Origin of the sequence: Flavobacterium sp. NG2 (genome assembly GCF_034119845.1) — a bacterium.
Taxonomy (GTDB): Bacteria; Bacteroidota; Bacteroidia; order Flavobacteriales; family Flavobacteriaceae; genus Flavobacterium.
The window spans coordinates 2,635,213-2,692,883 of the sequence record NZ_CP139420.1 but is presented as its reverse complement, the minus strand read 5'-3'; the positions used below and the strand labels follow the sequence as shown (position 1 = coordinate 2,692,883).

Here is a 57,671-nt window from a genome sequence, read left to right as displayed (position 1 = left end):
TAAATATTCCTTCGATTAAAACTGATTTAAAAGCAATTAAACCTAATCAAAATGTACTAATATGGATGGGACATTCATCCTATTTTATACAACTGGATGGTAAAAAAATATTAGTTGACCCCGTTTTTAGTGGTAATGCATCTCCACTTTCATTCACAACAAAAGCATATAATGGAACGGATATTTATACAACAGACGATATTCCTGAAATAGATTACTTATTTTTGACACACGACCATTGGGACCATATGGATTATAAAACGCTTAAAAAAATACGTCCTAAAATTAAAAATATTATTACGGGTCTTGGCAATGGCGCACATTTAGAATATTGGGGTTATAGACCAGAAGTCATTTTAGAAGGCGATTGGTATGATCAATTTACCTTTAAAAATGGTTTTGAAATTCATATTACCCCCGCAAGGCATTTTTCAGGCCGAGGATTTACTCGAGCCAAAACACTCTGGGCTTCGTTTGTAATAAAAGCACCAACCTCAACAATATATATTGGAGGCGATAGTGGTTACGATACCCATTTTAAAGATATTGGAGATAAATTTGGAGCGTTTGACTTAGTGATTCTTGAAAATGGCCAGTATGATGAAAAATGGAAATACATTCACATGCTACCCGGAGAGCAATTACAAGCCGCAACCGATTTAAATGCGAAAGCTATCTTACCTGTGCATTCAGGCAAGTTTACTTTAGGTAATCATGATTGGGACGAACCTTTAACAAACATAACAGAGGAAAAAAACGAAAAAAATTTAAGAATCTTAACTCCAATGATTGGCGAAAATGTTAATTTAAAGGACAGTTTACAGCAATTTAAACCTTGGTGGAAACCTCTAAAAAATTAAAAAACATGAAACATTATAAAACACTGGCCTCATTTCTTGATTATATGCAACTCCCTCGTCCCGAGCACCCCATGTTAAGTGTTATGGTGGCAAAAGGTGATGATTACCTTCCCTGTCCAAGAGAAAGTTCTCCTCCTATTTCAACGGATTGTTATTCCATTAGCTTAAAAAAAATAATGCACGGGGAATTAAATTATGGTCGAACCAAATATGATTTTACCAATGGCGCTTTGATTTTTATCGCTCCAAAACAAGTGATACAATGGGATAGTAGCTTTATTTTTGAACAAAAGGGGTTCTCTATTAATTTTCACGAAGATTTTTTAAAAGGAACTGATTTAGCCCAACAAATAAAAAAATACGGCTTCTTTTCATATGCTGCCAATGAAGCATTACACCTTTCGCCTAAAGAAGAAAAGCAAATAGAATCCATTGTTGAAAATATTGAAATTGAATACCAAAACAACCAAGATGCCTTTAGTAAAGACATTATTATTTCACAATTAGATACATTGTTAAAATATGCTAATCGCTTCTATGAAAGGCAGTTTTTAAACAGAAAAGAATTATCTCATAGCTTGCTAGAACAATTTAACCAAGAACTGGACAAATATTTTGAATCAGGACAACTACAAGAAAAAGGCATTCCGAGTATTGAACAATTAGCCGAAAAAATGTCAGTTTCCCAACGTTATCTGAGCGATACACTTAAAAAAGAAACTGGTAAAACCACCACCGAGCATTTACAATTACGCCTGATTGATGAAGCTAAAAATTTTTTATTACAACCCAATAAAAGCATCTCTGAAGTAGCCTATGAATTAGGTTTTGAATATCCTCAATATTTTTCGAGATTATTTAAAAAGAAAGAAGGGATAAGCCCCTCAGAATATCAACAAAAATACGGTTTGAACTAATAACTATGGAATCAATGGAACTATTAAAATTAGCCACAGATTGGGCAAAAGCCGAAGTTTTTTCAACACGTTTCTTCATTATTTTTGCGACACTATTTTTAATCGCAAGCATCGGGTTTTGGCAATTGGGAAAAACAGATTTAGCTAAGGCGTATATCATTCCAACCTTGGTAGCAGGACTCTTACTTATGACAATTGGACTGGGGTTGTTTTACACTAACAAATCAAGGATTACCCAATTTGAAACGACTTACAACACGAATTCTTCAGCATTTATAGCATCAGAAATTAGTCGTGTGGAAAGCATATTAAAGGAATACCAAACTATCGTCTTTAAGGCTATACCCATAATTATCATCATAGCAGCCTTACTAATTATATTTATTAATACACCTACTTGGAGAGCAATTAGTATCACAACCATAGCTATGCTAATCGTTATCTTACTAATAGACGGCACTGCTCACTCACGAATTGAAGCCTATCATAAAGAATTGAAGTTGGTGGATCTAAAAAATGAAAACAAAAAATGACCGCACAAAATCCCACCAATCAATTGAAGAAATTTGTAAGCCTCTTTCCCCAGCTTCTTAATCCAGATATACCCGCTTAGAAGAGCTGAAAAATAGCAAAACAATACCTAAAAAAATAAAACTAAATAAATGTAGATAATAGTAATCCCAAGCCACTTTTTACCATTCACCTCAACAACTCCCCTTCTTCCTATTTTTATAAAAAATGACATACTCTTTACTAAAAAACATAAAGCAAGCTATTAATCCAAAATATCAAGATTGGGTTTTATTTCAAAATGGTAGTTATATCATTTTTGATACAACTGATATAAATGAAAATATTACAGAAAAAGCCATTCAATTAATAAAGTTAATTGACTCTGTACATAATTTAACACCATTAGCTAACGATGGCGTTACTAAACTCAATAAAGCAGAAGGATGGTCAGTTTCATGTTCTATTCACGGAATGTACACCTATGTGAATCCATCTGAAATAGCAATAACAAATCCTGAAAACAAAGAAATAGCACAATTAGCAAGCTCCAAAATAAATCAAGACGCAATAGATTCCATTGTCATTCATACCAACAGGAAAGCGTATGATGTACCGCTAATTGCTGGATTTGTAGGGATAAAAAAAATTCCGCTTCCATTTGTATTGGGTGTTAATAATTTTAATCCAAAACTGATTCTAAAAATGGATTATTTTGAGCATAGCGGCATATTCTATGGTAAAACGGATGTATATGAAAATATCGAACTCGTTGACATTTTTATAGCTAGAATGACAACGAACCTCATCATTTCAAAAATTGATACTATTTTTACTTTTGTTGGAAACACAAATAACACCCAAGAATTAAAAAAATGTTTGTTATTCCTACAACAAAAACAATGTGTTTTAAGCGAAAAAGCTTTGAGTTTTCTTGAGTATAATTAAGAAATATACTTTTTAAAATGAATGAAACTACATAAACCTAAAGACTCGTGCCCTGCGCGTGAGCGAACAATATCATTAAGTTAAGAAGTTTACCGTCACTTCGAGTTATTTTTAATATTAATGCGACAGCTATATTATTAAAAATAGTACCGAGAAGTTTTGTTTAAACTAGAGTTCTCGATACTGATATAAAATTTTCTGTCGCAAATTTTATATCAACTACCATTGACGTTTTTATTTAAAAGGGGCTTCGACCCTTCAAAAGCATTTCGACAAGCTCAATGTGACAATAAGGATATAATTAACTCTAAAAAATCCTTAACAACTCAGTTTATAAGATTGTAAAACTACTCAAATCTTTAAAAATTCGTAATTTAGTGTATCCCTAAACTTCCTAATTATGAGAGTTTTATTGATATCTTTATTATTCTTAACCATGTTATCCTGTAGCTCCAAAAAGGATACTAAAAAACGACTACTCCCTGACGGTATAAAATCTGCAACCGAAGAAAAGTACATTGTTGTCAATCATCAGAAAAAACTATTGTATAAAAAGAAAATGATTTTCACTAGAAATGGCCGCATCAAATATTCCAAAACAGTTGATTCCTTAGGTAATTTACTTCAAGAAACCGAAAAGAAATTGTGGTTTATAGTGGAATCCTATCCCGATAAAGAAAATTATTATTGCAAAACACGTTGGAAACCTAACCAAAGAGAACGCATCAGTTGCTATACAAGAAAACAGTTCAAACAAAACGAAGCCATCTATCATTATAACAAAGACGGAACTATTGATAAAATAGTAGATAATTTTTCTACTTTCTACACACAATACTTTTACTATTCCAACAATGAACTGTCCAAAATTGTTATCCAAGACAAAAACAACCAACTTATAGACGAAATACAAATTCACTGTGTTTCAAAAGACGAAAGAGGCTGTTGTTTAAGAGAGATTCGAATTTCAAACAAAACCAATCATCAAGAAGAGATAGTCCTTTATCCGAAATATGAATGATTTAGGATCAATCCATGATTTATCATTTTGTTGCCGAAAAAAAATCGCAACTAAAAACAAAAAAGCCTCAAAATCAAAATATTAAGAGGCTTATTGTGAACGCAGAAGGATTCGAACCTTCGACCGCCTGCTTAGAAGGCAGGTGCTCTATCCAGCTGAGCTATGCGTCCATTTCTTTTACAACTTATGGAAAAGTTTTGTCGGGGTGGCAGGATTCGAACCTGCGGCCTCCTGCTCCCAAAGCAGGCGCGATAACCGGGCTACGCTACACCCCGCGACATTATTTCACTACATTATTAAAGTTTTATAATCAAAAACGTGTTTTGACACTCTAAAAAAATGTGCGGAGGGACAGGGACTCGAACCCTGGCATCGATCACTCGATGACAGTTTAGCAAACTGCTCCATTACCGCTCTGGCACCCCTCCTAGCAATGAGATAGCTATCTCGTTTTGCGGTTGCAAATCTAAGACATCATCCCGTTATTCACAACTATTTTGACACTTTTTTTTACAGTTTTTTAATATTTCATTAAAAACAGTTCACAATCAAATATATAGCCTTAAATAATTTTAATTAATATTTCTAATTAGTATATTCCTAAATTCAAAATCTAAAAATTGTCCAAAAAAGATTAAATTTGCTAAGCTAACCAATCATTTTACTGCCATGAGCACACGAATTGTTATTGTATCTGCTGTTAGAACTCCTATAGGAAGCTTTATGGGAGGTTTATCAACCACATCTGCACCTCAACTAGGGGCTATTGCTATTAAAGGAGCATTAGACGCTATTGGATTAGAGCCTGATTTAGTTGATGAAGTTTTTATGGGACAAGTAGTTCAAGCAGGTTCAGGACAAGCACCAGCTCGTCAAGCAGCACGTTTTGCTGGTTTGCCTGATAGTGTAGCCTGTACAACAATTAACAAAGTTTGTGCCTCAGGAATGAAAGCAGTTATGTTAGCCGCACAAACCATTGCTTGTGGCGATGCCGAAATAGTTGTTGCAGGCGGAATGGAAAACATGAGTATGATTCCGCATTACACTCATTTGCGTAGCGGAACTAAATTTGGCCCAACAACCCTAACTGACGGAATGCAGAAGGACGGACTTAGTGATGCCTATGATAACCAAGCCATGGGGGTTTGTGCTGATTTATGTGCTTCTGAATATAACATCAGTAGAGAAGAACAAGATTTATACGCCATACAATCTTATTCCCGTTCCATAAAAGCTTGGGAAGCTGGTAAATTTAAAAATGAAGTTGTCCCCGTTACTGTAAAACAACGCAAAGGAGCCCCTTTAATTATTGATACAGACGAAGAATTCACCAATGTAATCCTTGAAAAAATACCTGTTTTAAATCCTGCTTTCAGTAAAGACGGAACCGTTACAGCTGCAAATGCATCGACTATTAATGATGGTGCTGCTGCCTTAATACTTATGACTGAAGAAAAAGCCATTTCACTTGGTTTTAAACCTTTGGCATATATAAAAAGTTATGCCGATGCCTCGCAAGAACCAAAATGGTTTACAACAAGTCCTTCCAAAGCATTACCTAAAGCCCTTGATAAGGCTGGAGTAACTTTGGATGAAGTAGACTTTTTTGAATTTAACGAAGCTTTTTCAGTGGTAGGTATCGCTAATGCTAAAATTCTTGGTATTGATACAGACAAAGTAAATGTTAACGGTGGAGCTGTTTCCCTTGGACATCCATTAGGTTGTTCAGGAGCCCGAATCTTAGTTACTTTAATCAATGTATTAAAACAAAACAATGGTACTATTGGTGCCGCAGCTATTTGTAATGGTGGTGGTGGCGCCTCTGCAATGGTTATCGAAAATGCTTAATTAATTTGTTCTAATAAACACTTATATCTTAAGAAGGCTTAGAACTCAACTCATAAATGACCCTAAATGTTCGGAATTTGTAATCTGGCTATTATCCCCCTTCGGTTTGAACCGTCGGACAGAAGTGAAATTGTTTCCCAAGTTTTATTTGGTGAGCATTTTAAAGTTTTAGAACAACAAAAACAATGGTTTCGTATCCAAATGCACTATGATGGTTATGAAGGCTGGATTGATTCCAAACAATGCCAATTGATCTCTGAATCTAATTACAATCAGCTTTCAAATGATACTATTATCCTGAATGCTGATTTGATTGAATATGTTACTGCACCAACCAACTTATTAATTCCAATTCCCCTAGGAGCATCCCTTTCGTTTATCTACAATAACGAAATCAATGCAAGCAATTTTGAGTTTGAAGGGACTAAAGTAAATGGAATAAAAGATAAATCTAACCTCATCAATACGGCATATTTATTTTTGAATGCTCCCTATCTATGGGGAGGAAAAACACCTTTTGGAATAGATTGCTCTGGCTTTACACAAATGGTTTATAAACTTAATGGGTACAAGCTACTTCGTGATGCCTCACAACAGGCTACCCAAGGAGAAGCGCTAAGTTTTATTGAAGAAAGTGAACCTGGCGACTTGGCCTTTTTTGACAACGAAGAGGGCAATATAATCCACGTAGGGATTATCATGGAGAACAATTATATCATCCATGCTAGTGGAAAAGTGAGAATCGACCGAATTGATCATTTGGGAATCTATAATCCGGAGACCAATAGACATACTCATAAACTAAGAGTGATAAAGAAGATTATTTAAAGGAAGCTAAAAATATATTGATTCATTGTAAAATTTTGAGAAACGATTTTTGATTTCAGAAGTAAAACCTAAAAAAATCACATAAAAGGTCTGAAATCAAAAATCGTTTTTTATCAATCAATAATCATATATAAATTTATTCCAAAATAAAACTCACACTTACATTTGCTGTAATTTCAATTTCACCTGCAGCAAGAGTTTCTCTTGGTGCTGATTCAGCATCCATTGCCATGGTTTTCATACGAGCATACACAGGTTGTGGGTAATAGTTTTGGGAATTATCAGTTATACTTAATGCTTTACCTATTTTTTGCCCCATACCAAACAAATAATCTTCGGCTTTTAATTTAGCGTTCTTCATCGCTAATTTTCTAGCTTCCGACAGGTATTCTTCCATTTTTGAAGATTGAAACACCACATTATCGATTCGATTTATACCTTTATCTACCAAACCTTCCATCAATTCATCATAGAGTGATAAATCTTTCAATAAGATTTCGATAGTTTGAGTCGCATTATAATTGTGTTTCTTTTTTTCGTAATCGTATTGAGGATTCAAAGCTACCCGTTGAGTTTTGAAATCAGCTGGATTCAAATTCATTTTCTTGATAAATTTCAAAACTGCCTCAACCTGAATGTCATTTTGCTTTTTTACATCTTTGGCATTGGTACCTTTGGTTTCAACTGTTGCTTTTATTATGGCTTGGTCAGGAATAACTTTTACTTTCCCTTCGCCTGAGACACTAATTTGTGGGAGTGGTTTCATTTCCTGTGCCTGTGACAACGTCATAAAAAGCATTCCTAGAATCAATACTATTTTTTTCATTTTAATCAGATATTAAATTATTATTTGATTTTTATGTTTTCAAAAGTTATGCCATTATAACTTACCCATTTTTGCCATCCCAAACAAAACTACAATTGGAATAGTCAATAAAGCCACCATAAGTGCATGGTCAAAAAGTAATTGAGGTTGTAACAGTAGTGTTATTGCATAACCACCTATAGCTCCACCAAAATGAGCAGTATGTCCAATATTATCATTATTAGCTTTCATTCCATATATAGAATACAACAAATAAACAATTCCAAAAAGATAAGCAGGAATAGGAACTATAAAAAACAAGCCTAACATCATATCTGGTCGTAAAAGAATCGCAGAGTACAAGATTCCAGTTACAGCACCCGATGCACCTATGGCTCTATAACCGTAATTTCTTTTATGGAAATAAATCGTCAATAGACTTCCAAAGATTATGCTACCAAAATAAATAAGGATAAAAGACAAATCTCCTAAATAACTAATTACCACGGGGGCAAAAAAGTAAAGTGTTAGCATATTAAAGAGTAAATGACTCATATCTGCGTGCAAAAAAGCAGAAGAGATAATTCTGATTTTTTCACCTGAGAGCACTCGTCCCATATGAAATTCATATTTTCTAAAAAAATGATTGTCATTAAAACCTTTGTAACTCATCAAAACATTGGCAATTATTATTGCTATCAATATACTATTCATAAATTTTTATAATTGTGAACTGTAAATATAGTAATTCTACAAGAGTCCTATTGTGCCTCTTTTATATTTATATATTATTCTAATTTGACTTATATTTGCAAGAAAAAATACCGCATGCAATTTCTTGTATTTATTATAGCATATCCATTTCTCTGGCTTATTTCTATTCTTCCTTTTCGTATATTTTATTGGTTATCGGATTTTATTTTCCTAATTGTATATTATATAATTGGCTATCGAAAAAAAGTAGTCCGTGCAAATTTGGCTTTAGCACTCCCTCATCTTAGCCTTGAAGAACGCCTTAAGATTGAAAAAAAATCATATGAACATTTATGTGATATGTTTCTTGAAATGGTAAAAACCATGACGATTTCATCTAATGAAATGAACAAACGTTTTGTAATCACAAACATTAAATTGCTTCAAGAGTATGAAAAAAAAGGAAAGAGTATTGTGATGCTTGCTTCACATTATGCTAGTTGGGAGTGGTTGATGACGGTAAATGAAAAAACTAAATTCAAAGCCGTAGCAACCTATAAAAAAATAAACAATGATTATTTTGACCAATTGATACGAAAAATTCGTTCTAAATACGGAACCGATTTAGTGGTTACTAGAGAAACTATTCCGTTAATTGCTAAAAACCAAAGAGAAAGAAAAATGTGTATGTACGGATTAGCTAGTGATCAATCGCCAAAACTAGACCGTATTTTTCATTACCATCCTTTTATGGGGATTGAAGTACCTGTACATACTGGTGCTGAAATGATTGCTCGAAAATACGATTTGAGTGTTGTTTTTGTAAAGGTAAAAAAAGTAAAACGTGGCTATTATGAAGCGACCTTCGTACCTATTGCAGACCACCCAAAGGAAACCACTGAGTTCCAAATCACCCACGACTTTATTCAAGAAGTAGAAAAACAAATTCACGAAGCTCCAGAATATTATTTTTGGACTCATAAACGTTGGAAACATAGAAAAGTAAACTAATAACTTGGCACATTCAGAAGTAATCCTATTTTTTCCAAGAAATAAAAAAAATGACCAAATTTCAGTTTCAAAATTGGTCATTTTTATTTTTCACGGACTCTGATGTATCAAAAAAGTCTTTTTTAGGTATTGACTAGACGCACGTTCTCCACGGAGGTGTTTTTTGTTTTTTTAGGCTGCTAAAATTTGTTGCTGCTTGAGAATTCTTCTTCCTATTTCCAGGGCATTTCCTGTATGTATTCCGAAGAAGATCCAAAGCATTTCACTTTTTTGGGTTTTGGCTTTTATCTTTTTTAGATTGTAATGTTCTTTCTCTTTTCCAAAACTTCCTTCTAATCGAGTGGAGCGTTCTTTTTTGATTTCTTTAGCTAAGATTTTACGCTGTTCTTCATTTTTGCCAGCTTTTCCTTTTCGCACAAAATCGGTTTGGATGTTGTTTGAAGTGGTGAATGTTCGATTTTTATTGGTGGCATAAATTGCATCAGCACCAAGCATTTTTACTTTAGTTTTGGTTAAGTTTTGAGCGCAAAAAACCGTGCTTTGAAGACGTGTACCTTCATTGAAAGCTCTGTACTGAATATGTTCTATAAAATTAATTCCATCAATTTGGATTTTGTTGACTTTGGCTCCAAATTCAACTTGTTTTACTTCCTTACCTCTTACAATAGGTCTAATATAGCTTTTACTAATACTTATTATTCTATCTGGAACACTTTTGCCTGTTTTAAAAATTTGAGACTGTTGTTGATACACCTTAGCGATTAGAGAACGTTGGTTTTTGTATTTTTTAGTAGCTTCAAAAGAATTTTGATTCTCAATTTTATTGAGTTCAGCGTTAAGTTTGTACAATAATTTCAACAGTCCTCTGGTTACTTTTGTACGGTGTTTTGATTGCTTTTTTCTTTTTTTAGAATATTCATTATAGCGTCTACACCAATCCAAATACTTGGTTCTTGGTAACTTGATTTTTAACATACCACATAAGGCTTCCATTTGTTTGTAATTCCATTGTACGCATTCCCATAGTAGTTTTTGATTAGTTGGAAAGCGTACCTCGCTTTCGTAACAAGTGGCATCGGTAAAAATTTTATCCAAATCACTCATAAATGGAATCCAGTTTTTAGCTAATATTTCTTGACTCTTTCGAATATTTAAACCTTTGGAGAGTTCCATTCTGATTTGGCTCACGATTTTAAAATTAGTCAGGGGCTTGTCTATAGGAATTAGAATGTCGCAAAAAAACTGCATGAAAATATTACCGTTCAAAAGCTCAATAAGTTTTTTATCCGAGCAACCGTAGTAATTTTTTAACATCATCAGGGCAATCTTACCCTTGGGACTAAAATAACAATGAGTCCCTTTGTTAGAATCTTTCAATTTGAAGGCTTGACTAAGCTCAGAAAAAGGCATTGAAAGGTATATTTTACCCAAATCCGTTTTTAAAAATTGGGCGTAAAAACTATCAAAATTTTCATTGATAGTAAAAATTGAAAATTTGTATTGAAATTCGCTTAAACGTACTATTTTTGCCATCACACTTTAAAAGAAAACCCCGTTTTTGACTCGTTTTGAGCAATTTCGGGGTTTGTTTCTTCTAAAATAACATCTATTTTACTGAAAAACAACTTTTTGTGTTATTATGAATGTGCCTAACTTATGTCTTAAAAAGAGGTTAATATGATAATAACCTCTTTTTTTTTGTCTTCTTGAAATCACAATGAATAGTATTTTTTTAATGTTTTCATTAAGTAGCAATAACAGAATTCACTATAAAGTGCTAATTTATTTTTCCATTTTCAGTAATTGGATTTGGGTCTCCTTTTTTACCATTTTTATTAACCTGAATTGAATTTACTTGAGTTTTTTGACCATTACTTGTAACTCCCCATTTTAGTACCATAAAAACCGACAGTGTATACGGACTGACACTTGTATTCCAAATAGTTCCATCGGTTCCAATTAAATTATTATTTGCATCAACGGTCGTAAATACTCCATTTGATACATAACAATTTAAAAATTGTGCTCCGCCCATCATCATATCTGGCTCACATATACCACTAGCATTAATACCAGTTATTGAGCCATTAGCATAACAATTATAAATTCTATTAGCTTCGGAATTATAAGTCGCAGCTATACCTGCAGCACTTTGTCCAGAGATTTTTCCTAAACTATAACAATTTGAAACTGTTCCATTCATAAAAGCATTTCCTAAAATTCCACCTGTACCTTCATTAAACATTTCCCCTGTGGAATAACAATTTGAAATAGCAAAGCCAGCTCCATTTCCATACCCCTGTTGTCCAATCCAACCACAATAGCTTTTCAATGTAGTGCTATTGCTAATTACTCCTAATTTTTCTACGACAGAACCTGTAAATGCACTAACATTAGCCCCTAAATAATTTCCGTTATTTACTACCCCTCTATAGTTAGTTATATTATCTAGAGTAATTGTTTTACTAGCTCCATCAATTCTTACACCTGTACCTCGTACTGCAAAGTACATATTCGCATCATTAAAAGTTAAATTTTCAGCAATGGTAATAGTTACATTAGTATCCAATAATATGGGTAAATTATTAATGTGATTGTTAATCCAACTTTGATCAATAGTTGTATCTGTAGAAATTAATGTTGCAAATGAAATTAATTTATATGGACTGGTAATTGTATTCCATACCGTACCATTTGTGCCTGTTAAAATACTATTTGCAGTTGCATCATTCCAATTTCCATTGGCACTATAACAATTAGTTGCAGTTCCACCAGAAGAATTCCCTCCATAAACTCCACCAGCGTTAGAACCAATTGTTCCTAGACTATAACAGTTAGAAGCATTACAATTAGATGAATACCCTCCAAATATCCCTCCAGAATTATTAACAATAGTCGAATAGGAATAGCAATTGGTAGCAGTTGCATTTGATGAGTCACCCCCAAAAATACCTCCCCCTCGATTCCCCAATGATGGAGCTACAGAATAACAGTTAATAGCTGTCCCAGAACTAGTTTCACCAAAAATACCACCAGCATATCCACCAATATGATTCCCAAAAAAAGACGAATTTTTGACAGTTACACTCGTTCTTCCACCAACAATACCCCCTGAACCTTGGCGTAATGCTCCATTTGCACTGCAATTTTCGAACAGACCATTGGTTGCATTTATAGAGAATGCATATTGCCCTATCCATCCATTACCAGATGCAACATCACTATTGATAGAGTTCACTGTTAAATTATAAACTTTTATATTAGAAAACCCATTTACAATTGTAATCTGAGAAATATAATTAAATGGGTCTAACGGATCTTCTATCCAAGCTGAATTATAAGAACCATTTTTAATCAGTCCAGAATAGAAGTTAACTCCTGAAATAGTAATCTTATGATCGTTGCCATTGAAGTTAATGTAGTTTCCATTCAAAATAAAATAATTTTGAGAATTAGATAAGATGACATCTTCTTCAAGAGTAATTACTAAAGGAGCACCAACTGTTCCTCCATTAATTGTAACTGGCCAAGAGTACGAATTCAAGACAGTCTGATTTATGACAGTAGAACTAGTGATAATTGTTCCCGCATTTATTTCATTTGAAACAAAAACAAGAATAATTAACATCATAAACTGTTTTAACTTTATATTCATCTCTATTTTTTTTAAAGTGAATTTTATCATCTCTACCATACTTTTGTTCTTAATAAAAATAATCAAATTGAATTCGATCGCTTACGGACAGAGAATAGGAACCATTATTAGCTGGTATATATGTCAACGTTGTGCCACTTACACTATAAGCTGAATTACTGATTCTTATTCCATTCACGTACATTTTTACTTTACTATTAATTGATGGAGCTTGAGTTAATGTAAAACTAGTCTGAGATGCAGTAGCTGAAAATTCATCAGCAACTTCACGAACAGGTGCTGTTCCAGTAGAAACACTTCCATCTGCCATTAGGTATTGTGACGAAGTTCCTCCCGATTTTATGTATGAAGCTGCTGTTATAGCACCACTGGTTTTTACAAATGCAATTGCAGTTTGTCCTCCACTACCATCAGAACCCAATTGAATAGTATTAGACGCTGTAACTTTGGCATTTGCTCCAATAGCCACCGAATTTGAAATTCCATCTGAAGATACATCCGCATTTTTACCTATAGCTGTATTTTTTGAACCAGAAATATTAGTAGCCAATGATTGATTTCCAATCCCAACATTATCATTACCAGAAACATTGTTGGCTAACGCTATATATCCTAAAGCTGTATTTCCTCCACTACTAACATTAGAAGATAATGCCCCTCTTCCAATTCCAGTATTTGCATAACCAGCATTACTTCCTAATGCACCTAGTCCAATTGCCGTATTCGAATTTTCATTAAAATTACCTCTACCCACAACTATTCCATTTACAGTTAGATCAGAACTAAAAGTTTTAGTACCAGCAATAGTTTGAGTAGTTGATAAATCAACAAAGGTTTTAGTTGATGAACCTGTACCTCCATTAGCAATTGGCAATACACCACTATAAGCAGTAGCAGTAGTAGATGGAGTTGCCCATGATAAAATTCCAGAACCATTAGTTGTTAAAACTTGATTTGTAGAACCATCTACATTGGGATAGGTTACAGAACCAGCTGTAATAGTACCACTAGTTTTCACGTTAATAACACTTGTATTACCTAATTGTACTGAATTATTTCCAGCACCTACTGCATTATAACCAATTACAGTTTGGTTGATACCATTATCCGTACTTGGATTAGTACCATGTCCAATAAATGTATTTTGTGTACCAGTTGTAATTAAAGTTCCTGCAAAAGTTCCTAAAGCTGTATTTAACGTACCAGTAGTTAAATTTTGTAATGTGTAGGCTCCAATGGCAGTAGCATATGAACCCGATGTTCTGTTTTGTAAAGCAAAATCTCCAAATGCTTGATTATAACTACCTGTTGTTATTGTTTCTAAAGCAAATGAACCTACAGCGGTGTTATAATTACCAACCCAATTTTGATTCGCATTTCGTCCAATTGAAACACTATACCCACCTGTTGTATTCAATCCTGCGTTACTTCCAAGTGTAACTCGATATCCAGGGATAATAGTAGCTGGAGCTAAATAATCTGTTCCAGACACTGCAGTTGTTATAGCACTTGTACCATTTCCTTTCAAAATTCCTGTTATTGAAGTAGTCCCTGTTCCTCCATTGTCAACAGCTACAACTCCAGTTACATTTGTTGCATTTCCACTACTTGTAATATAAGTATTGCTATCAATACTTCCGTCAGCTTTCAAAAACTGTGATGAGGTTCCACCCGATTTGATATAGGAAGCTGCAGTGACATTACCCGTTGACTTAACGTTTCCAACTACATCCAAAGTTTCATCAGCAGTTGTTTTTCCTAATGCTAATTTTCCGCTAAATATTCCATCTGTCCCAGTTAAAGTTCCTGTCAAAGTCCCTCCTGAAAGTGGTAATAAATTTAACTCTGCAGCGGTAGCTCTGTTAACTTCGGCTGTTAAGGCTGTCGAACTTGTCGTTGCAGTAGCGTCAACATAAGTTTTTACTGATTTTACGGTTGGGTACTTGGTATCTGAACTTCCGTCTGTTGTAACGTCAGTGCTTTTATTAGCAAGATCTTCTTTTAATAAATCTGCATTGGTTCTATTAGTTACTTCTGTTGCTAAGTTTGTTGCCAAAGTTACATCTGCAGCAGTACGATTTGTAGTTTCTGTGGCAATTGCGGTAACGTTTGCTGCTTCGGCTGCTCTTGCAGTTGAAGCTTCTGCAGCTAAATTAATTGTCAGAGTTGCATCAGCCGCTGTACGATTCGTCGTTTCAGTGGCAATAGCGGTAGCGTTTGTTGTTTCGGCAGTTGTAGCTCTAGTAACTTCGGCTGCTAGGGCTGTCGAACTTGTCGTTGCACTTGCGTCAACATAAGTTTTCACCGATTTTACGGTTGGGTATTTTACATCTGAAGAACCGTCTGTGGCTACATTAGTACTTTTATTCGCTAGATCTTCTTTTAATAAATCTGCATTGGTTCTATTGGTTACTTCGGCTGCTAAATTAGTTGTCAAAGTTGCATCAGCCGCTGTACGATTCGTAGCTTCTGTGGTAATTGCGGTTGCATTTGTTGTTTCGGCAGTAGTAGCTCTAGTAACTTCAGCTGCTAGGGCTGTCGAACTTGTCGTTGCACTTGCGTCAACATAAGTTTTCACCGATTTTACGGTTGGGTATTTAACATCTGAAGAACCGTCTGTGGTTACATTAGTACTTTTATTCGTTAGATCTTCTTTTAATAAATCGGCATTAGTTCTATTGGTTACTTCGGCTGTTAAATTAGTTGTCAAAGTTACATCAGCCGCTGTACGATTCGTCGTTTCAGTGGCAATTGCGGTAGCGTTTGTTGTTTCGGCAGATGTAGCTCTAGTAACTTCGGCTGCTAAGGCTGCCGAACTTGTCGTTGCGCTAGCATCAACATAAGTTTTCACCGATTTTACGGTTGGGTATTTTACATCTGAAGAACCGTCTGTGGCTACATCATTACTTTTATTCGCTAGATCTTCTTTTAATAAATCTGCATTGGTTCTATTGGTAACTTCGGCTGCTAAATTAGTTGTCAAAGTTGCATCAGCTGCTGTACGATTCGTAGTTTCTGTGGCGATTGCGGTAGCGTTTGTTGTTTCGGCTGTAGTTGCTCTAGTAACTTCGGCTGCTAGGGCTGTCGAACTTGTCGTTGCACTTGCATCAACATAAGTTTTCACCGATTTTACGGTTGGGTATTTTACATCTGAAGAACCGTCTGTGGCTACATCATTACTTTTATTGGCTAAATCTTCTTTTAATAAATCTGCATTGGTTCTGTTGGTTACTTCTGTTGCTAAGTTTGTTGCCAAGGTTGCATCTGCAGCAGTACGATTTGTAGTTTCTGTGGCGATTGCAGTAGCGTTTGCTGTTTCGGCAGTTGTAGCTCTTGAAACTTCAGCTGCTAGGGCTGTCGAACTTGTCGTTGTACTTGCGTCAACATAAGTTTTTACCGATTTTACGCTTGGGTACTTAGTATCAGAGGCTCCGTCTGTGGTTACATTAGTACTTTTATTAACTAGATCTTCTTTTAATAAATCTGCATTGGTTCTGTTGGTTACTTCTGCTGTTAAATTAGTTGTCAAAGTTGCATCTGCAGCTGTACGATTCGTAGTTTCTATGGCGATTGCGGTAGCGATTGCTGCTTCAGCTGTAGTTGCTCTAGTCACTTCGGCTGCTAAGTTTGTTGTCAAAGTTGCATCAGCCGCTGTACGATTTGTAGTTTCTGTAGCAATTGCGGTTGCATTTGTTGTTTCGGCAGTAGTAGCTCTAGTAACTTCAGCTGCTAAGGCTGCCGAACTTGTCGTTGCGCTAGCATCAACATAAGTTTTCACCGATTTTACGGTTGGATATTTAGTATCTGAAGAACCGTCTGTGGCTACATTAGTACTTTTATTAACTAGATCTTCTTTTAATAAATCTGCATTGGTTCTGTTGGTTACTTCTGCTGCTAAGTTTGTTGCCAAGGTTGCATCTGCAGCAGTACGATTTGTAGTTTCTGTGGTGATTGCAGTAGCGTTTGCTGTTTCTGCTGCGGTAGCTCTTGTAATTTCGGAAGCTAATGCTGTTGAACTAGTTGATGAACTAGCGTCAACATAAGTTTTCACCGATTTTACGGTTGGGTATTTAACATCTGAAGAACCGTCTGTGGTTACATCAGTACTTTTATTGGCTAAATCTTCTTTTAATAAATCTGCATTGGTTCTGTTGGTTACTTCTGTTGCTAAGTTTGTTGCCAAGGTTGTATCTGCAGCAGTACGATTTGTAGTTTCTGTGGTGATTGCAGTAGCGTTTGCTGTTTCTGCTGCGGTAGCTCTTGTAATTTCGGAAGCTAATGCTGTTGAACTAGTTGATGAACTAGCGTCAACATAAGTTTTCACCGATTTTACGGTTGGGTATTTAACATCTGAAGAACCGTCTGTGGTTACATCAGTACTTTTATTGGCTAAATCTTCTTTTAATAAATCTGCATTGGTTCTGTTGGTTACTTCTGTTGCTAAGTTTGTTGCCAAGGTTGCATCTGCAGCAGTACGATTTGTAGTTTCTGTGGCGATTGCAGTAGCGTTTGCTGCTTCAGCTGTAGTTGCTCTAGTCACTTCGGCTGTTAAGTTTGTTGTCAAAGTTGCATCAGCCGCTGTACGATTCGTCGTTTCAGTGGCGATTGCAGTAGCGTTTACTGTTTCAGCTGTAGTTGCTCTGGTTACTTCAGCTGCTAAGGCCGTCGAACTTGTCGTTGCAGTAGCGTCAACATAAGTTTTTACCGATTTTACGGTTGGGTATTTTGAATCTGAAGTTCCGTCTGTAGCTACATCAATACTTTTATTCGCTAGATCTTCTTTTAATAAATCTGCATTGGTTCTGTTAGTTACTTCTGTTGCTAAGTTTGTTGCCAAGGTTGCATCTGCTGCAGTACGATTCGTCGTTTCAGTGGCGATTGCGGTAGCGTTTGCTGCTTCGGCTGCTCTTGCAGTTGAAGCTTCTGCAGCTAAATTAGTTGTCAGAGTTGCATCAGCCGCTGTACGATTCGTCGTTTCAGTGGCAATAGCGGTAGCGTTTGTTGTTTCGGCAGTTGTAGCTCTCGTAACTTCGGCTGCTAAGGCTGTCGAACTTGTCGTTGCAGTAGCGTCAACATAAGTTTTTACTGATTTTACGGTTGGGTATTTAACATCTGAAGAACCGTCAGCAGTTACATTAGTACTTTTATTGGCTAGATCTTCTTTTAATAAATCTGCAATAGCTCTATTGGTTACTTCGGCTGTTAAATTTGTTGTCAAAGTTGCATCAGCCGCTATACGATTCGTTGTTTCTGTGGCGATTGCAGTAGCGTTTGTTGTTTCGGCAGTTGTAGCTCTTGAAACTTCGGCTGCTAAGGCCGTTGAACTTGTCGTTGCACTAGCATCAACATAGGTTTTTACTGATTTTACGGTTGGGTATTTAGTATCTGAGGCTCCGTCTGTGGTTACATTAGTACTTTTATTCGCTAAATCTTCTTTTAATAAATCTGCATTTGTTCTATTGGTAACTTCATCTGCTAAGTTTGTTGCTAAAGTTACATCTGCAGCTGTACGATTCGTTGTTTCTGTGGCGATTGCGGTAGCGTTTGTTGCTTCAGCTGATCTCGCAGTTGAAACTTCTGTAGCCAAGTTAGTTGCTAAAGTTGCATCTCCAGAAATACGATTCGTAGTTTCTGTGGCGATTGCAGTAGCGTTTGTTGTTTCGGCAGTAGTAGCTCTCGTAACTTCGGCTGCTAAGGCTGTCGAACTTGTCGTTGCAGTAGCGTCAACATAAGTTTTAACCGATTTTACTGTTGGGTACTTGGTATCTGAAGAACCGTCAGCAGTTACATTAGTACTTTTATTGGCTAGATCTTCTTTTAATAAATCTGCATTAGCTCTATTGGTTACTTCGGCTGTTAAATTTGTTGTCAAAGTTGCATCAGCCGCTATACGATTCGTTGTTTCTGTGGCGATTGCAGTAGCGTTTGTTGTTTCGGCAGTTGTAGCTCTTGAAACTTCGGCTGCTAAGGCCGTTGAACTTGTCGTTGCACTAGCATCAACATAGGTTTTTACTGATTTTACGGTTGGGTATTTAGTATCAGAAGCTCCATCAGTGGTTACATCAGTACTTTTATTGGCAAGATCTTCTTTTAATAAATCTGCATTGGTTCTGTTAGTAACTTCAGTAGCTAAATTAGTTGCCAAAGTTACATCTGCAGCAGTACGATTTGTAGTTTCTGTGGCGATTGCAGTAGCGTTTACTGTTTCAGCTGAAGTTGCTCTGGTTACTTCGGCTGCTAAGTTTGTTGTCAAAGCTGCATTAGCCGCTGTACGATTCGTCGTTTCAGTGGCAATTGCAGTAGCGTTTGTTGCTTCAGCTGAGGTAGCTCTTAAAACTTCGGCTGCTAAGGCTGTCGAACTTGTCGCTGCACTAGCATCAACATAAGTTTTCACCGATTTTACTGATGGGTATTTAGTATCTGAAGAACCGTCTGTGGCTACATTAGTACTTTTATTCACTAAATCTTCTTTTAATAAATCGGCATTGGTTCTGTTGGTTACTTCGGCTGCTAAATTAGTTGTCAAAGTTGCATCTGCAGCTGTACGATTCGTAGTTTCTGTGGCAATTGCGGTAGCGTTTGTTGCTTCAGCTGTGGTAGCTCTTGAAACTTCTGTAGCCAAGTTAGTTGCTAAAGTTGCATCTCCAGAAATACGATTCGTAGTTTCTGCGGCAATTGCTGTAGCGTTTGCAGATTCTGCTGTGGTTGCTCTTGAAATCTCTGCCGTTAAAGCTGATGCGTTTGTCGTTGAACTTGCATCAACATAGGTTTTCACCGATTTTACGGTTGGGTATTTAGTATCTGAAGAACCGTCAGCAGTTACATTAGTACTTTTATTGGCTAGATCTTCTTTTAATAAATCGGCATTAGTTCTATTGGTTACTTCTGCTGTTAAATTAGTTGTCAAAGTTACATCAGCCGCTGTACGATTTGTAGTTTCTGTGGCGATTGCGGTAGCGTTTGCTACTTCAGCTGTAGTTGCTCTGGTCACTTCTGTTGTTAAGTTTGTTGCCAAAGTAACATCTGCAGCAGTACGATTTGTAGTTTCTGTGGCGATTGCAGTAGCGTTTGCTGTTTCGGCTGTAGTTGCTCTAGTAACTTCAGTTGCTAAGGCCGTTGAACTTGTCGTTGCACTAGCATCAACATAGGTTTTTACCGATTTTACGGTTGGGTATTTACTATCTGAAGAACCGTCAGTGGTTACATCTGTACTTTTATTGACTATATTTTCTTTTAAATTTAAAGCAGATTGTGTTGCTGCACTAATAGGTTTATTTAAATCACTTGTGTTATCTACATTATTTATTTGCAAATTAGTCCTAGCCCCCGATAAAGTAATCGCATTTGTCCCTCCATTTTCGATTGCAACCACTCCAGTAACATTCTCGGCATTTATAGCTGAAAAAGCCATTGGTACATAACTAAAATCTTGATTACTAATCTCAGTATAAGTTGAACAATTTCCTTCGGTATTAACACCAACAATCAAACTTTTCTTTAAAGAACTCCACACAATATCGTTAAATGAAGTCGAATATCCAGCTGTTTGAGTACCCGAACCAATAATCAAATTGACCATTCCAAATTGATCCGTTTTCGTTTGTACTATTTCTTGATATTCTACATTCGAAAATTCATCAATAAACTTAAATACCATACAAATATCCTTATTAACAAGAGGACTATTTGTGTTGTTTACTCCTGGCAACTGTTCTCCTTTAGTATTTAAAATAATGGCTTGATAAGTAATACCATTGTTTTGAGCAAAAGTCTGAGTTGCTACAAAAAGTATAAAAAGTATAATTATTTTTTTCATATCGTGATTAATTAATATTGAAATGAATTCCTAATTCTAATTGATTTGTGTTGAATGATAATTTTTCCTTTGAGGAATTGGTAAGATTTAAACTTTGACAAAAATCATATCCAATACTTAATCCGCCGAAAGACGGAATTCCATATCTTACTGTTAACCCGAGAGAGGACTCTAATATAATTCCTGAAAATTCTTTTTGATTCATTAAATCATAATAAATACCATTCACCTGTTGTTTTCCATAAATGATAGTAGCCGCATTCAAACCTGTTTTTACCAAGAAATCAATATCATTTTTTTGGTTTGATTGAATAGTAAAGAATTTAAACGATAAACCACCATGCACCCCAAGATACTGAGTATCCCAACGATAAGAATTGGTTGTATTCCCTCCTACTGCATTGTATTCATTCAAGGAAAGCCCAAATGAATATAACATCCTTTTTGAAGTTGATGCATTTGTATATCCCGCTTCATAAAAATTGCCTGTTCCGCTCTGTAAATTAGAATTTACCTGAAGATTTGCGTCTTTATAAATGTACTTTGTATAGTTTTTACCTGAAGTAAAATATATTTCCTGAGAAAAAATATTTACAGTTACAAGAAGTAAAATAAGCATTAAGTAGCTTTTTATCATATTTTAATAATTTTAGTATAATAAGTAATTTCAGCGGTTCTAATTTGGACTAAATATTCTGAGCTTGGTACTTTAGATAAATCAATAGTTACAATAGTACCATTTAGTGTACTTTTATATTGATGTACCAAATGACCACTTATATTGAAAAAGTAAACAGAAATATCACTATTAATGTTTTTTGAAAATTGAAAATGAACAAAATCTGTAAATGGATTAGGATAGGTTCTCACAATAATTTCAGTTTTAACATTAGAAGCTATATAATGCCCCCAAAGGTTTTGCTGAAATCCTTGCATAACAACAAAATCATTGTTTGAATTACCTATGACACTTTGCTGACCGATGGTCTGACTTATAGTAAGACCATTAGATAATTTCTTGGTCACACCTTGAGAAGAAAGCATTTGATGATGCAATACTTGTCCGTAAAATGAAAATGAAAAAAGCAGTAGTAAATACTTCATAAAAAATTATTTTACTACAATATTAGTCAAAAACATTGTCGTTTATCGATTTTTATTGCTTTTAAACCGATTTTTATCTGAAACAGTAACAATTTTTCGGTTTTTAGTAAACCATACAAAAGATTAATCTTACAATATTAAAAAGTAGTATCAAAAAAAAATTAACAAATACATGTTGTTCATCGATTATTTCTTATAAATTTGACCTGTTTTAACATTTTCGAACTCAATTTTAACATCAATATTTCTACTAATTCTTTTTAAATTTTCGTAAATGTTTCTAAACTCAATTTATATTATAGCAGGATTAATTGGATTTATCATTAGTGCGATTTTACTCAATAATCATAAAACAAATCCCATAATGAATTTGTATATGGTTTTATTGATTTTTATTATCTCTTGTCGTTTTTTCACCTTTGGAGTAGTCAATCTAATTGATGATAAAGATGTCATTACTCTTTACATAAAATATTCTAATCTAGCATCCCTTGTTATACCATTCAGTTATTTGTATTTCAAAAAATTAGTAACTAACAATAAACCGTTTGAAAAAGAAGAATTATATCACTTTATCTTCCCTATTGGCTATTTTTTTATAACTCTTAAAGTTTCTAATTTTATCAGTCCTAGATATCCCATTAAAATTATCATGTTTTTGTTTTTTCTAGCTTTCTTACTTACTTATATTATATTAAGTTATCATCTTCTTAAAAAAAATATTTGGAGCAGAAAGGAAGAAAATAAAACGATTAATAAACAATACATAAACACTTATAATTGGTCCTTATTTTTGTTTATAGCATTGATATTAGCCTCAACAAGGCTTTCAATTTCTTTATTTATTGAAACCTCTGAGAATAGCCCCTCAAAAGGTCTCAGCTACCAATGGATATCCTCTTTAATTTGGATAGCCATTTTAGTTAAAATATTAATCACTCCTGAAATTCTCTACGGCTACAAACTTCTGAATGAAAAATTAAAAGAAAACAGAAATTCGAATTTAAAGTTTAATGAAATTTGGCAATTGCAAGCTGCTTTTGATATTAACAATACGCAGCATCTGATTTTAAAAGAAAAAATAAATGATAATTTGCAATTTTACTTTGAAGAAATAGAGAGAATATCTGTTCAACATAATTTTTTTAGAGACTCAAAATTGACCCTAAGCGATTTGGCAACTGAACTACGGATTCCAAAAAGTCACCTTTCTTATTTATTCAAATACCACTCTACAGTTTCATTTTCTGAGTATAAAAAAGTCATCAGGATTCAAGATGCTATCAACCTTATTGAAAATGGTTATTTAAAGAATAATACGTTAGATTCTCTTTCCAAAAAAGTAGGTTTTACATCTTATAACCCATTTTTCACTAGCTTTAAAGAAACAACAGGTATGGCTCCTTTGGAGTATATGAATAAAATTAATTCAATTGTTTGACGAAATAAAAAAGGTTCAACTTAGCCAGTGAACCTTTTTTATGTAAACGTAAATGTATTTATTACTTCTTATAATACTTTCTGTATTTTGGATAGGTTATTGCTCCTATTACAGCAATAGTTCCCATAGTGTACCAAATCCAATCTAAGGATTTAGCCTCACCACTAGCGTAGGAGTGTAATCCTACTAAGTGAAAATTCACTCCATAATAGGTAAACAAAATCGAAATAAAGGCAAACATACTCATTAAGTTAAAAATCCATTTTCCTCTTAGGGAAGGAACGAAACGAGCATGAATTACGAAGGCATACACCATAATACTAATTAATGCCCAGGTCTCTTTTGGATCCCATCCCCAGTAACGTCCCCAACTTTCATTAGCCCATTGCCCTCCAAGGAAGTTACCGATGGTTAACATGATTAAACCAATAGTCAAAGCCATTTCATTGATATAGGTAATCTCCTGAATGTTCAAATCCATTTTAGTTTTGTTCTTTTCATTGGTAAAAAAGATTAACAACAAAGCGACAAAACCTAAAATCATTCCCAAAGCAAAAGGACCATAACTCGCCACAATAACCGCCACGTGAATCATTAACCAGTATGAGTTCAAAACAGGTTGTAAGTTTGCTATTTCTGGGTCAATCCAGTTCATATAAGCAGCCATCAAAATCATTGCTGTAACAAAAGCTGAAGAAGCAACAGTCAATTTCGATTTAATATCAAAGGCTAAACCAAAAAACATAGTCGCCCAAGCAATATATATAATGGACTCATACGCATTACTCCATGGTGCATGTCCCGATATATACCAACGCGCAATTAATCCAGCAGTATGTAAAGCAAACAACAATCCAATAATAATATGCATTGTATTGACTGCAATAGCTAAAACTTTTCGCTCTTTGAATATTCGCATAATGGTAAAAAACAACATCAAAATTGCTGCATAAATATACCAATATGACAGTTTTTGAAATACATCATATTTATTATATAAAATCTCAGCTGTTACCTTATCCTCTGAAGGCATAACGTCAGCTCCAAATTTTCGTTGAAAACCATGTAAACTCTCTAACAAATCATCGGCATTTTTATAATCTGTAGAAATTGCAGCATTATTCAATGAACCAAAATACAAAGGCAGAACCGTTTTCGTGTAGGTCGAATCCATTCCTTTCATGCCTGATTCTCCTAATTCCAAAAAGGAAATCCATTTATTATTTGCATTATTCGGAATTGGGAAAATTTTCAAAATAGAACCACTCAAGGCTGATTCCATCAAGTTGACTTTTTTATCTGTTTCCACAAAATCTTTTTGAAACTGATTTGGATTAGCGGCTTTATAAGCTGCATCTAAATATGGAGACAATTTATAATTTCCTTTTTCATCAAAGAAAGAAACAAAAGGAGCGTATTTAGCTTTTACATCAATACCAATAATTTTTCGAATACTATCATTACCCGACTTGATATAAATAATAGGTACTTCAATCCACAACTGTGCGTATTGCGACATAGATAGAAATACTTGGTCTGAATTCATCCCTTTGTATTCATTGGCATGGCTTACTTTTCGCAATAATTCAGATGAAAAAGTATTGATAGGTTTCATCCTTCCTCCGGCATCTTGAACAATCAATCGCCCAAATTTTGCTGCATGGCTTTCTGAAACTTTAAATTTATTCAATAAAGAATCTAATTGTTTTTCAGTAGGTTTGGTTCGAACGTGAGTCGCAGTTTGAGCATGATCTTCATGATGTCCATTCGCATCGTGCTCGTGATTATGCATTTGTGCAAAACCATTAAAACTCAACAATAAAACTAGTATAGTTAGTAACTTTTCTTTTTTCTCTTTTACCACCTCTAATTTTCTTTTAATATCAGCAAAACGAGAATGTTTGGTAAACATAATTGCCATCATCGAAAAGAACAACATAAAATAGCCGAAATAAGTAATATTTGTCCCCCAGAAATCATGATTTACAGACAAAACAGTCCCTTTTTCATCTGGATCAAACGAAGATTGAAAAAACCGGTAACCTTTGTAATCCAATACATTATTCATAAAAATCCTAGCATCAAAAGGTTTATCGGCTTCATCTAGAACTGTTACTTTACTTTCAAAAGAAGAGTAACTTTTCTCTGTTCCTGGATATTTTTGGGCGATAAAATCGTTCAATTGAATCTTGAAAGGTAACTCATAAGCCTTACTACCATAGAAAAAGTTGTAATCTATATTTCCAATTCTTACGGTTTTAGGTTCTCCAGTTTTCCCTTTAGAACCTAGTAACGTAACTGTTTTTTCTTCACCATCAGCTTTTAATTTTAATACCAAAGCATCATCCTCTCCTTTGGCTTTAAAATCATTTTTAGATTCATAAGCAACAACACCTTTTACAGCTGGATCTGGAAAAACAAAACGCATTTCGCCAATACTATACAACGAACGCATCATCAAAGGTTGTTCATTATCCTTTGTTACTTTCCCTTCTAATTTATCCGCCATTCGCATAAAGTTCCCTTCAAAAGGTGTGATGATGGTATACTCTTTACCCGTTGTATTGATATTAATAGCTCCATCTGTTGGCTTGTTCAAAGCAAACAATACATTGTGAATGTTCTGAATTTCTCCTGTTTTCAAAAAATGCTCATGTCTCCCACCGTCACCAGCTTCGACAATTTTTAAATATACAACACCGTTAGCGTCCTCTTTAATATACTCTTTAGCTCCCATGATAAAATCTTGGTATTCTACTTCAAAAGGAGTATCAGCAAATTTTCCTGAAAGTGAAAAATCATTATCGGTAGCTGCAGATAGTAAAAGTGGTTTTTCAAAAACACGACGCTTCATCTCTCCTTTATACTCCCCATCAACCATGACAGTTAAGAATGTTTTATCTGAATAAAATTGATTCTCAGCAGCTCCTTCACGGATAGGCATCATTCCTTCATAACTAATATAACGAGTAACAAAAGCTCCCAAAAGAATAAAAACAAAAGCCAAATGCAACATCAAAGTAGCCCATTTTTCTTTTTTCAACAATTGATATCTTTTTATATTTCCAATGAAGTTAATCATAAAAAACACCATGATTCCTTCAAACCACCACGTATTATATATTAGTATTCTAGCAGTATCGGTATTGTATTTACTTTCGATAAAAGTTCCTGTAGCCATTGCTATTGCAAAGGTTAAGAAAAGAACGGCCATTAATCGGGTTGAAAATAAAAAAGAGAATATTTTATTATCCATTATGGGGAATGATTTACATTTTTTTAAAGTGCGACAAAAGTACTCAAAAATGTTCAGTTGTTCAGAAACACAGTTGTTAATTTAATCCAAAATTCCAACTATTAAATAGGTAGTTTTCACCTTCCTCACTGTTAATGAATGCATTGGTATCTGACTCTTGAAAGTGGCTCTCTTCCGATTTTTTTGTTATTTTTGCGCTATGATGACTATTTCACTCATTGGTTCAGGAAATCTAGCCCAACACTTAATTGTGGCTTTTCAAAATGCCGAAAAATCTGGTAGTGCTATTCGTTTGATTCAAGTTTTTGCTAGACAAAAAGAAAAACTCACTCACCTACTTCATCAAGATAAAATCACTACTGATTATACAGAACTTAAAGAAGCGGATTTATATATTATTGCCGTTTCGGATGATGCGATTAAATCCATTTCATCTCAATTGAGTTTTCAAAATCGTTTGGTAGTGCATACTTCGGGTGCTGTAGCCATGGATACATTGGATAACAAAAACCGAAAAGGCGTTTTTTATCCTTTACAAACTTTCACCAAAAACAAAGCGGTTGATTTTAAAACAATCCCAATTTGTCTTGAAACAGAAAATACTAATGATTATGCTGTCATCGAAAAAGTAGCACAAACTATTTCGGATGCTGTTTATAAAATTGACTCCGAACAGCGCAAGGCATTACATGTGGCTGCGGTTTTTGTAAACAACTTTAGCAATCATTTGTACCAAATAGGAAATGAAATTTGCAACAACAACCAAATTCCTTTTTCAATTTTACAGCCTTTGATTCAAGAAACGGCTCAAAAAATTATAGATTTGTCACCGCAAGAAGCACAAACTGGACCAGCAATTCGGAATGATCAAAATACAATAGCTGCACACCAAGCTTTATTAACCCATGAAAATCATAAAAATATCTATACAATTTTAACCCAATCGATACAAAATAATGGCAAAAAGTTATAAGGAATTAATGAATGATATCACTACATTTATATTTGATGTTGATGGCGTACTTACTGATGGTTCCGTTTTTATTTCAAACGAAGGCGATATGTTACGTACCATGAATATCAAAGATGGTTACGCTATGAAAGCAGCTGTGGAGAGTGGTTACAATGTATGTATCATTTCTGGCGGATACAATGAAGGGGTTCGTGTGAGATTACACAATTTAGGAATTAAGGATATCCATTTAGGCGTACCCAATAAGGTCAAAACTTTTGACGAATACACTGCACTATACAATATCAATCACGAACAAGTACTGTATATGGGTGACGATATTCCTGATTATCATGTAATGAAATTAGTAGGACTAGCAAGTTGTCCTCAGGATGCCAGTCCTGAAATCAAAACCATTTCAAACTACATTTCGCATAAAAATGGTGGTAAAGGTGCCGTTCGTGACGTGATTGAGCAAGTCATGAAAGTACAAGGAAAATGGATGGAATATTTCGACGGAAAAAACAATTAAATAGATGGATTTTCTAAAACTCATTCGATACCAAAATCTGTTGATGCTTGCTTTTATGCAACTTCTTTTTCGATATGGCTTTTTGAAATTACAAAATATACCATTAGCCTTAAACGAATGGCAATATGCACTTTTAGTATTAAGCACAGTTTTAATTGCTGCAGCTGGTTATGTTATTAACAACATTTTAGATATACAAACTGATGAGGACAACAAGCCTAAAGATGTCATCGTAGGGAAAACAATATCTGAATCTTCAGCTTACAATATCTATATTGTTCTTAATTGTTTAGGTGTTGCAATTGGATTTTATCTTTCCAATGTAATCGACAAGCCTAATTTTGCTTCTTTATTTATTGTTATTGCTGCTACGCTTTACATTTATGCAACCAGTTTAAAGCAAATGGCTATCGTAGGTAATCTTATTGTTGCTTTAATACTTTCGGTTAGCGTACTTATTATTGGAATATTTGATTTGTATCCTGTTATTACAATTGAAAACAGGCAAATCCTAGGAAGTTTATTTTCTGTTCTTTTAGACTATGCAGTTTTTTCATTTATGATTAATTTCATTCGTGAAATTGTAAAAGATCTAGAAGATGTTAATGGAGATTATAACCAAGGAATGAAAACCTTACCTATCATTATTGGCGTAAAAAGAACATCAAACCTTGTTTTTGCATTAAGTTTTATTCCAATTATCGCCCTAGTTTTCTATATCAAAACCTATTTATTCGCTTACAATCTATTTCCAACTACTTTATACACTTTAGTCTTTATTTTGGCCCCTTTGTTCTTTTTTTCTGTAAAAATTTGGACCGCCAAAAAACAGAAAGATTTTAATCAATTGAGCAACTTATTAAAATGGATATTATTTTTCGGGATATTTTCTATACTTGTGCTTACCTTAAATATAAAATACAATGCTTAGTTCTAAATTACAGCAATACAAATTAATCTTGGCTTCGGGTTCACCGAGAAGACAACAGTTTTTCAAAGACTTGGAATTGGATTTTGAAATTCGGTTGAAAGAAATCGAAGAGGTCTTTCCTCCTGAATTGGTAGCAGGCGAAATTACTAATTATTTAGCTGAATTAAAAGCTGCTGCATTTGACGGAACTTTAGATGATAACGAAATCTTAGTCACTAGCGATACTATTGTTTGGCACAACAATAAGGCATTGGGAAAACCAAAAGACAAAGCAGATGCTTTTCAAATACTAAAATCGTTATCAAATAGCACTCACGAAGTAATCACCTCTGTTTGTTTTAAAACCAATTCAAAAACCGATTTACTTTGTGAAACCACCAAAGTTACCTTTAACAAATTGAGCGATGAGGCCATTCATTATTATATTGATACGTATAAACCTTTTGACAAAGCTGGAGCATATGGTATTCAAGAATGGATTGGTTTTATAGCTGTTTCAAAAATTGAAGGTTCTTATGCTAATGTTATGGGAATGCCAGTTGATAAAGTGTACGAATATTTGAGTAACTTAGAGTAAAAATTGATTTATGATTGTTTTCGATAATTTTACCAAAGAAATCATATCATCTGGAATAGTACTTCTAGTCATGATGATATTGCGCGTAATTGTTTCGAGTATTGTTCGAAAATTTGCTAAATCAACGCATATTATAGAACACCGAACCAACTTAGTGATTAAATATCTACATTTACTAATCAATATTTTAGTTGCAATTGCTTTAACACTTATTTGGGGAGTTCAAGCCAAAGATATCATGATTGCCATATCCTCAATAACAACAATAGTTGGAGTTGCGATGGTAGCACAATGGTCTATTCTAAGCAATATCACATCAGGAATTATTCTATTTTTTTCCTTTCCTTTTAAAATTGGTGACATCATAAAAATTCATGATAAAGATTTTCCAATCATTGGCGAAATTGAAGACATCAAAGCTTTCCATATTACATTAATAACAAAGGAAGGAGAAATAATCGTGTATCCTAACAATTTAATCTTCCAAAAAGGAATTTCCATTTTAAAACATGATTATGATGAAAAAGAGTTTGTTGACTAATGCCTTCTAACTCAACAACACTTATCTTAATTGCTTTAAAAAAAGTGTTCCGAAAAATTGATTTTTATGCATTAATACTTTTATAAATGCTCCAAAATAAAAAAATCATATTAGCCCTATTTCTACTATTCAATTTTTCGATTTCTTATCCTCAAATAAAGAAAACGGACAAAGATAGTATTGAAGTATATAAAAAAATTCAAACTTATTCAACCAAAAACAAATTCACACGGCTTTTACATAAATTAATTTTTGAGCCTATAAGTACAAAACCAAACAAACCTAGAACAGTAAAACAGATTAATCATAAAAGGTATAACGGTAAAATTGTTCGGAACATAAACATTACTACCCTAGATCCTTTTGGATTTTCCGACAGTGATACTTTAAGGGCTCCTAAAAAATGGGAAGAAAAATTAGGTAATGCATTGCATCTAAAATCAAAAAAAATAGCGATTCAGAATTTATTGCTCTTCAAAAAGAATTCACCTTTTAACGCAATGGTAATTCAGGAGACAGAACGAATCATTCGCTCCCAACGATTCGTTAATCAAGTGACTATCACCGAAAAATTAACTAGTAAAAAATCAGACTCTGTTGATGTATATGTTCGCGTTTTAGACTCATGGAGTACTGTTCCTACTCTTCAAGTTTCTAGTTCTAAAGTTAAATTAGGACTTAATGAACGTAATATCTTTGGAATAGGACATCAATTTGACTACCAATTTACCAACAGATTCGAAGACAGTAAAGATGCTCATGATTTTACTTACACCGTTCCTAATATTAAAAACTCTTTTATCAAAACAGTCTTAAAATACAACAAAGACTTAGATAATTTCTATGATAAAAGCATTTTAGTTGAACGCCCTTTTTATTCTCCTCTCACCAAATGGGCTGGTGGAATTTACTTAGGTCAACTATTTAGAAGTGATAGTTTACAAGGTCAAGACTTAAGCTATCAATTTCAAAATTTCAAAAACAGTACTCACGATTTTTGGGCAGCGAAAGCATTTACTATATTCAAAAGAGATACAACTAATAACAAGACTACTAATTTTATTGTCTCTAGTCGTTTCTTAAATATCAATTATGTTGAAAAACCAACAATAGAATATGACCCCATTAACTTTTTCAGTAATGAAAAACAATTACTAATGGGATTTGGTATCAATACAAGAAGATTTATCGAAGACAAATACATCTTTAAATATGGAATTACCGAGGATGTTCCAATTGGTCAAATTTATGGAATTACAACAGGATATCAATATAAGAATACTGTTTGGAGACCCTATTTAGGAGCGCAAATAGCAATAGGAAGATACTTTAAATGGGGATATTTGAGTACTAATTTAGAGGCAGGCTCTTTTTTTAATGAATCTAAATCAGAGCAAACGGCTATTTCTTTTCAAGCTAATTATTTTACACGATTACTCCAAATAGGAGATTGGAAAATACGTCAATTTATAAAGCCTATATTTTTAATAGGGTTCAATAGGCAAAATTCAATTGGTGATTTACTCACTATAAATGAAAGGTATGGAATACAAGGATTCAATAGCCCAATTTATGGCACCGACAAAATGCTTTGGATCTTTCAAACTCAAACATATACTCCAAAGAACATTGGTGGTTTCCGATTGAATCCGTACTTCAACTATTCCATTGCAATGCTTGGAAATGTTATGAATAATTTTCCAGACAAAAAAGTATATTCAAAAATTGGTCTTGGAGTCATTATCAGTAATGACTATCTCGTATTTAGCTCTTTTCAATTGTCTCTTTCTTATTACCCTACAATTCCACTAGAAGGAGATTCTATTTTTAGAACCAATGCTTTTGAGAACGATGATTTTGGATTTCAAAGTTTTGAATTGGCAAAACCTAAGACTGTTATTTTCAAATAAGTAACTAGTTTTAAACGTTTTATTAGTACCTTTAGAGAAGAATCGTATTAATTAAAAACCGTAAACAATGAAAAAAATTACCTCTTATCTAATGATAATAGCGTTATCATTAGGTGCAATTCCAACATCGATTTCAGCAGCAGAAACCAATTTGCCTAATACACCCAAAGAAATTCCAGTTGAGGTTCAAACAAAATTAGACCGATTGGAAGACATTAAAAAAATAGATAAATCAACTTTAAGTTCAGCAGAGAAAAAAGAACTCCGAAAAGAAGTAAAAACCATTAAAGCAGAATTAAGATCGACAAACAATGGCTTGTATCTATCTTTTGGAGCTATCGTTATTATTTTACTCCTTTTAATTTTGTTGTTGTAACCAAATAAAAAAACAGGCTATTGAAAAAAATCAATAGCCTGTTTTATATCAGTTATATCTATCTAAATATTTCCAAAATACATAGCTTTTACAATTCCATCAGAAAGACCAATTTTAGGAACATAAATTTGTCTTGCTCCACTCCATTTCATCGCATTAAGATAAATTCGAACCGCTGGTATGATAACATCGGCACGATCAGGATTCAATCCTAATTCCGAAATTCTTTGTTCATAGGTCAATGAATTTAAAAAAGCATACTGTGAATTCATATAAATATAAGACAATGGTTTTTCTTGTGATTTACCAGACATCTTAAATATTTTATTGATGTTTCCACCTGAACCAATTAAGGCAATCTCTTCAAAATCTTTAGTATTGGCTTTAATCCATTTTTCAATTTCTTCCCAAACCACATCACAAACCATATTATTCAATAATCGAACAGTACCAGCTTTGAAAGATCTAGAATTAACTATTTTGCCATTAGAAAACAGTGTAAACTCTGTACTTCCACCACCAACATCAACAAATAAATAAGTTTCTTCTTTTTTTAACAAATGCATTAAATCAGTTGAAGCAATGATGGCTGCCTCTTTCTTACCATCAATTATCTCTATTTTGAGGTCCGCTTTTTTCTTTATTAAAGCCACTACTTCTTTCCCGTTATAGGCCTCTCTCATTGCTGAAGTTGCAAAAGCTCTATAAGATTCTACCTTATGCACTTTCATCAAGAGATTAAATGCTTTCATGGCATCACACATTCTATTGCTGTTCTCTTCTGAAATTTCACCAACAGTAAAAGCATCTTGACCTAAACGGATGGGTACACGAACCAAAGCACTTTTATTAAATTGTGGTTCCTTCCCTTGTTGCTCTACAATATTGACGACTAAAAGTCGCATGGCATTTGACCCAATATCGATAGCAGCATATTTTTTTATTTTAATCATTCTTATGGGTATGATTTAATTTTTAAAAGTAGTTTCTAGTAAATTAACTTTGTTTTGATAGTAAATATAGGTTTCAAGCTGAGCTCTAAATACTGGTTTTCCATTACTGTCTCGATATCTATTATCCAATAATCGTGAATGATACCTTGCCTTTACATTTCCTTTCCACCCTAAATCAAAATTATCTATCAATTCATTTTTTATATCTTGGTCATAAATAGGACAAGTTACTTCAACACGTCCGTCTAAGTTTCTACTCATAAAATCAGCTGAAGAGATAAAAACATCTGGCTGACCTGCATTTCCGAAAATATAAATTCTGGAGTGCTCTAAGTAATTATCAACAATACTTATTGCTTCAATATTTTCACTAAGACCTTTCACTCCAGGAATTAAAGAACATATACCTCTCACTTCTAATTGAATTTTAACTCCAGCTTTACTTGCCTCGTAGAGTTTATCAATCATTGGATAATCAGACAAACTATTCATCTTCAATTTGATATATGTCTTTCTTCCAGCGAGAGCATGCAAAATTTCTCTATCAATCAATTTATAAAAACGAGCTCTAGTATAATGAGGAGAAACAATTAAATGTTTATAACGATGTATCCTATAATTGATATCAAAAAATTCAAAAATTTTAGAAATATCTTTTAATATCTGCTGATGACTGGTTAGCAAAGTTACATCGGTATATACTTTAGCAGTTGCTTCATTAAAATTTCCTGTTGAAATAAAACCATAACGCTTGGTTTTTTCTTTTTCGATTCTCTCAATGACACAAATTTTACTATGAACTTTTAGTCCTTTTATACCAAAAATAAGTTCAATACCTTCTGTTTGCATTTGTTCAGCATACGAAATATTAGACGCTTCATCAAAGCGAGCTTGTAATTCAATTTGAACTGTTACTTTTTTCCCATTCTTAGCCGCATTAATTAACGAACTAATAATTTGGGAGTTTTTTGCAAGCCTATAGAGTGTTATTTTGATGGTAGTTACTTTTGGATCCAAAGCAGCTTCTCTCAAAAAACGAGTTAAATAGGAGAATGATTGATATGGAGCATTCAATAAATAATCTTTCTTACTTATTTTTTGCAACAAACTTCCTTCTAAACTTAATCCTGGTATGGGTAACGGAAGATTCTTCTTATACAATAAATCATATCTTCCTAAGTTCGGAAAATCCATATAATCTCTTCTATTATGATATCTTCCCCCTGGAATGATACTATCAGAAGCAACAATTTTCATTTTTTCTAAAAAAAACTGCAAGGTATCCGCTTCGATTTCTTGATCATAGATAAAACGAACAGGCTCTCCTATTCTTCTATCTCTTACACTAGTTGATATTTTTTCCAACATACTCTTACTCAAGTCGCTATCAATCTCTAATTGAGCATCACGACTGATTTTAATCATATGTGCAGAAACCGTTTCATATTCGAAAATATTGAAAATGTTTTTTAAATTATGGCGAATGACATCATCAATTAAAATAACATATTGTTTGTCATCATTAGAAGGTAAAACAACAAAACGATTCATCGTTTTTGGAATTTCGATAATGGCATAACGAACTTCTTGATGTTTCATTGCCAGTTTTATAGCCAAATAGCCCATATTGTCTTTTAACAAAGGAAATTCAGCTAAATCGTTAAGTATAATGGTAACTAATTCTGGACTTAATTTTTGAATAAAAAAATCTTTTAAGAAGATTTCTTGCTCCAATGAAATCTCATCTTCTTTAATAATAAAAATATTCTGAGCCTCTAATTCAGTCTCAATTTCTTTAAAAATATTTAAACTTTCCGTTTGATGTTGGATTACAATCTCTGTAATATCCTCAATTAATTGTTGGGCAGTAATTCCTCCCAAAATTTTTTCGCCTGTCTTACCTGAAAGACTCAATCTTCGAATCGCCGCAAAACGAACTCTAAAAAATTCATCTAAATTATTTGAAAATATTCCTAAAAAACGTAATCTTTCTAAAAGTGGTACTGATTTATCTGCTGCTTCTTGAAGTACTCTAGCATTAAAGGCTAACCAACTTTTTTCTCTATCTATATATATTTGTTCTGGCACTCGTTTTATTTTAAATCTTTAGGTATTATTATTTTTTTTGTTTTTCCTTTATCAATACTGTCCCATTTATCTGTTTCAAATTGTAAAGAAACAAAGCCCGAAGTAGGGACATTACTAATAAAAATATCCCCAAATTTATTAACAAAATTTGTAATTGCACCATTATGACCAAAAAGAATAATACTATCGAATGAATTATCACAAGATTTAATAATTTTTTCTAATTGTGCTTCATCAAATGTGTACAATTCTTTTTTAAAGATAATGCTTTCTATAGGTGCCATTAAATTTTGTGCAAATATCAATGCGGTATCTGATGCTCTTTTAGCTATACTACTCCATATTACAAAAGTATCAGGAATATAATTAAATATATTTAAAGAAACCAAGTGAGCATCTTTCATACCTCTTTTATCTAATGGTCTATCTATATCCTTTAAAGGTGTATCCCAATTTGACTTTCCATGTCGTATCAATATTAAATTTTTCATTGCTTACTTATTTACATAATTAAATTCCGAAATAGAAAGATACAATTTTTATTTAGATTTCAATTTGATTAAAAATGAATTTTCAAATAAAATCTTCTTTCTCAATTTATAATTTTCAGAATATATTAATTAAAATTTTGTAATCAAAATTTTACACAAATACATTTTAACGTCTTTTTTTGCACTTTATCGATGTTTTTTTAATTGTCGTATCATTTTTTGATTTACATTTGAAAATGATTTTTAACAAAATAAATTATAGTAACAATATATCATTGACTATTTAAAATCTAAAAAAACAAGACTTGTTAAAATTTTAACAATCCTGTTATGACAATTTAAAGAGATTCAACAAAAAAGGTCATTTATTGATTTAAATTTAGTTTAATAGGTTTTTTAACGAGTATTTAGGTAATTCAAAGATTAAATTCATTATGAACCTTAATTGTTCATAAATTCGTTAATAACTTATAATTTTAATATTATTAGTACAAAATTTCATAAGCTTCAAACCAAATATATGTTAAGTATGAAAACAAATCTACTCACACAAAAATTAAAACAAAGCTCTATTTTTGTTTTATTACTATTACTTCTAAGTATAACAAATGGTTTTTCACAAACTAATCCTACGGTTAATTTGCCACAATCAACTGCTTGTACTTATTCAGGTTGTAATGCAAAAGACTTAACTATTACAAACTCTTTTATTGGAAAATTAGATGGGAGTCCATTAGATGTTTGTAATGTTGGGAATTCAACTACAGCATATTTATTTATAACAGTAGATACTGGTCCAAAATACAATATTTATGTTCAATTTGATCTTTATTGGAATGAAGTTAAAGTAAATACAACTGGTAAATACACTTACGCAGAACCAAACACAGGAAACACTATTCCTTCTACTCCTATTAATATAGCTCAAATAAATTTTACTTGCGGAGGTAAATTGGAATTAAGAAACATTTATGTAGCATGGAAAACAGGTGGTTCATCAAGTGTTGCAGCTGGTTGTGCAAGTGAATCTGTTGGTTCAAAATGTACTGAAGCTGGTTTTATACCAAACATAGTTGTTAACACACCTTTAGCTGTTGATTTTACTTCTAATAAAAGTTGTACAACTGGTAGTTTTGAACAAATAGCATTCACGAATACTTCAACTGGAGGCGATGGGACATTAACTTATTTATGGAACTTTGGTTCAGACGCAAATCCTTCAACTTCATCAAACAGTGGGAAATCACCAAATCCTATTACTGTAACATATCTTACAGGAGGTTCTAAAAGCATTAGCTTAAAAGTTACTGATGGTGATGGCGATTTTAATACTCAAACAAAAACTGTTTTAGTTGAAGCCTGTTGTACAAATCCAGTTATTGCAAATAAAACCGCAACAATATGTAGTGGAAACCCCTTTAGCATTTTACCTACTAATGGTGGTTCAGAGGTGGTTCCATCTGATACTAAGTACTCTTGGAATACTCCAGTTAGTAATCCTGTAGGTGCAATAAGCGGAGGAAGTGCTCAAAGCACAGCTGCTGTTGGTCCTATTAGTCAAACTTTAACAAACACAACAAATAGTGCTGCAACATTAACCTATACAGTAACACCTAAATCTGGTGATTGTACAGGAGCCCCATTTACAATAACAATAACTGTTAATCCTAAACCAATTGTTACCAATTCGGCTACTGCAACTATCTGTAGTGGAACAAGTCCAAACATCGCCTTAACAGCATCAACTCCTAGTAGTTTTGATTGGACTATTGGTACAATAACAGGAAGTATCACTGGCGCTTCTGCAGGTTCAGGAGCTTCTATTAATCAAACTTTAACAAATCCAAGTACTTCTGCTACTGGAACAGTTCAATATATAGTTACTCCAACTTCTACTACAGGAACTTGTGTTGGTTCCCCATTTACGATAACTGTTACGGTTAATCCTAAACCAACTGTTACCAACTCAGCTACTGCAACTATCTGTAGCGGTACAAGTCCAAACATTGCCTTAACGGCATCAACTCCTAGTAGTTTTTCTTGGACTATTGGAACAATAACAGGAAGTATCACTGGTGCTTCTGCAGGTTCAGGAGCTTCTATTAATCAAACTTTAACAAATCCAAGTACTTCTACAAGTGGAGCAGTTCAATATATAGTTACTCCTACTTCAACTACTGGAAATTGTGTTGGTGCCTCATTTACGATAACTGTTACGGTTAATCCTAAACCTACTGTTACCAACTCAGCATCTGCAACTATCTGTAGCGGAACAAGTCCAAACATCGCCTTAACAGCATCAACTCCAAGTAATTTCTCTTGGACTATCGGTACAATTACAGGTGGTATCACTGGCGCTTCTGCTGGTTCAGGGGCTTCTATTAATCAAACTTTAACAAATCCAAGTACTTCTACAAGTGGAACAGTTCAATATATAGTTACTCCAACTTCTACTACAGGAACTTGTGTTGGAGATTCATTTACTATAACAGTAACTGTTAATCCTAAACCAACTGTTACCAATTCAGCTACTGCAACTATCTGTAGTGGAACAAGTCCAAACATTACCTTAACAGCATCATCTCCAAGTAGTTTTTCTTGGACTATTGGTACAATAACTGGAGGTATCACTGGCGCTTCTGCTGGTTCAGGGGCTTCTATTAATCAAACTTTAACAAATCCAAGTACTTCTACAAGTGGAACAGTTCAATATATAGTTACTCCAACTTCTACTACAGGAACTTGTGTTGGAGATTCATTTACTATAACAGTAACTGTTAATCCTAAACCAACTGTTACCAATTCAGCTACTGCAACTATCTGTAGTGGAACAAGTTCAAACATTGCCTTAACAGCATCATCTCCAAGTAGTTTTTCTTGGACTATTGGTACAATAACTGGAGGTATCACTGGCGCTTCTGCTGGTTCAGGAGCTTCTATTAATCAAACTTTAACAAATCCAAGTACTTCTACAAGTGGATCAGTTCAATATATAGTTACTCCAACTTCTACTACAGGAACTTGTGTTGGAGATTCATTTACTATAACAGTAACTGTTAATCCTAAACCAACTGTTACCAATTCGGTTACTGCAACTATCTGTAGCGGTACAAGTCCAAACATTGCCTTAACAGCATCATCTCCAAGTAATTTCTCTTGGACTATTGGTACAATTACAGGTGGTATCACTGGCGCTTCTGCAGGTTCAGGGACTTCTATTAATCAAACTTTGACTAATCCAAGTACTTCTGCTACTGGAACAGTTCAATATTTAGTTACTCCTACTACAACAACTGGTACATGTTCAGGCGCAACTTTTACAATAACTGTAACGGTTAAACCACAGGCTATAATTACTACTCAACCAGTAAATGCAAATATCACTTATGGTGACAATGCAAGTTTTACTGTTGTAGCCACAAATGTTACGACATATCAATGGCAAGTAAATACTGGTTCAGGTTTTACTAATATTTCAAACAATAGTACATATTCAAATGCCACAACAGCAACTTTGACAATTTCAAACCCAACAGTTGCTATGAGTTCTTATACATATAGAGCTCTCTTAACTGGGGATTGTATAAATACATCTACTGAAATAAGAACTTTAACTGTTACCCCAAAAGCCGTAACCGTAGTGGCCGATGATAAAACTAAAGTATATGGTGATGTGAATCCTGCTCTTACTGCTGTGGTAACTGGTGCAGTCAACAATGATGTGATTAACTATACCTTATCAACTACGGCTACACAGTTCTCCCCTGTTGACACTTATCCTATTGTTGTGACTTTAGGAAATAACCCTAACTACATCGTTAACAAAGTAGATGGTACTTTAACGGTTACTCCTAAAGAATTGAACGTAGTAGTTACTGCTGATGATAAAACTAAAGTATACGGTGATGTGAATCCTGCTCTTACTGCTGTGGTAACTGGTGCAGTGAACAATGATGTGATTAACTATAGTTTAGCAACTACAGCTACACAGTTCTCCCCTGTTGACACTTATCCTATTGTTGTGACTTTAGGAAATAATCCTAACTACATCGTTAACAAAGTAGATGGTACTTTAACGGTTACTCCAAAAGAATTGAACGTAGTAGTTACTGCTGATGATAAAACTAAAGTATACGGTGATGTGAATCCTGCTCTTACTGCTGTGGTAACTGGTGCAGTGAACAATGATGTGATTAACTATACCTTATCAACTACGGCTACACAGTTCTCCCCTGTTGACACTTATCCTATTGTTGTGACTTTAGGAAATAATCCTAACTACATCGTTAACAAAGTAGATGGTACTTTAACGGTTACTCCAAAAGAATTGAACGTAGTAGTTACTGCTGATGATAAAACTAAAGTATACGGTGATGTGAATCCTGCTCTTACTGCTGTGGTAACTGGTGCAGTGAACAATGATGTGATTAACTATACCTTATCAACTACGGCTACACAGTTCTCCCCTGTTGACACTTATCCTATTGTTGTGACTTTAGGAAATAATCCTAACTACATCGTTAACAAAGTAGATGGTACTTTAACGGTTACTCCTAAAGAATTGAACGTAGTAGTTACTGCTGATGATAAAACTAAAGTATACGGTGATGTGAATCCTACTCTTACTGCTGTGGTAACTGGTGCAGTCAACAATGATGTGATTAACTATACCTTATCAACTACGGCTACACAGTTCTCCCCTGTTGACACTTATCCTATTGTTGTGACTTTAGGAAATAATCCTAACTACATCGTTAACAAAGTAGATGGTACTTTAACGGTTACTCCTAAAGAATTGAACGTAGTAGTTACTGCTGATGATAAAACTAAAGTATACGGTGATGTGAATCCTACTCTTACTGCTGTGGTAACTGGTGCAGTCAACAATGATGTGATTAACTATACCTTATCAACTACGGCTACACAGTTCTCCCCTGTTGACACTTATCCTATTGTTGTGACTTTAGGAAATAACCCTAACTACATCGTTAACAAAGTAGATGGTACTTTAACGGTTACTCCTAAAGAATTGAACGTAGTAGTTACTGCTGATGATAAAACTAAAGTATACGGTGATGTGAATCCTACTCTTACTGCTGTGGTAACTGGTGCAGTGAACAATGATGTGATTAATTATAGCTTATCAACTACTGCTACACAGTTCTCCCCTGTTGACACTTATCCTATTGTTGTGACTTTAGGAAATAATCCTAACTACATCGTTAACAAAGTAGATGGTACTTTAACGGTTACTCCTAAAGAATTGAACGTAGTAGTTACTGCTGATGATAAAACAAAAGTATACGGTGATGTGAATCCTACTCTTACTGCTGTGGTAACTGGTGCAGTGAACAATGATGTGATTAACTATAGTTTAGCAACTACGGCTACACAGTTCTCCCCTGTTGACACTTATCCTATTGTTGTGACTTTAGGAAATAATCCTAACTACATCGTTAACAAAGTAGATGGTACTTTAACGGTTACTCCTAAAGAATTGAACGTAGTAGTTACTGCTGATGATAAAACTAAAGTATACGGTGATGTGAATCCTACTCTTACTGCTGTGGTAACTGGTGCAGTCAACAATGATGTGATTAACTATACCTTATCAACTACGGCTACACAGTTCTCCCCTGTTGACACTTATCCTATTGTTGTGACTTTAGGAAATAATCCTAACTACATCGTTAACAAAGTAGATGGTACTTTAACGGTTACTCCTAAAGAATTGAACGTAGTAGTTACTGCTGATGATAAAACTAAAGTATACGGTGATGTGAATCCTACTCTTACTGCTGTGGTAACTGGTGCAGTGAACAATGATGTGATTAATTATAGCTTATCAACTACGGCTACACAGTTCTCCCCTGTTGACACTTATCCTATTGTTGTGACTTTAGGAAATAATCCTAACTACATCGTTAACAAAGTAGATGGTACTTTAACGGTTACTCCAAAAGAATTGAACGTAGTAGTTACTGCTGATGATAAAACTAAAGTATATGGTGATGTGAATCCTGCGCTTACTGCTGTGGTAACTGGTGCAGTGAACAATGATGTGATTAACTATAGTTTAGCAACTACAGCTACACAGTTCTCCCCTGTTGACACTTATCCTATTGTTGTGACTTTAGGAAATAATCCTAACTACATCGTTAACAAAGTAGATGGTACTTTAACGGTTACTCCTAAAGAATTGAACGTAGTAGTTACTGCTGATGATAAAACTAAAGTATATGGTGATGTGAATCCTGCGCTTACTGCTGTGGTAACTGGTGCAGTGAACAATGATGTGATTAATTATAGTTTAGCAACTACAGCTACACAGTTCTCCCCTGTTGACACTTATCCTATTGTTGTGACTTTAGGAAATAATCCTAACTACATCGTTAACAAAGTAGATGGTACTTTAACGGTTACTCCTAAAGAATTGAACGTAGTAGTTACTGCTGATGATAAAACTAAAGTATATGGTGATGAAAATCCTGCTCTTACTGCCGTGGTAACTGGTGCAGTGAACAATGATGTGATTAATTATAGCTTATCAACTACGGCTACACAGTTCTCCCCTGTTGACACTTATCCTATTGTTGTGACTTTAGGAAATAATCCTAACTACATCGTTAACAAAGTAGATGGTACTTTAACGGTTACTCCAAAAGAATTGAACGTAGTAGTTACTGCTGATGATAAAACTAAAGTATACGGTGATGTGAATCCTGCTCTTACTGCTGTGGTAACTGGTGCAGTCAACAATGATGTGATTAACTATACCTTATCAACTACGGCTACACAGTTCTCCCCTGTTGACACTTATCCTATTGTTGTGACTTTAGGAAATAATCCTAACTACATCGTTAACAAAGTAGATGGTACTTTAACGGTTACTCCTAAAGAATTGAACGTAGTAGTTACTGCTGATGATAAAACTAAAGTATATGGTGATGTGAATCCTGCTCTTACTGCTGTGGTAACTGGTGCAGTCAACAATGATGCGATTAACTATACCTTATCAACTACGGCTACACAGTTCTCCCCTGTTGACACTTATCCTATTGTTGTGACTTTAGGAAATAATCCTAACTACATCGTTAACAAAGTAGATGGTACTTTAACGGTTACTCCAAAAGAATTGAACGTAGTAGTTACTGCTGATGATAAAACTAAAGTATATGGTGATGAAAATCCTGTTCTTACTGCCGTGGTAACTGGTGCAGTGAACAATGATGTGATTAACTATAGTTTAGCAACTACAGCTACACAGTTCTCCCCTGTTGACACTTATCCTATTGTTGTGACTTTAGGAAATAATCCTAACTACATCGTTAACAAAGTAGATGGTACTTTAACGGTTACTCCAAAAGAATTGAACGTAGTAGTTACTGCTGATGATAAAACTAAAGTATACGGTGATGTGAATCCTGCTCTTACTGCTGTGGTAACTGGTGCAGTGAACAATGATGTGATTAACTATAGTTTAGCAACTACAGCTACACAGTTCTCCCCTGTTGACACTTATCCTATTGTTGTGACTTTAGGAAATAATCCTAACTACATCGTTAACAAAGTAGATGGTACTTTAACGGTTACTCCTAAAGAATTGAACGTAGTAGTTACTGCTGATGATAAAACTAAAGTATACGGTGATGTGAATCCTACTCTTACTGCTGTGGTAACTGGTGCAGTCAACAATGATGTGATTAACTATACCTTATCAACTACGGCTACACAGTTCTCCCCTGTTGACACTTATCCTATTGTTGTGACTTTAGGAAATAATCCTAACTACATCGTTAACAAAGTAGATGGTACTTTAACGGTTACTCCTAAAGAATTGAACGTAGTAGTTACTGCTGATGATAAAACTAAAGTATATGGTGATGTGAATCCTGCGCTTACTGCTGTGGTAACTGGTGCAGTGAACAATGATGTGATTAATTATAGCTTATCAACTACAGCTACACAGTTCTCCCCTGTTGATACTTATCCTATTGTTGTGACTTTAGGAAATAATCCTAACTACATCGTTAACAAAGTAGATGGTACTTTAACGGTTACTCCAAAAGAATTGAACGTAGTAGTTACTGCTGATGATAAAACTAAAGTATACGGTGATGTGAATCCTGCTCTTACTGCTGTGGTAACTGGTGCAGTGAACAATGATGTGATTAACTATAGTTTAGCAACTACGGCTACACAGTTCTCCCCTGTTGACACTTATCCTATTGTTGTGACTTTAGGAAATAATCCTAACTACATCGTTAACAAAGTAGATGGTACTTTAACGGTTACTCCAAAAGAATTGAACGTAGTAGTTACTGCTGATGATAAAACTAAAGTATATGGTGATGAAAATCCTGCTCTTACTGCCGTGGTAACTGGTGCAGTGAACAATGATGTGATTAACTATAGTTTAGCAACTACAGCTACACAGTTCTCCCTGTTGACACTTATCCTATTGTTGTGACTTTAGGAAATAATCCTAACTACATCGTTAACAAAGTAGATGGTACTTTAACGGTTACTCCAAAAGAATTGAACGTAGTAGTTACTGCTGATGATAAAACTAAAGTATATGGTGATGAAAATCCTGCTCTTACTGCCGTGGTAACTGGTGCAGTGAACAATGATGTGATTAACTATAGTTTAGCAACTACAGCTACACAGTTCTCCCCTGTTGACACTTATCCTATTGTTGTGACTTTAGGAAATAATCCTAACTACATCGTTAACAAAGTAGATGGTAATTTAACGGTTACTCCAAAAGAATTGAACGTAGTAGTTACTGCTGATGATAAAACTAAAGTATACGGTGATGTGAATCCTGCTCTTACTGCCGTGGTAACTGGTGCAGTGAACAATGATGTGATTAACTATAGTTTAGCAACTACAGCTACACAGTTCTCCCCTGTTGACACTTATCCTATTGTTGTGACTTTAGGAAATAATCCTAACTACATCGTTAACAAAGTAGATGGTACTTTAACTATTACTCCTAAAGCTATTGGTGTAACAGTAGTAGCTGATAATAAAACAAAAGTATATGGTGAGGTGAACCCTCCTCTTACAGCTGTGGTAAGCGGTGCTGTAGCGGGTGGTGATACCATCAACTATACTTTGGCTACTCCTGCAACTCAGTTCTCTAATGTAGGTAACTATCCTATTGAGGTTATTTTAGGAGATAATCCTAATTATATTGTAACTAAAACTGACGCTATATTTACCATAACTAAACTTGATATAGTTGCTAAGGACGACCTTATTTCTGAAATCAATGGAACAACAGGTAATTCTAATGTTGGTAATGTTTTAAGTGATAATGGTAATGGTTCAGATACGTTGGGATCAAATCCTGCTGTGATTGATACAGTTAATATATCAATAATAGCCGAAGCAGTCTCTATTAACAATGGTCCAGTTCCTTCTATAAATACAACTAATGGACAAATAAGTGTTCCTTCTGGAACGCCTGCAGGAAATTATACCATTGAATATAAAATATGTGAAATTATTAATTCTGAAAATTGTGACGATGCTATTGTTACTATTACGGTTTACAATCCTTCAATAGCTATTACAAAAGACGGAGCTTACTTTGATGCAAATAACGATGGAATTACTAATGTAGGTGATAAAATTATATATTCATTTGTTGTTACAAATACAGGAAGCTCAATTATTAGAAATATTTCAATTACAGACAATAATGTACAAGTTATTGGCGGACCAATAGATTTAGGTATTGGAGAATCTGACGAGAGAAGTTTCAGTGCTGAATACCTTATTAATCAAGAGGATATCAATAGAGGTTTCGTTTATAATTTAGCATTAGCTAAAGGAAATCCACCTACTGGAAATGAAGTAGAAGCCACTTCTACTGACCCTACTCCTTGTACTTCTTGTCCAAAAGACCCTGAATGTACAAACTGTACAATTACTGTATTGAATCAATCTCCTAGTATTTCAATCACTAAAGATGGTACTTATGTAGATACCAATAATGATGGTAAAACAAATGTTGGAGATATTATTTCATACAAATTTGTAGTAACAAATACAGGAAATCTACCTTTAACAAATGTAACAGTTACAGACACAAATGCAGTTGTTAGTGGTGGTCCTATTGCAACTCTTGCCGTAGGAGTATCTGACACAACAACATTCAGTGCTGTTCATGCTATTACTCAAGCTGATATTGACAAAGGTATCGTGTATAATTTAGCTTTAGCTACAGGAACACCTCCTAAAGGTGAACCTATAACTGCAACTTCAACAGATCCTACGCCTTGTACTTCATGTCCTAAGGATCCTGATTGTCTTGACTGCACCATTACACTATTAAACCAAGATCCTAAAGTAGTTGTAACACTTGATGGTACTTTTGTAGATGCAAATAATAATGGTATTGCAGATGTAGGCGAAGTAGTTAATTATAAAATAATTGTTGTAAATGAAGGAAATGTTACTTTGACAGATGTTACTGTTAGTCAAACTTTCCCTCAGCTAACAATATCAGGAAGTATTCCTACTCTAGAGGTTAATGCATCTAATAGTACAAGTATAACTGGTAGCCATATCTTAACTCAAACTGATATTGATGCTGGATATGTATATACTCAAGTTACTACACAGGGTACACCTCCACAAGGAGAAGTGGTTACAGATGCTTCATCTGACCCAACACCATGTGCTAGTTGTCCTGTAAACCCTGACTGTGTTAACTGTACAATTACACCAGTTCCTCAAAAAGCAGAATTAGTCGTTGTAAAAAAATCCAACACACCAGCTTACAGTTCTGTGGGAGATATTATTAACTACACTATTCAAGTGCAAAATACTGGAAATGTAACATTGTTTAATATTAAAGTAACTGACCCTTTAACTGGGTTAAACCAAGTAATTGCAACTTTGGAACCTGGTACTTATCAAGAATACAATGAAAACTACACTGTAAAACAAGAAGATAGAGTTAATCTATCGGTGACCAATGTAGCCTTTGCTGATGGTTTCACACCTAATCAAACTCCTATTAGTGCTTCGGATAGCGAAGTTGTTGAAGCTAATATCGTGTTGGGTTGTGGTAGTATAACTGTTCATAATGCTTTCTCTCCTAATGGTGATGGTATTAACGAAACCTTTATTATCGACAATATTGATGATGTTTTATGTTATCCTACCAACTCTGTTGAGATATACAACCGTTGGGGAGTATTAGTTTTTGAAACTTCTGGATATGATAATGTAACTAAAGCCTTTAAAGGGATATCTGAAGGTAGAACAACTATTAGTCAATCTTCTAGATTACCTGCTGGAACTTATTTTTACATCTTGCATTATACTTCAATTGATGGACTTAATAATTCAACCAACAACACTAAAGATGGGTATTTATACCTTACTAGATAATTATAACTCAAATCTAATTCCTGAGGACTTTGGTCCTCAGGTTTAAAACTTAAGCCAAATGAAAACAAAAATACTTTCTTTCGTTTTGATGTTTACAGCAATAGTAAGTTTTGCACAACAGGATTCGCAATTTACTCAGTATATGTACAACACAATCAATGTGAATCCTGCTTATGCTGGATCTAGAGGAGCTATGAGTATCTTTGCTTTGCATCGTACTCAATGGGTAGGACTCGATGGAGCTCCTGTTACCAATGCAGTTTCAATCAACACCCCTTTGAATGAAAGTAGACTTGGACTTGGGGTATCGCTTATCAATGATAGAATTGGACCTATTGATGAGAATACTATTTCGGCTGATTTGTCTTATACCATTCCTACTTCGGAGATTTTTAAACTCTCTTTTGGAATCAAAGCAACTGCCAACTTATTTAGCTTAGATAACAGTAGATTAAACCCTGTAAACCAAGCTGACCCTACCCTACAAAGTTTCAATAAATTCAATCCTAATATAGGAGCTGGTCTATACTTACATTCTGATAAAGCCTATGTAGGTTTTTCTATTCCTAACTTCATTCAAACCAATCGATATGACGATAATGAAGTAGCTCTTTTTAAGGAGAAAATAAACTATTACTTAATTGCTGGTTATATATTTGACTTGAATAATTATATCAAATTCAAACCGGCTCTTCTCACTAAAATGGTAACGGGTGCTCCTTTGCAAACCGATATTTCTGGAAACTTCCTATTCAATGACAAATTTATGGTTGGGGTTTCATACAGATGGAGTGCGGCTCTAAGTGCAATGGTAGGCTTCCAAATCTCAGAGGCAATGTACATTGGATATGGATATGATAGAGAAACAACCAACTTGAATAATTACAACTCTGGTTCTCATGAAATTTTCTTGCGCTATGAGATTTTCAAAAATAACGATAAAATCACAACCCCAAGATTCTTCTAAAATCAATTATTATGAAAAAGAATATACTCCTTTACATAACTATAATAAGTGTTTTTTCTCTAAACATTTATTCGCAAAAAGCTAGACTTGCTGCGGCTGACAAAAAATATGACAACTTTGCCTACATTGATGCCATAAAAACCTATGAAAGAATCGCTGAGAAAGGATATAAATCAGCCGAGATGTTTCAAAAATTGGGGAATGCCTATTACTTTAATGCTCAGTTAGAGAATGCCGCTAAATGGTATGGTGAGTTATTTGCTATGCAAACTGAGTTGCAACCTGAATACTATTATAGATATTCGCAATCGCTAAAAGCCATTGGGGATAACAAACAAGCTGATGCAATGATGGAAAAATTCAATCAATTATCAGGTGATGATAAACGTGCCAAGCTTTTTAAGAAAAATAGAAACTACCTTGCCGAAATAAAAGCAAACTCAGGAAGATATAAAGTTGAAGATGCAGGTATTAACTCCAAATATTCAGATTATGGTACTGCGGTTTATCTCAATAAAATCGTTTTTTCTTCTGCTAGAGATACGGGGAGTTTAGGGCAACGCAAACACACTTGGACTAATCAGTATTTCACTAATTTGTATATGGCTGATTTGGGCGAAGAAATGACTCCGGGTGCTCCTAGTAAATTTGATAAAAACATAAATTCCAAATTCCATGAAGCAACTCCTGCTTTTACTAAAGATGGGAAAACCATGTACTTTACTCGCAACAACTATCTCGAGGGGAAAAAAGGTAAAAATGGAAACGATATTACGTTAATTAAAATTTACAAGGCTACTTTAGAAAACGACAAATGGGCCAAAATTGTTGAAATGCCTTTTAATAGTGACAACTACTCTACTGCACACCCAGCTTTGAGTCCTGACGAAAAAACATTGTATTTTGCCTCAGACATGCCTGGTACCTTAGGATTATCAGATTTGTTTAAAGTCAAAATAAATGAGGATGGAACCTATGGAAATCCTGAAAATCTAGGAAACTCAATCAATACTCCGGGTAGAGAAACGTTTCCTTTTATTAGTGAAGATAACGAAATCTATTTCGCTTCAGATGGACATCCTGGCTTAGGAGGATTGGATGTATTTGTTTCTAAAATATTTGAAGATGGAACTTTCAATGAGGTTCAAAATGTAGGAGCCGATATCAATTCTCCCAAAGATGATTTTGCTTATTTAATCGATAGTAAATCTCGAAGAGGTTTTTTCACTTCTAATAAAGATGGCGGACAAGGATATGATGATATCTATAAATTCTTAGAAACTAAAAAATTAACTTGTGATCAAAAATTATTTGGACAGATTACAGACATAGAATCTAAAGAAGCCCTTCCTAATGCTAAGGTGAGTCTTTTTGATAAAAAATTCAACGAAATATCTTCCAAAATGTCTGATGCCAAAGGAAACTATTCCTTTATGGTTGAATGTGGAAAAACATACTATGTAAGAGCCGAAAAACCAGAATACAATACCAATGAAGCAAATATAACGGTAGGTAAAGAAAATGGTCAAACCGAACTCAATATTGCTTTAGAAAAAATTAGCTGTAAAGTCGCTGTAGGTGATGATTTAGGAAAATGTTTTGGTATTAAAATGATTTATTTTGACCTTGACAAATCAAACATCAGACATGAAGCGGCTCTAGACCTCGAAAAAATTCTTGATGTATTAAAACAATATCCTAATATGAAACTTGATATTCGTTCACATACTGACTGTAGAGCTTCTTTCAAATACAACGAAGCCTTATCGGACAGAAGAGCCAAATCAACCATTGAATGGCTGGTTAAAAATGGGGTAAGCTCTAATAGACTTACGGGTAAAGGATATGGGGAATACCAACTCGTAAACCATTGTGCTGACGGTGTGAAATGTTCTGAAGAAGAACACCAAGAAAACAGACGTAGTGAATTTATTATTACAGATTTGTAAGGATACCGTTTATACACGAAAACACATTATAAAACCTCGAAATGAAAATTTCGAGGTTTTTTTGTGTAATTATTTCTAGTCCTGAAAAAGTGCATTAATTATAGATTAAAAAGTCAATTTACATTTCATTATAACATAATAAATACCTTATATATATAAGTGTTAAAATTTAATAATTATTTTAAAAACATTCTCTCTAAAACATATTAAAAACTCACACTTTAACGAGTATTTGAGTCATTTACAGAATTTTAACTACTAAACAATTAATATTTCATAAATTTAATATAGAAACTTAACATTATCTAAGACAACTTGAAAGTGCTCTAAAAATCAAAGCAATTTAAAAGAGTAATGAAATAAATTTTATTTTAATTATGTAATTATACAAACAAGTACTTATATCAAAGTATTTGAAATACTAGTCATCTCATCACTTTAATATTTTAATATCTCTAAAATTAAAATACAAAATAAAACTACAAATATTTATCAGTTCATATTTAACTTTTTAATACAGTAGTTCAATTTAAATAACGCTTCAAATAAAAAATACAAGATGAAAACAATTTTACCTAATCCAAAATTGAAACAGGCCTTCCTATTTGTATTACTGTTATTATTTATCAGTATTACACATAGTTTTGCACAAGACACATTCGATGGTGAATATTGTCCAGGGCCAGGTCTTCCAGGCGATGAATATGCCACAGGAACTGTATTTAGTCAACAACTTAATCCTAGTCCTTCTTCAACATGCCAGATTGGAACAATTCGAGCAAAAGTAAATACTACTACTCAAGTACTAAGACTTGGAATGAACATTGGTAATGGTGGTGCCGCTCTTTTTAGACTATATTTAGATACAGATAATAATTCATCTACTGGATTAACATCTGACACTTTTGGAGGCCCATTATCTGTAGCTGGTGCCGAATTTATTTTAGAAATTAATTCGAACGCCAATACCTTTAATTTGTATTCTGGAAACGGAAATGTTAAAACCCAACTTACAGTCAATAATGGACTTGCGGCTCTCAACGGAAGTGCAACTGGTTGTAATGCCGGTGGCGGTTCATTCCTAGAATTTAATATTCCTTTTGGAAGTCTTAATATTGATATCTGTGACCCTAATAATCCAGGGCTAATCAATATTACTAAATTAGCATCTGTAAGTGGAAACTCAGCTAGTTCGAGTAGATGTATTGACACTCCTCTTACATTTGGAATTCCATTAAAAGGTTCTATAGGCCCTGATGCAACAGTTTGTGCTGGTACTAATAGCTCTATATTAAACTTTACTGGTGTAACTGATGTAAACATTATAAAATGGCAATACTTAGTTAGTCCTTTTTCCCCTAATGGATGGTTGGACACTACTATTCCTAATACTACAACAACCCATACCGAAACTAATTTAACTGAAACTACTAAATATAGAGTTGTTTTTTCGAAACCAGGATTATGCGGTGGTAACAATATTTATTCTAGTGAAGCTACTATTACTGTCAATCCCGCACCTATTATAACCATTTCATCACAAACCAATGTTTTGTGCTATAACGCTTCTACTGGTGCAATCAACATTTCTGTTTCAGGAGGAACAGCACCATATTCTTATGCTTGGACTGGTACAGGTGTTATTGCTACTGCAATGAACCAAACTGGCTTAAAAGCTGGTAATTATGAAGTAACTGTAACAGATGCTAAGGGATGTAAAGCCATTAAAACTTTTACCATTACACAACCTCAAGCTGCATTAACAGCTTCAATAACTTCTCAAACAAATGTAAATTGCTTTGGAGCAGCAACTGGTAGTGTTACTGTAGTTGGTGCTAACGGAACATCTCCTTATACGTATTCTAAAGATGGCACTAATTTTGTTGGCAGTGGAACATTTACTAATCTTACAGCTGGTTCTTATACTATTACCGTAAAAGATGCTAATGGATGTACCCTACCGCAAGCCGTTACTATTACACAACCTCAAGCTGCATTAACAGCCTCAATAACTTCTCAAACAAATGTAAATTGCTTTGGAGCAGCAACTGGTAGTGTTACTGTAGTTGGTGCTAACGGAACATCTCCTTATACGTATTCTAAGGATGGTACTAATTTTGTTGGCAGTGGAACATTTACAAATCTGATTGCTGGTTCTTATACTATTACCGTTAAAGATGCTAATGGATGTACAATACCACAAGCCGTTACCATTACGCAACCTCAAGCTGCGTTAACAGCTTCAATAACTTCTCAAACAAATGTAAATTGCTTTGGAGCAGCAACTGGCAGTGTTACTGTAGTTGGTGCAAACGGAACATCTCCTTATACTTATTCTAAGGATGGAACTAATTTTGTTGGCAGTGGAACATTTACTAATCTTATTGCTGGTTCTTATACTATTACCGTAAAAGATGCTAATGGATGTACCCTACCGCAAGCTGTTACCATTACACAACCTCAAGCTGCGTTAACAGCTTCAATAACTTCGCAAACAAATGTAAATTGTTTTGGAGCAGCAACTGGTAGTGTTACCGTAGTTGGTGCTAACGGAACATCTCCTTATACGTATTCTAAGGATGGTACTAATTTTGTTGGCAGTGGAACATTTACTAATCTTATTGCTGGTTCTTATACTATTACCGTAAAAGATGCTAATGGATGTACCCTACCACAAGCCGTTACCATTACGCAACCTCAAGCGGCATTAACAGCTTCAATAACTTCTCAAACAAATGTAAATTGTTTTGGAGCAGCAACTGGTAGTGTTACTGTAGTTGGTGCTAACGGAACATCTCCTTATACTTATTCTAAAGATGGTACTAATTTTGTAGGCAATGGAACATTTACTAATCTTATTGCTGGTTCTTATACTATTACCGTAAAAGATGCTAATGGATGTACCCTACCACAAGCCGTTACCATTACGCAACCTCAAGCAGCATTAACAGCTTCAATAACTTCTCAAACAAATGTAAATTGCTTTGGAGCAGCAACTGGTAGTGTTACTGTAGTTGGTGCTAACGGAACATCTCCTTATACTTATTCTAAAGATGGTACTAATTTTGTTGGCAGTGGAACATTTACTAATCTTATTGCTGGTTCTTATACTATTACCGTAAAAGATGCTAATGGATGTACCCTACCGCAAGCCGTTACTATTACACAACCTCAAGCTGCATTAACAGCCTCAATAACTTCTCAAACAAATGTAAATTGCTTCGGAGCAGCAACTGGTAGTGTTACTGTAGTTGGTGCTAACGGAACATCTCCTTATACTTACTCTAAGGATGGAACTAATTTTGTTGGCAGTGGAACATTTACTAATCTTATTGCTGGTTCTTATACTATTACCGTAAAAGACGCTAATGGATGTACCCTACCACAAGCCGTTACTATTACACAACCTCAAGCGGCATTAACAGCTTCAATAACTTCTCAAACAAATGTAAATTGTTTTGGAGCAGCAACTGGTAGTGTTACTGTAGTTGGTGCTAACGGAACATCTCCTTATACTTATTCTAAGGATGGAACTAATTTTGTTGGCAGTGGAACATTTACTAATCTTATTGCTGGTTCTTATACTATTACCGTAAAAGATGTTAATGGATGTACCCTACCGCAAGCCGTTACCATTACACAACCTCAAGCTGCTATCAGCTGCTCTGTCACTCAAGATAAAGCAGTAAGCGCTAATGGATTAAGTGATGGTCAAGCAACTGTTACTGCACTTGGTGGTAATGGTGGGTATACTTACTTATGGGATAATAATGAAACTACAGCAACTGCTACGGCTTTAAATGCTGGAGTACATTCTGTAACGGTTACTGATTCTAAAGGTTGTAATACTACTTGTCAAGTAACAATAACTCAACCTGGAGTTTTATCTTGTAGTATCACTCAAAATAGTCCTGCCAAATGTTTTGGCGATAGTAATGGTATAGCTACTGTAACTCCACTTGGTGGAAATGGTGACTACACATTCTTATGGGATAATGGCGAAACTACTGCACAAGCTGTGAATTTAAATGCGGGATTACACACTGTAACTGTAACTGACAAGCTTGGATACAATACAACTTGTACTGTAACAATTGGTCAACCTATTGCAGCTCTAAGTGCAACAGCAATAATTATTAACAATAATAATTGTGTGGGTTGTAGTAATGGTAGCATCAACATTAGTCCTGTAGGAGGAACAACTCCCTATACATTCAATTGGTCAAATGGAGCAACTACAGAAGATATTTCATCTTTACCTAAGGGGAAATATGATGTTGAAATTAAAGATATTAATGGTTGTACTGTAAACTATACCTATTTCATCACTGAATCTGGTATTGAGTTACTTAAAGATGCTGATTATGAAGACACTAATAATGACGGAATAATCAACATTGGGGATAATATTGTTTATAAATTCAAAGTTACGAATATCGGAAATGTGACAATAACAAACGTAACTGTAACTGATAATAAAGCGACTGTAACAGGAGGACCAATTGTTTCTCTACCAGCAGGTGTTTCAGACAGTAATACATTTATGGCTGTGCATGCTATTACCCAAGATGATATTAATAAAGGATTATATTATAACCTTGCATTAACTTCTGCTAAAGACCCTGAAAATATCACTGTTACAGATACTTCATCCGATCCGACTCCTTGCAGCACTTGTCCTATAGACCCTGAGTGCCCTGATTGTACAATAACTGTTTTGAATCAATCACCAAGTATCAGTATTACTAAAGATGGAACATATGTAGATTCTTCTTTACCTTCTGGAACTTCCCCTGGTGATACTGTGACTTATGCCTTTGTAGTTAAGAATACAGGTAATGTAACACTAACTAATATCACAATCACTGATGACAATGTTAACATAGTAGGTACCTTAGCTATGCTTGCTCCTGGTGATTCTAATTCTACAGCATTTACTGCTGAATACACAATTACTCAAGCTGACATTGACACTGGACAAGTAGATAATCTAGCTATAGCCAAAGGAAATCCACCTATAGGTAATCCAGTAACAGCATTTTCAACAGACCCAACTCCTTGTGTAGGATGTACTCCTATTGATCCAAGTTGTACTAGTTGTACTATTACAGAATTAACACGTACTCCAAAAATTGTCATAGTGAAAACAAATGATATTATACCTGGATCTAATGGTTGTGCTACCCTAGCGGTTAATGATGTAGTGAAATACACCTTTACAGTAACCAATGCTGGAAATGTAAGTTTACACGATATAGCTGTAATTGATAATCTTCCTGGTTTATCTGCTATTGCTTTAACAAGTGGCGATAGTAATAACAACGCTATTTTAGATGTTAATGAAATTTGGATTTATAATGCTACCTATACTGTAACACAAGCAGATATTGATGCTGGCAAAATAACTAATCAAGCTACGGTTAACGGTAAAACACCAGACGATAAAACAGTAATAGATCAATCTGGTAGTAATGCTAATAACGATGACGCTAATGAAATTCCAATCTGTACTTCTGGTTCTATCGCTATTGTGAAAACGAATGATATTATACCTGGAACGAATGGTTGTGCAACCTTAGCTGTCGATGATGTAGTAAAATATACTTTTACTGTGACTAATACTGGGAATGTGAGTTTAAATAATATTGCCATTATTGATAATCATCCAGGTTTATCTGCTATTACATTTACAAGCGGTGATAGTAATAACAACAATATTTTAGATGTTAATGAAATTTGGATTTACAATGCTACATATACTGTTACTCAATCTGATATTGATTTAGGTCATATTACTAATCAAGCTACCGTTAACGGTAAAACTCCAGATGACAAACCTGTAACAGATCAATCTGGTAGCAATACTAATAACAATGATGAAAATGTAATTCCTATTTGTACATCTGGTGCTATAGCTATTGTAAAAACAAATGATATTATACCTGGAACGAATGGTTGTGCTACCCTAGCTGTTGATGACGTTGTGAAATATACTTTTACTGTAACTAATACAGGAAATGTGAGTTTGCACGATATAGCTGTTATTGATAACCATCCTGGTTTATCTGCTATTACATTAACAAACGGTGATAGTAATACTAACAATCTTTTAGAAGTTAACGAAATTTGGATTTATAATGCTACTTATTCAGTTACACAAGCTGATATCAATAATGGTAAAATAACCAATCAAGCAACAGTTAATGGTAAAACTCCAGACGATAAAGCAGTTACTGACCAATCTGGAAGTGATGCTAATAATAATGATGAAGATATAATCCCAATCTGTACAAATCCTTCTGTAACAATCACTAAAGATGGTACCTATGTTGATACCAATAATGATGGTAAAACAAATGTTGGAGATATTATTTCATACAAATTTATAGTAACAAATACAGGAAATCTACCTTTAACAAATGTAACGGTAACAGACAATAATGCAGTCGTTAGTGGTGGTCCTATTACAACTCTTGCTGTTGGAGCATCTGATTCAACAACATTCAGTGCAATTCATGCTATTACTCAAGATGATATCAATAAAGGCATTGTGTATAATTTAGCTTTAGCTACAGGAACACCTCCAATAGGAGACCCTATAACAGCTACATCAACAGACCCTACGCCTTGTACTTCTTGTCCTAAAGACCCTGAATGTCCCGATTGCACCATTACTTTATTGAACCAAAATCCTTTGATTATTGGAACTTTAGATGGAACATTTGTAGATTCTAACGGTAATGGAATCGCTGATGTAGGTGAAACTATAACCTATACAATAGTGGTTACTAATACAGGAAATGTTACATTGACAGATGTAACTATAATAGATACATTTTTGCCAGGAGTAGTCATTACAGGCGATCCTATAACTTTACAGCCAAATATTCCTAATAGCACCAACTTCACTGGTACTTATACGATTACTCAGGCTGATATTGATGCAGGATATGTTTATAATATCATAATTACTACAGGAACACCTCCTCAAGGAGAAGAAATTGATAACTCGTCTACTGACCCTACACCATGTTTGAGTTGTCCTGTAAACCCTGATTGTGTTGACTGTACAATTACACCAGTTCCTCAGAAAGCAGAATTAGTCGTTGTAAAAACATCCAACACACCAGCTTACAGTTCTGTGGGAGATATTATTAACTACACTATTCAAGTGCAAAATACTGGAAATGTAACATTGTCTAATATTAAAGTAACTGACCCTTTAACTGGGTTAAACCAAGTAATTGCAACTTTGGAACCTGGTACTTATCAAGAATACAAT

General features: G+C 34.3%; 32 protein-coding genes and 3 tRNA genes (2 of these 35 only partly in view). 21 read left to right on the top strand and 14 right to left on the bottom strand.

All coding sequences use genetic code 11. From position 1 onward, the window contains the following. The 5 genes from SLW70_RS11110 to SLW70_RS11090 all read left to right on the top strand — a co-directional run. On the top strand, positions 1–860 hold the 3' portion of the coding sequence (locus tag SLW70_RS11110; RefSeq protein WP_320888453.1) for an MBL fold metallo-hydrolase. Its footprint begins 259 nt before the window's first position; the window shows 860 of its 1,119 coding nt (coding positions 260–1,119); its start codon lies off the left edge, out of view; its stop codon occupies positions 858–860. A 5-nt stretch (positions 861–865) separates the two neighbouring features. Beyond that, on the top strand, positions 866–1,777 hold the full coding sequence (locus SLW70_RS11105; RefSeq protein WP_320888451.1) for a helix-turn-helix transcriptional regulator: 912 nt from the start codon (positions 866–868) through the stop codon (positions 1,775–1,777). A 14-nt stretch (positions 1,778–1,791) separates the two neighbouring features. Beyond that, positions 1,792–2,310 (top strand): hypothetical protein, encoded by a 519-nt coding sequence (locus tag SLW70_RS11100; protein ID WP_320888450.1) that lies wholly within the window; start codon positions 1,792–1,794, stop codon positions 2,308–2,310. Positions 2,311–2,515: 205 nt separating this feature from the next. Beyond that, on the top strand, positions 2,516–3,235 hold the full coding sequence (locus SLW70_RS11095) for a hypothetical protein (RefSeq protein WP_320888449.1): 720 nt from the start codon (positions 2,516–2,518) through the stop codon (positions 3,233–3,235). 400 nt (positions 3,236–3,635) lie between these two features. Further along, positions 3,636–4,256: a hypothetical protein gene (locus tag SLW70_RS11090; protein WP_320888448.1), complete on the top strand. Its 621-nt coding sequence runs from the start codon at positions 3,636–3,638 to the stop codon at positions 4,254–4,256. Between the two features lie 96 nt (positions 4,257–4,352). On the opposite strand, the gene SLW70_RS11085 is transcribed toward SLW70_RS11090, so the two are convergent. From SLW70_RS11085 to SLW70_RS11075, 3 genes are all read right to left on the bottom strand, one after another. After that, a tRNA-Arg gene (locus SLW70_RS11085) sits at positions 4,353–4,426 on the bottom strand. A gap of 30 nt (positions 4,427–4,456) precedes the next feature. Further along, positions 4,457–4,531, bottom strand: a tRNA-Pro gene (locus SLW70_RS11080). A gap of 69 nt (positions 4,532–4,600) precedes the next feature. Next, positions 4,601–4,684 (bottom strand) — tRNA-Ser (locus SLW70_RS11075). A gap of 241 nt (positions 4,685–4,925) precedes the next feature. On the opposite strand from SLW70_RS11075, the gene SLW70_RS11070 reads away from it, so the two are divergent. Both SLW70_RS11070 and SLW70_RS11065 read left to right on the top strand, forming a co-directional pair. Next, on the top strand, positions 4,926–6,104 hold the full coding sequence (locus SLW70_RS11070; RefSeq protein WP_320888447.1) for an acetyl-CoA C-acyltransferase: 1,179 nt from the start codon (positions 4,926–4,928) through the stop codon (positions 6,102–6,104). Between the two features lie 66 nt (positions 6,105–6,170). Then, positions 6,171–6,932 (top strand): C40 family peptidase, encoded by a 762-nt coding sequence (locus SLW70_RS11065; protein WP_320888446.1) that lies wholly within the window; start codon positions 6,171–6,173, stop codon positions 6,930–6,932. Positions 6,933–7,068: 136 nt separating this feature from the next. Here SLW70_RS11065 and SLW70_RS11060 read toward each other — a convergent pair whose 3' ends face one another. Both SLW70_RS11060 and SLW70_RS11055 read right to left on the bottom strand, forming a co-directional pair. Next, on the bottom strand, positions 7,069–7,758 hold the full coding sequence (locus SLW70_RS11060) for an SIMPL domain-containing protein (RefSeq protein ID WP_320888445.1): 690 nt from the start codon (positions 7,756–7,758) through the stop codon (positions 7,069–7,071). 54 nt (positions 7,759–7,812) lie between these two features. Then, positions 7,813–8,451, bottom strand: coding sequence for a rhomboid family intramembrane serine protease (locus SLW70_RS11055; RefSeq protein WP_320888444.1), 639 nt, complete (start codon positions 8,449–8,451; stop codon positions 7,813–7,815). 114 nt (positions 8,452–8,565) lie between these two features. On the opposite strand from SLW70_RS11055, the gene SLW70_RS11050 reads away from it, so the two are divergent. Continuing rightward, the gene (locus SLW70_RS11050; protein ID WP_320888443.1) at positions 8,566–9,441 is read left to right on the top strand and encodes a lysophospholipid acyltransferase family protein; all 876 of its coding nucleotides are present in this window, start codon (positions 8,566–8,568) and stop codon (positions 9,439–9,441) included. Between the two features lie 171 nt (positions 9,442–9,612). Here SLW70_RS11050 and SLW70_RS11045 read toward each other — a convergent pair whose 3' ends face one another. From SLW70_RS11045 to SLW70_RS11025, 5 genes are all read right to left on the bottom strand, one after another. Continuing rightward, positions 9,613–10,974, bottom strand: coding sequence for a transposase (locus SLW70_RS11045; RefSeq protein ID WP_320888441.1), 1,362 nt, complete (start codon positions 10,972–10,974; stop codon positions 9,613–9,615). Positions 10,975–11,218: 244 nt separating this feature from the next. Further along, complete coding sequence (locus SLW70_RS11040; protein WP_320888440.1) at positions 11,219–13,096, bottom strand: hypothetical protein; 1,878 nt, start codon at positions 13,094–13,096, stop codon at positions 11,219–11,221. A 49-nt stretch (positions 13,097–13,145) separates the two neighbouring features. Beyond that, positions 13,146–20,912 carry a hypothetical protein gene (locus SLW70_RS11035; RefSeq protein WP_320888439.1) on the bottom strand — a complete coding sequence of 2,589 codons (7,767 nt, stop codon included), beginning with the start codon at positions 20,910–20,912 and terminating at the stop codon, positions 13,146–13,148. A 7-nt stretch (positions 20,913–20,919) separates the two neighbouring features. After that, on the bottom strand, positions 20,920–21,549 hold the full coding sequence (locus SLW70_RS11030) for a hypothetical protein (RefSeq protein WP_320888438.1): 630 nt from the start codon (positions 21,547–21,549) through the stop codon (positions 20,920–20,922). Continuing rightward, positions 21,546–22,016: a T9SS type A sorting domain-containing protein gene (locus SLW70_RS11025; RefSeq protein WP_320888437.1), complete on the bottom strand. Its 471-nt coding sequence runs from the start codon at positions 22,014–22,016 to the stop codon at positions 21,546–21,548. Before SLW70_RS11025 ends, SLW70_RS11030 begins: the two co-directional genes overlap by 4 nt. Positions 22,017–22,290: 274 nt before the next feature. Here SLW70_RS11025 and SLW70_RS11020 point away from each other — a divergent pair, with 274 nt between their 5' ends. Next, positions 22,291–23,457: an AraC family transcriptional regulator gene (locus SLW70_RS11020; protein WP_320888436.1), complete on the top strand. Its 1,167-nt coding sequence runs from the start codon at positions 22,291–22,293 to the stop codon at positions 23,455–23,457. Positions 23,458–23,518: 61 nt separating this feature from the next. On the opposite strand, the gene ccsA is transcribed toward SLW70_RS11020, so the two are convergent. Further along, on the bottom strand, positions 23,519–26,713 hold the full coding sequence (ccsA, locus tag SLW70_RS11015; RefSeq protein ID WP_320888435.1) for a cytochrome c biogenesis protein CcsA: 3,195 nt from the start codon (positions 26,711–26,713) through the stop codon (positions 23,519–23,521). 199 nt (positions 26,714–26,912) lie between these two features. Between ccsA and SLW70_RS11010 the strand changes: the two genes are divergently transcribed. From SLW70_RS11010 to SLW70_RS10980, 7 genes are all read left to right on the top strand, one after another. Next, a complete protein-coding gene (locus SLW70_RS11010; RefSeq protein ID WP_320888434.1) occupies positions 26,913–27,686 on the top strand; it encodes a Rossmann-like and DUF2520 domain-containing protein in 774 nt (257 codons plus the stop codon). Then, on the top strand, positions 27,670–28,197 hold the full coding sequence (locus SLW70_RS11005; RefSeq protein WP_320888433.1) for an HAD-IIIA family hydrolase: 528 nt from the start codon (positions 27,670–27,672) through the stop codon (positions 28,195–28,197). The genes SLW70_RS11010 and SLW70_RS11005 overlap by 17 nt, the downstream gene beginning before the upstream one ends. Positions 28,198–28,201: 4 nt before the next feature. Next, positions 28,202–29,128, top strand: a complete 927-nt coding sequence (locus SLW70_RS11000; RefSeq protein WP_320888432.1) for a geranylgeranylglycerol-phosphate geranylgeranyltransferase — start codon at positions 28,202–28,204, stop codon at positions 29,126–29,128. Next, positions 29,121–29,705 carry a Maf-like protein gene (locus SLW70_RS10995; protein WP_320888431.1) on the top strand — a complete coding sequence of 195 codons (585 nt, stop codon included), beginning with the start codon at positions 29,121–29,123 and terminating at the stop codon, positions 29,703–29,705. The genes SLW70_RS11000 and SLW70_RS10995 overlap by 8 nt, the downstream gene beginning before the upstream one ends. 10 nt (positions 29,706–29,715) lie before the next feature. Beyond that, the gene (locus SLW70_RS10990) at positions 29,716–30,246 is read left to right on the top strand and encodes a mechanosensitive ion channel domain-containing protein (RefSeq protein WP_320888430.1); all 531 of its coding nucleotides are present in this window, start codon (positions 29,716–29,718) and stop codon (positions 30,244–30,246) included. A gap of 86 nt (positions 30,247–30,332) precedes the next feature. Continuing rightward, entirely contained in the window at positions 30,333–32,156 is a 1,824-nt protein-coding gene (locus SLW70_RS10985; RefSeq protein ID WP_320888429.1) for a hypothetical protein, read from the top strand. Positions 32,157–32,223: 67 nt separating this feature from the next. Continuing rightward, entirely contained in the window at positions 32,224–32,532 is a 309-nt protein-coding gene (locus SLW70_RS10980) for a hypothetical protein (protein ID WP_320888428.1), read from the top strand. A 62-nt stretch (positions 32,533–32,594) separates the two neighbouring features. Here the strand turns inward: SLW70_RS10980 and SLW70_RS10975 are convergent, their stop codons facing one another. From SLW70_RS10975 to SLW70_RS10965, 3 genes are read right to left on the bottom strand one after another with little or no spacing between them, the layout of a single operon-like run. Continuing rightward, a complete protein-coding gene (locus SLW70_RS10975) occupies positions 32,595–33,485 on the bottom strand; it encodes an exopolyphosphatase (RefSeq protein WP_320888427.1) in 891 nt (296 codons plus the stop codon). A 15-nt stretch (positions 33,486–33,500) separates the two neighbouring features. Further along, a complete protein-coding gene (gene ppk1, locus SLW70_RS10970; RefSeq protein ID WP_320888426.1) occupies positions 33,501–35,573 on the bottom strand; it encodes a polyphosphate kinase 1 in 2,073 nt (690 codons plus the stop codon). A 5-nt stretch (positions 35,574–35,578) separates the two neighbouring features. Then, positions 35,579–36,064, bottom strand: a complete 486-nt coding sequence (locus tag SLW70_RS10965) for a histidine phosphatase family protein (protein ID WP_320888424.1) — start codon at positions 36,062–36,064, stop codon at positions 35,579–35,581. Between the two features lie 529 nt (positions 36,065–36,593). Between SLW70_RS10965 and SLW70_RS10960 the strand changes: the two genes are divergently transcribed. From SLW70_RS10960 to SLW70_RS10940, 5 genes are all read left to right on the top strand, one after another. Then, a complete protein-coding gene (locus SLW70_RS10960; RefSeq protein WP_320888423.1) occupies positions 36,594–44,534 on the top strand; it encodes an MBG domain-containing protein in 7,941 nt (2,646 codons plus the stop codon). Further along, entirely contained in the window at positions 44,531–47,473 is a 2,943-nt protein-coding gene (locus SLW70_RS10955) for an MBG domain-containing protein (RefSeq protein WP_320888422.1), read from the top strand. The genes SLW70_RS10960 and SLW70_RS10955 overlap by 4 nt, the downstream gene beginning before the upstream one ends. 58 nt (positions 47,474–47,531) lie before the next feature. Further along, positions 47,532–48,440 (top strand): type IX secretion system membrane protein PorP/SprF, encoded by a 909-nt coding sequence (locus SLW70_RS10950; RefSeq protein ID WP_320888419.1) that lies wholly within the window; start codon positions 47,532–47,534, stop codon positions 48,438–48,440. 11 nt (positions 48,441–48,451) lie between these two features. After that, complete coding sequence (locus SLW70_RS10945; RefSeq protein WP_320888421.1) at positions 48,452–50,389, top strand: OmpA family protein; 1,938 nt, start codon at positions 48,452–48,454, stop codon at positions 50,387–50,389. A gap of 559 nt (positions 50,390–50,948) precedes the next feature. After that, positions 50,949–57,671, top strand: partial view of a gliding motility-associated C-terminal domain-containing protein gene (locus SLW70_RS10940; protein WP_320888420.1) — the 5' portion only. The gene runs 468 nt beyond the window's last position; only the first 6,723 of its 7,191 coding nucleotides appear in the window; the start codon lies at positions 50,949–50,951; its stop codon lies beyond the right edge, outside the window.

Excerpts from the sequence above, each read along its gene's own strand:
- SLW70_RS10990 (WP_320888430.1), top strand. The coding sequence starts at position 29,716 with ATGATTGTTTTCGATAATTTTACCAAAGAAATCATATCATCTGGAATA.
- SLW70_RS11000 (WP_320888432.1), top strand. The coding sequence starts at position 28,202 with ATGGATTTTCTAAAACTCATTCGATACCAAAATCTGTTGATGCTTGCT.
- SLW70_RS11050 (WP_320888443.1), top strand. The coding sequence starts at position 8,566 with ATGCAATTTCTTGTATTTATTATAGCATATCCATTTCTCTGGCTTATT.
- SLW70_RS10980 (WP_320888428.1), top strand. The coding sequence starts at position 32,224 with ATGAAAAAAATTACCTCTTATCTAATGATAATAGCGTTATCATTAGGT.
- SLW70_RS11105 (WP_320888451.1), top strand. The coding sequence starts at position 866 with ATGAAACATTATAAAACACTGGCCTCATTTCTTGATTATATGCAACTC.
- SLW70_RS10975 (WP_320888427.1), bottom strand. The coding sequence starts at position 33,485 with ATGATTAAAATAAAAAAATATGCTGCTATCGATATTGGGTCAAATGCC.
- SLW70_RS11040 (WP_320888440.1), bottom strand. The coding sequence starts at position 13,096 with ATGAATATAAAGTTAAAACAGTTTATGATGTTAATTATTCTTGTTTTT.
- SLW70_RS10950 (WP_320888419.1), top strand. The coding sequence starts at position 47,532 with ATGAAAACAAAAATACTTTCTTTCGTTTTGATGTTTACAGCAATAGTA.
- SLW70_RS11025 (WP_320888437.1), bottom strand. The coding sequence starts at position 22,016 with ATGAAGTATTTACTACTGCTTTTTTCATTTTCATTTTACGGACAAGTA.
- SLW70_RS11065 (WP_320888446.1), top strand. The coding sequence starts at position 6,171 with ATGTTCGGAATTTGTAATCTGGCTATTATCCCCCTTCGGTTTGAACCG.
- SLW70_RS11020 (WP_320888436.1), top strand. The coding sequence starts at position 22,291 with ATGTTTCTAAACTCAATTTATATTATAGCAGGATTAATTGGATTTATC.
- SLW70_RS11010 (WP_320888434.1), top strand. The coding sequence starts at position 26,913 with ATGATGACTATTTCACTCATTGGTTCAGGAAATCTAGCCCAACACTTA.
- SLW70_RS11055 (WP_320888444.1), bottom strand. The coding sequence starts at position 8,451 with ATGAATAGTATATTGATAGCAATAATAATTGCCAATGTTTTGATGAGT.
- SLW70_RS11070 (WP_320888447.1), top strand. The coding sequence starts at position 4,926 with ATGAGCACACGAATTGTTATTGTATCTGCTGTTAGAACTCCTATAGGA.
- SLW70_RS11035 (WP_320888439.1), bottom strand. The coding sequence starts at position 20,912 with ATGAAAAAAATAATTATACTTTTTATACTTTTTGTAGCAACTCAGACT.
- SLW70_RS10985 (WP_320888429.1), top strand. The coding sequence starts at position 30,333 with ATGCTCCAAAATAAAAAAATCATATTAGCCCTATTTCTACTATTCAAT.
- SLW70_RS11095 (WP_320888449.1), top strand. The coding sequence starts at position 2,516 with ATGACATACTCTTTACTAAAAAACATAAAGCAAGCTATTAATCCAAAA.
- SLW70_RS11045 (WP_320888441.1), bottom strand. The coding sequence starts at position 10,974 with ATGGCAAAAATAGTACGTTTAAGCGAATTTCAATACAAATTTTCAATT.
- SLW70_RS11090 (WP_320888448.1), top strand. The coding sequence starts at position 3,636 with ATGAGAGTTTTATTGATATCTTTATTATTCTTAACCATGTTATCCTGT.
- SLW70_RS11005 (WP_320888433.1), top strand. The coding sequence starts at position 27,670 with ATGGCAAAAAGTTATAAGGAATTAATGAATGATATCACTACATTTATA.
- SLW70_RS10960 (WP_320888423.1), top strand. The coding sequence starts at position 36,594 with ATGAAAACAAATCTACTCACACAAAAATTAAAACAAAGCTCTATTTTT.
- SLW70_RS11100 (WP_320888450.1), top strand. The coding sequence starts at position 1,792 with ATGGAACTATTAAAATTAGCCACAGATTGGGCAAAAGCCGAAGTTTTT.
- SLW70_RS10965 (WP_320888424.1), bottom strand. The coding sequence starts at position 36,064 with ATGAAAAATTTAATATTGATACGACATGGAAAGTCAAATTGGGATACA.
- SLW70_RS11030 (WP_320888438.1), bottom strand. The coding sequence starts at position 21,549 with ATGATAAAAAGCTACTTAATGCTTATTTTACTTCTTGTAACTGTAAAT.
- SLW70_RS10995 (WP_320888431.1), top strand. The coding sequence starts at position 29,121 with ATGCTTAGTTCTAAATTACAGCAATACAAATTAATCTTGGCTTCGGGT.
- SLW70_RS11060 (WP_320888445.1), bottom strand. The coding sequence starts at position 7,758 with ATGAAAAAAATAGTATTGATTCTAGGAATGCTTTTTATGACGTTGTCA.
- SLW70_RS10945 (WP_320888421.1), top strand. The coding sequence starts at position 48,452 with ATGAAAAAGAATATACTCCTTTACATAACTATAATAAGTGTTTTTTCT.
- ccsA (WP_320888435.1), bottom strand. The coding sequence starts at position 26,713 with ATGGATAATAAAATATTCTCTTTTTTATTTTCAACCCGATTAATGGCC.